Source organism: Psychromonas sp. MME2 (genome assembly GCF_040566515.1).
Lineage (GTDB): Bacteria > Pseudomonadota > Gammaproteobacteria > Enterobacterales > Psychromonadaceae > Psychromonas.
This window is the reverse complement of sequence record NZ_JBEWXI010000015.1, coordinates 346,030-403,700: the sequence shown is the minus strand read 5'-3', so window position 1 is coordinate 403,700 and position 57,671 is coordinate 346,030. Positions and strand designations below refer to the sequence as shown.

Genomic DNA, 57,671 nt, shown 5'->3' with positions numbered 1-57,671 from the left:
AGGATAAGTGATCATAATACATGAGAGATTATCACGGTGCGTTTCTATTTTTACCTTTAATCCGCATGGTCGATATTCCCTAAGGGATCACAGGCAACAACCACAACCTGCATTGATACCATGGCGGCACTGGCGGGATTAGTGCCATGGGCAGAGCTGGGTATTAAACAAATATTCCGATGACCTTGGCCGTTACTTTGGTGATAACGTTGAATCGCAATCAACCCAGCATATTCACCTTGTGCACCGGAATTGGGTTGCAATGAAAAGCCATCGTAACCGTAATCTCACATAACATCTCCGTTAATTTTTCTGCTAAGGCTTGATAACCGAAACTTTGCTCGGTCGGTGCGAAAGGGTGTATTTGAGAAAATTCAGGCCAGGTGATCGGCAACATTTCAGCGGCTGCATTAAGTTTCATGGTGCAACTGCCCAGTGGGATCATGCCATGTGTTAAGGAGTAATCTTTATTCTCTAATTTTTTCATATAGCGCATCATTTGCGTTTCACTGTGATATCTATTAAAAACAGGGTGCGTTAAATAATCACTCTCGCGGCGACAAGTTAAGGGAATTGCAGCGAATTCATCGGCATTAATAGCGTTGGCAAAGTCGCTCTGGAGTGATTTTCCGTTATTGTAAGTAGTAAATCATCGACATCATTAATGGTTGAAGTTTCATCGAGACTGATACCAAGTTGTACGGGCACATTCTGCGGTGGGGAATTTGCGTAAATTCATACCTTTAGCTAGTGCACGATGGTAAATCGCTTTGCCGTGATCAGGACAATTGATGGTTAAGGTATCGAAAAAGTGAGCGTGTTGTAGTTCGATCCCTTCGCTTTGTAACCCTGCAGCAAGAATCGCCGTTAGGTGGTGTACGCGCCGTCCAATTTTACGCAGGCCTGCGGGACCATGATAAATTGCATAAAATGCCGCCATATTGGCAAGCAATGCCTGTGCCGTACAGATGTTAGAGGTCGCTTTTTCACGGCGGATATGTTGTTCGCGTGTTTGCATTGCCATGCGCAGGGCGCTATTACCTCGTCTATCTTTAGAAACGCCAATAATGCGACCCGGCAGGTGCGTTTGAATTTATCTTTGCTTGCCATAAAAGCAGCATGTGGCCCACCAAAGCCCATCGCTACACCAAACCGCTGTGCACTACCAATAACGACATCTGCGCCCATTTCACCGGGCGCTTTGAGCAGTGTTAAGGCGAGTAAATCCGTGGCAACCGCTACTAAAGTATTTTTACTGTGTGCTTGGCTAATGAGTTCCGTTAAATCTTGCACATTCCCCGTGGTACTTGGGTATTGTAAAATGGCGGCAAATATATCGTGTTTGTCCATTTCATCCAGTGCGCCTGTGATAATTTCAAAACCAATATACTCGGCGCGAGTGTGTAGTACATCAATCGTTTGTGGGTGCAATTCGTCACAGACAAAAAAGGTATTACTTTTGCTTTTGCCTGCGCGTTTACAAAGGGTCATCGCTTCAGCGGCAGCGGTTGCTTCATCTAATAATGAAGCATTTGCTATTTCCATGGCGGTTAAATCCATGATCATTTGTTGATAATTTAGCAGAGATTCTAAACGCCCCTGTGATATTTCAGGCTGATAAGGGGTATAGGCGCTATACCAGCCGGGATTTTCTAAGACATTGCGCAACACCACATTAGGGGTAAAGGTGTTGTAATAACCTTGCCCGATATAACTACGGTTACAGACATTTTTGCTGGCGAGCTCCTTAAGCGAAGTTAGCATCTCCGATTCACTTTGCGCATTGCCTAGTTGCAATTTTTTAGGTAAGCGGATCGCAGCAGGCACAGTTTCCTCAATCAGTTGATCAAGGCTATCAACGCCGATGGTTTCAAGCATCACCTTTTGTTGTTCACTATCTGGTCCGTTGTGACGGGTGGCGAATTCATTGTTATTAGATAATAGATCAAGCAGCGAGGTATCGGTCATGTACTTTCCTAGACGGTGGCAGTGAGCAGCGTTAACGATAGCAATAGGGGTGAAAACAGCGGCGGGTTGATATACATCCCACCTAACTATTTATAAATTGAGTGCGTTATTAGTCTTCGTCCTCATCCTCGTTTAATGCCAAATATTCTTCACTTGAAAGCAAGTCGTCGAGCTCGCTTGGATCTGATAGTTGAATTTTAACTATCCAGCCTGCTGAATAGGGGGATTCATTTATTAGCTCGGGACTTGATTCGAGCTCTTCATTAATTTCGATAATTTCACCTGAGACGGGGGCATAAAGATCCGATGCGGCTTTTACCGACTCAACTAGCGAAAAACTATCTCCAGCATCGACCTCATCTCCAACCTCTGGTAAATCAACAAAAACAACATCACCTAAAAACTTTTGTGCTTGGTTCGAGATGCCCATCGTGATGGTGCCATCACCATTATCAAGTGCCCACTCGTGTGTTTCTGTAAACTTCAATGTACTTTCCATAGCATATCCTTAACTAATTTATTGAGCGTATTCATCGCTGAAATCTATTTTTCAATGGTGGTAAAAAGTCAGGTAAAAATAAGCGAACATCTGTTTCTTATAATAGAAATTATTCCAAATGCTTTACTAAATCAAGCATAAAGTGTTATTTTCAGTTTCTAAGTGAGTTATATTTTAAACAACAATCGTATAAATCTTAGCTAAAAAAAGGGGTGATGTAACTTTTTTGTTAAAATTCAAACTGATCATTATGCGCTTGGAATATTCTCATTATTTATGCCGTACGGTTATTTTTACCGATAACATGCTTAAGATAAAAGGAGATTTTGAACGAACCTGATGGGCATGACATTCATCCATCGCCTAACTACGTTAACCATTAATTCAACCATTGCACTATATGGAGTATTTGCCAATGTCAGAACAATTACTTATAACCCCACTGCACGCACTACATATTGAAATGGGCGGAAAAATGGTCCCTTTTGCGGGGTATGATATGCCCGTGCAATATAAATTAGGTGTACTTAAAGAGCATTTACATTGCCGCGAAAAGGCCGGTTTATTTGATGTGTCACACATGGGGCAAATACGTTTAATAGGTGAAAATGCTGCGCAAGCGTTAGAAGCGTTAGTGCCTGTTGATATTGTTGATTTAGAGAAGGGCAAGCAACGTTACGCCTTTTTTACCAATGAGCAGGGCGGCATCCTTGATGATTTTATGGTCAGTAATTTTGGCGACCATCTCTTTATTGTGGTTAATGCAGCATGTAAGAAGCAAGACATTAATCACTTAAAGGCAAATTTGCCCAATGATGTACGCCTTGAAGTCATAGATGATCGCGCACTGCTGGCACTGCAAGGGCCGCTCGCCGCAAAGATATTATCGCAGATTAATCCCGCCGTTAATGAGTTGCGATTCATGGATTGCACCACCATGCAACTGCTCGATATTGAATGTTACGTCAGCCGCTCAGGTTACACGGGTGAAGATGGTTTTGAAATATCGGTGCCAGCGGACTATGCGCAGGTATTGGCCCGTGCTTTACAGGCATTTTCGGAGGTAGAATGGATTGGTTTGGGCGCGCGTGATTCGTTACGTTTGGAGTGTGGCCTCTGTTTGTATGGTCATGATATTGATCAAACTACGACACCCGTGGAAGCCAGTCTGTTATGGGCGATGAGTAAAGTGCGTCGTGAAGATGGGCAAAGAGCAGGGGGCTTTCTTGGCGCAGATATTATTCTGGCGCAAATAAAAACAAAAAAAATCAAGCGTAAACGAGTTGGTTTATTGGGTATTAGTAAAGCCCCCGTGCGCGAAGGTACACTACTTTTTGATACTCAAGATAATGAAATAGGTATCGTCACAAGCGGTAGCTTTGCACCAAGCAAGGGTATGCCCGTTGCGATGGCTTATCTTGACAGTAAATTTATTGAACTTGGCACTGAACTTTATGCCTCAGTACGTGGTAAGAAATTAGCCATGAAAGTTGAAAAAATGCCTTTTGTAGCGCAGCGTTATTATCGCGGATAAAGCATATAAAAGGAGCTAGTTTAGCTCCTTTTATATAGTTAGTGTCGTTACAGTAAAAGAAGATCGGGTGCAACAAAGGGCATATTATGTGCCTTGGCAACACTTTCGCAGGCGATTTTTCCTGAAATAACATTGAGCCCTTGCATTAATCCGCGATCACTTTGCAATGCTTTTTTGTAACCTAAATTTGCGAGTTTAATAATATAGGGCAGCGTTGCATTATTTAGGGCAAATGATGACGTGAGTGATACAGCCCCTGGCATGTTAGCGACACAGTAATGCACCACATCATCAACAATATAGGTCGGATCTTGATGGGTAGTGGCATGTGATGTTTCAAAACAGCCCCCTTGATCGATAGCTACATCAACAATCGCCGCACCGGGTTTCATTTTTGCGATATGTTCTTTAGTCACCAATTTGGGGGCTGCCGCACCGGGAATCAATACGGCACCAATCACTAAATCGGCAGCAAGCACCTCTTGCTCTAATACTTCCGTTGTTGAAAAAAGCACTTTCGCTGAATTACCAAACTGCATGTTTAAAGCTCGTAGGGTATTAATATTACGGTCTAAAATGGTTACTTCTGCACCTAAGCCTACGGCCATTTGTGCAGCATTATTGCCTACCATACCGCCACCAATCACAACCACTTTAGCAGGTGCTACGCCAGGGACTCCGCCTAACAAGATACCCCGTCCACCATTAGATTTTTCCAATGCCTGCGCGCCCGCTTGGATAGACATACGTCCAGCCACTTCGGACATGGGAGCTAGCAAGGGTAAACCACCTTTATTATCGGTAACCGTTTCATAGGCAATACAAATCGCACCAGATTTGAGTAACAGTTCGGTTTGTTGTAAATCAGGGGCGAGGTGAAGATAGGTAAATAAAATTTGATCTGGACGTAACATTGCACATTCAGACGGTTGTGGCTCTTTAACTTTCACAATCATATCAACTGCTGCAAAAATAGAGGCTGCATCTTGCGCAATGGTCGCGCCAGCGTCGATATAATCTGCATCGCTAAAGCCAATCCCAACCGCCGCATCTTTTTGTACTAGAACATCGTGGCCATTTTGTACAAGTTCACGCACACTGGCAGGCGTCATGCCAACACGGTATTCATGGTTTTTAATTTCTTTAGGTACACCAATAAACATAATTATTTCCTTTTAACTATATGAACACGGATGATTCAACGTCTGTATATATTAGAATAGATTTGTTGGTGTTTTTGTCTTTATTTTTTGTTTATTTATTTCATTTTCAGCATATAATTTTAAAAAAATAGATATTTATAGTGGAATAGACTGAATTATGAAAATCAATCAGATGATGACTCTAGATAGGTTCGATAAACACATTTTACGAGAGTTGCAAAATGATGGCCGAATATCCAATGTGGAATTAGCGAAAAGGATTGGTTTAAGTCCTACCCCTTGTTTAGAACGGGTAAAACGGCTAGAAAAGCAGGGGGTTATTAAATCCTATACTGCGTTATTAGACCCGCAATATCTTGATGCCGCGATGCTGGTTTATATCGAAATATCATTAAATAGAAGCAGTGCGGATGTATTTGAGCGATTTAATCGTGCAGCTAACCAAATCGATGAAATCTTGGAATGCCATCTTGTCTCTGGTGATTTTGACTATTTATTAAAAACCCGTGTTGCTAATATGTCTGCTTATCGTAAAGTTTTAAACCAAACGTTGCTTTCATTACCGGATATCAAAGATTCTCGTACTTATGTGGTCATGGAAGAGGTTAAATACTTAACCTCTATCAATATTCCTAAATAGTCTAAATGCTTTCTTATCCATTAAGCGATGCTATATTTGTTTAATATCTGATTTATTACATCTTCGTTAATTGCAATTCAAATTTTTTAGTTCAAGTACACCTAAAGGGATAAACCTTCGTCATGCAAAAAGGCAAATTCGTCACTGGTAATATTTTTCAGCATATTGTTGTTATGTCATCAACCAATGCCATTGGCTTAACTGCATTATTTCTTGTTGACCTTGCAGATCTATTTTTTATCAGTTTATTAGGCGAAATTGAACTGGCAGCCGCAGTGGGGTATGCCGGACAATCGCATTTTTTACAACGTCGATTTCAATCGGTTTAGCCATAACAATGAGTGCCTTAGTATCAAAAGCGATAGGGCAGCAAGATTGTAAAAAAGCATGCCAATTAGTCATTAATATTATGGTTACGGGCTTTATTATTAGCGCTATTGTCGCTGCAATCGCATGGTATTTTACACCTGAACTACTTACTTTAATTGGTGCGCGCGGCCTAACACACGCTTTTGCCGTTGACTACCTGCGTATATTACTTCCGTCATTGCCTGTTTTAGGTGTGGCGATGAGTGCTGGCGCAGCGTTACGTTCCGTCGGTGATGCGAAAAGGGCAATGCTATCAACCTTAGCTGGCGGCGGTGTTAATGCCATTTTGGATCCGCTGTTTATCTTTACTTTTGGTTTAGGGCTGCATGGTGCAGCGGCTGCATCCGTTGTCGCACGTTTTGCGGTTGCTTGGGTTGCACTGTATGGGGTTATGGTTAAACATCAATTAATTAGTCGATTCCGCTATAAATTATGGCTAACGGATCAAAGAGAGATCTTTAATATTGCTATCCCGGCTATGATAACCAATGTCGCAACACCATTAGGTAACGCTTATGTCACGATGACGATTGCATCCTTTGGTGATAGTTACGTCGCTGGTTGGGCGATTATTGGACGATTGATACCAGTTGCCTTTGGCATGATTTTCGCCATGTCTGGTGCTGTTGGTCCTATTATTGGGCAAAACTATGGGGCGCTTTTATATGATCGCGTGAAATTAAGCTTAACGCGTGCCATACAATTTACATCCTGTTATGTTATTTTGCTTGCGTTAATTATTTATCTTAGCCAAAACCTGATTATTCAGCTATTTGGTGCACAAGCTGACGGGGCTGAGTTAATCCGTTTTTATTGCACATGGATATGTGTCTCCTTTACCTTTAATGGCATTCTTTTTATCGCGAATGCTGCATTTAATAATCTAGGCTATCCAACAACATCAACCATTATGAATATAGGAAAAGCAACGATTGGTACTATTCCATTTGTATATTTTGGTGGTCAATGGTTTGGTGCTATTGGCGTTATAACTGGGCAGGCTATTGGTTCGATAATTTTCGGACTGTTAGCTTGGTTCTGGGCGCAACGTGTGTTGCATCATTTAGAGAGTGATGCAAAACCATCTATAACCGAGGAAGATGAACAGCCATTAAATTCAGCTTTACCATTAACACCATTTTGCTCTAGCCGAGCCTATATGTGCGCAGATAGTGAAGAAAGTATGATCACTGAACCTGCTGAAAAATCGAGGAAATAAAACACGTTTTGATTTATTTACTTTTAGTCTTAATGGTAACTTCAATCTGTTCATTCTCGCCAGCAAACCACTTTTGCACATAAATCGAGCCTAAAATAGGAGGCATGCCATCTTCAGGGACTTCTTTATAGCGAATGCTATTCTTATTATGTTTTTCAAATTCAAATTTTATTACTTTTTCAGACATTCGCTATCTCCATTAATATCGTTATACTGCACTTTGCGGTCATAATACTTCAAGATACAAAGTCTGCAAGAACAAGTGTATCGAGTTCGAAGTAATTAACCCGAGGTAGATTTTTAATAGGGCGCACGGATATACTTTATATTAGTAATTGTATCTCAGATATTGTCACTAATAGTTTATTAATGATTGATAGTTCAAACCAGCTTCTCAGGCTTTGCAACATAATATGGAGTCCTAATATGAATAAAGAATTAACAGGTGGATGCTGCTGTGGTGCGGTCAGTTTTGCTGTTGAAGATAACTTTAGTCACTTTTATTTTTGTCATTGTGAACAATGTAGAAAACTAACCGGTTCAGCACATGCATCCAATTTATTTACTGAGCCTGATAATATACGTTGGATTGCTGGACAGGATAAAATAAAGCGTTTTATCCATCCAACGCGTTCATTTTCTAAAAACTTTTGTCTTGTTTGTGGCTCAGCTTTACCATTTTTGTCACAAAGCGGTAGATATTTACTTGTTCCAGCAGGAAGCTTAAACACAGAACCAACGAAAAGAGTAGACGCGCAAATTTTTTGCTCGGAACAAACTCAGTGGCATAAATCAGGTATTAAAGCCATTAAAGTAGATAAATTTCTTTAACCATCCGTGTTATTTTTAATTAAGGCATTTAATGAATAGTTACTTACTAATAAATTTCAATTTGAGTATTCACAAACATGCTAATAATACGAGATGTTACTTATAAAACATATTGTATCGGCAACACCAACAACTGCGCATAATGTATATTATGTTAAATACGATAACAAAGCTATGTTATTTAAAGTTTAACTTTAGCTCGATCTAGTCTTGGGTTTCGTACTATTGAACATAATGCTATTTAACATAAAATGTATAACATACTGTTATATAATATTTTTCGCAGCTTGCTGTTGTTCTTACTTATCTGGTTGGTAATGCCTAAAATACGCTATGGAAATTTAGCACTGGATCATTTCTATTAGACTGGCTTCGATTTGTTTACTAAATAACTCAATAAATCGCTATTTATCAGTTTGTTGCAATCATTCCTCTTAACCAATTATCCTCTGAAACCCTTGTCGTTATTGGCACTAACTAACAGTTTGAATAATATTTAGGCGCTCTGTGTTAAAATCTAACGCGTCATTAAGGCATTCGCCCTAACTAATAAAAGCTACGCGACTAAATTATTAGAAAATATGGTTTAGGAAAATTGCTTTCAAATTCTCTGATTAGTTAAACTTTTAACCTTCCAAAATAATACGAAAATATTTCTGACAACTTTTTTGCTGTTGTGCAATATGGCTTTGCCAATTTGGTTCACAGCTTTCTCTAATATCATTAACAGCTATGCAATCCGATTTCTTGGGTAAGCTTGTTTGCAAATTTCGTTGCAACCCTAAGTTTATGTAATTATAAAGTTGGTCAGTCAACTCATTGCTGATTGATAATTCTGTTCACTTTTGCTTGCAACAATAATGCTTGCTTCAGAATATAATGCAGACAATAAATGAATGGCAGCATGATCCATTTCTTAATTAAAACTCGATAACTGTTCAGTTAATTCACTGAGTGCCTATCAGGTATCATTAGTAACTCATGTAAATTATATTTGAAATCATCATTTTCATAATTATTTGAACCGAGTTCTTTTAGGTAAAGTTTGCAACTGCTTAAATGCTCTGTTTAATTTTCCAATGTGATAACCATTAATGTTTGGCTTAATGGTAAGACTTCGGCAAACATGATCAATAATGTCTAATAGTGTTTGGTTTGTGTCAGCAATGACAATCGAATGCGCACAAAATATTGGTTGAATTGCTTTAATAAAATTTAGCGGGTATTCACCTGAAATTGGTTGATACAACCAATGCAATACAGGTTTTATTTCATCTAAATAATGTAATAAGGTGCTGAACGCTAACTCTGTTTGGTTATTCTTTTTAAGAATAGTTTACCCACCCTGCCGCTGTTTTACGTTTAACTTGCCAGGTGCTTATATAACTGTTTTGTATTGAAAAACTATCTAATTAACCCATCCTGTTGCAGTCAAATGATCCCACGCTGCTTGCACATGTTTTTCAGACATAAGCTGTTTTTTACGTAAATTCCAATGTTGAATTGCATGAAAAGCGTCATTAGCATTGTGGCAATTTTCATGTTTTGCAACCCAATGTACTGTAGATAATAGCTCTACACCATAAGGGGATTGATAACCTTCAATCAGTTCGCTTACTCTACTTATTCGTTCATTTATATCTGTGTTAGATTCAGCTAAAAACTGTTTTGCACTTTCAAGTGCTTCATCAACGGGCGTGATTTGTGATTCAACAACCCCATCTCCAACACCTTTTATATAATGACCATCCATTGTATTTAATGCATGACGTAGTGCATCTGCGTATGGGCCGAAGTTGTGTTTTATGAAATTAAGTTTTAAGTTTTCGCCCGCCTCTTGCAAAAAATAAGCGAGTTTTTGTACTTCAATCTTAGATAAACCATAATTGACCGCTTGATACGTTTCTAACAAAGTAAGAATAGCTGCACGACCTGCCGTCATTTTCGGTTTTTTGGTATTGTTTAGCATTTCTGTTGCGCCGATTGCTTCGTTTGGTTCAAATAATCGAACGTCTACATGTTCAAGGCTACCTAAATACTTCACGATAAGCGGTTTTACTTCTGACCAAGACAAACCTCCGAGACCACAACCAATGGGTGGAATTGCAATTGATGTGATACCCAGCTGTGTGATTTTCTTTGCTAAATCTTGTAAACCCCTTTCAATATCAATCAATCTTGAAGCACTGCGCCAATGCCCTTTGGTTGGGAAGTTGACTATATATTTAGGCGTTGCTAATGTACCGAGTTCATAAATAAACATGCTGCCTAGTTTCACTTGTTCATTTTTACAAGCCGTTGCATAAGCTTTAAAATTTGCCGGCCATTGTTTCTTAAATTGTAAAGCAATACCTTTTCCCATCACGCCGACACAGTTGACAGTGTTAACGATTGCATCAACATCGTGCTGTTTTAAAAGGTTGCCTGTTACTGAATCAATTGCCATGTTATTGCCCTAAAAAATACCAATCTGTCATTACATCTACCGTTAAGTTTACGTTATGTTTAGCCAAAATGGCATTAACTTGTTGCGCTCGGTTTGTATCGATCACACCAATACGTGTCATCCAATTGAGCGGAACTTGCTCTTTAATCAAAAATTCAGCCTGTCTTTTTTCCATTCTATCAACATAGCGAGGCTCGTTATGCTTATCAAAAAAGTACTTACAAAATCCATCTAACGTAGGATTTTCAGTCAATGTCTGCCAATCAACTATATCTTTCAGTTTTTGTAAATCTGTACAATCCTGACTGTAAGCTTTGGTTGCGTTACGATCATAAAATACAAAATCCTGTAATCCATTCTGATACGCAATTTCTATTGTCGTTTCAAAATAGATAATAGCTGTTTGATCATACAAACAACCTTGCACCTGACCATTGTGAATTGCCGATAACATCGGTGAACGAGGTGCAAAATAAAGGGAACAAAATCATGTATTAATCCACCCGGTGGATTCGGCGTTTGTTTATTTGAGCGAATACCTTGTGCACCGCCATGCGCAATGTTGTGATACTCAACACCTTGCTGTTCACTTAACGATTTGCAAACTAATGCCCCCTGCTCACAAATGAGATCTAAGTTATCAATCGCGGTGATATGAAATATTCGAACAGGGCGTGGCATCGTCATTATGTGCTAACTCCTAATGCGTTTAGCAATTTCAGCACGTTTATCCAGCGGGCACCACATTGCCCCCAAAGACATCGATTTAATACCGTCATTTTCAAGATGACATGACTCATCACAATAGACATTATAGATTTTGCTCATGGTTATACTGCCTTATCTATTATTGCATCAGTGAGGTTAAGCTGAGTTTGTTGCGCTTGGTTGAGTTGTGATTTTAGTTGGTCGCAGATTGCCATTAACTCTTTAACTTTAGACACTATTCTATTCTGTTCGTTTATTGATGGGATTGGTATTTGCAAATCTCTACATTGCTCAAGTGAAAGGTTATCTTGACCAGCTGTACCTTTAACTTCATTTAAGACAGAGGACAAAATAGAGTCAGTTGGTAATATGAAATATAGATACTGAGAATTAATACCTGCTAAAGGTCTAAATACTGCTAATGCTTGATTCATATTCCATTCTGGATACTCATTTGAAATAATGGCGACTTTTCCTAATGGTGGACCGACAATGTTCATGATGACATCACCAGGAAAAACTCTTGATCGATTTAGTTTACCTGTGTGTGTATCTTTCGAAATAAATATGGGTTTATATGCGAAATCTAATGTGTTTTTTACAATGTTATAAACTTTTAAAAATGGAACGGCACCGTCATCTAATAGCTCAGGTTTAGACGGTGTTGTTCCTTTTGTAATGAAATCACAGATAAATCTAGCTTTTACTAATACTCGATTATTAATGATTGTATTTCTTGCATACTCATATTCATTTTCAACGGCTAACTTTTCTTTGCTGTTTAATTTACGTGAGAATTGCTCTTTATATATTTTATCAATTAATTCACTTACAGGTTCATCGCTTGGGTCTTGTGGAACCAGTTTGCCCATCACGGCGAGTTGTAGGATGGTTTGTTTTAGTTGGTCGATGCTGTGCTCTGTGGTGAACAGGGTATCGAAAAACGCACTCACGCGTGCCCAGTTTGTTTGTAACTCGGTAGCATCTTTTGCATCCGTTAAGGTGTTTAACAGCACTTCAACTAAGGTTTTGTGGGCATCAATACTCGATTCTGTTTGCTGTTCAAGCTGGTCACATAACAACATTAGTTCATCTACTTTCGCTACGATGCGGTGTTGCTCGTTTAGTGGTGGCAAAGCTAGAAAGTCTTCTCTGAGCTGTTTTGTGTCTAAATGAGGTATAGCAGCACCTTTCATTGAGGAATTTAGACGCGTAAATGCTTGTTTGAAATATAACTGAATATAATTTTTTACAGATTTATAGGTATCTATTCTAGCAATTGTCGAACCTATAACACCTATTTTACCATTAAGAATTAGTCCACTACGAGAACCATCACAAACAACTAGAAGGTCGTTCTCTTTGGACATAGGGCACTTTTCATCATTGGTATATTTTCTAATGTTGTGCCTATCTAACGCTTCAATATCTAAATATGGGAACTTGGATAAGGTATCCGATAGCTCTTTTGGTTTTTTGCCTTTAGTAAGTGTGAACAGTTCAATATTGTGAGCCCACTGCCAACCCAAAGGTAATACAAACGGTAATTCTTTTATTGAAATATCACCAAGTGTCTTTGGTTTTTTAATCGTTTTATTTTTAATTAACAATGCTCTTTCTTCTGCAATACGATCAAGCAAAACAGAAGCTGGTTCCTCACTTGCATCCTGTGGCACTAATTTACCACGTACCGCTAACTCTAAAATCAACTCACGTAGTTTCTTAATACCATACAGTTCTATCTTCTTGCTAGAACCGCGCCCTGTTGCATTTTTTTTCTTTACGGCAGATGTCCACGTTTCAATATGCTCGGTGATTAAGTTTTCAATCTGCATTACTTAACCTCGCCTGAAGATTCTTTATTTGAACTTAAGGCATCACCTAAAATGGTTTTAAGCTGGTGTCGCAGTTCACTGATTTCTGTTTGCTGTGTTTGGTACTCTGCTAACAGTTGCTGGGTCGTGGTTAACCACTTCACCTTGGTAGGGATTTTTAATATCTAAATTAAAGTTACGTTTAATGATGTCATCAACGGATACTTTCCACGCTTGGTTGTTTTCAACACGTGAAGCAAAGCCATCTTGTTCATTGCCCCACCAATCTAACTCTGTTTGGAACTCTTCAAACTTCATCGGTTTGGTTTTATTATAGTTTTTCACGCCCTCTGGGTACGGGTGCTCGTAAAACCATACATCTTTGGTCGGTGTACCTTTGGTGAAGAAGAGGATATTAGTTTTAATGCCCGTGTAAGGGTTAAACACACCATTGGGTAAACGCACAATAGTGTGTAAGTTACACTCTTCAGTTAATAGCTTTTTGATTTTAGTTTTTACGCCTTCACCAAACAGTGTGCCATCGGGTAATACCACGGCAGCACGTCCGCCATCCTTTAGCACTTCAATAATCAGCTGTAAGAATAGATCGGCTGTTTCACGGGTTTGGAACTCACTTGGGAAGTTCTTCTCGATACCGTCTTCTTCTGTGCCACCAAATGGCGGGTTAGTAACAATCACATCAAAGGATTCATCCCAGTTGGCAAGCGGTTTGTTTAAGGTGTTGCCATGCTTTACTTGCACGGGTACTTCAATGCCATGCAACATCATGTTGGTGGTACATAATAGGTGTGGTAGTTGCTTCTTCTCGACACCGTGGATCTGTTTTTGTAATGCTTGATGGTCACTACTGTTTTTCACGTAGTTATCTTTTACATGGTCAAACGAACACGCTAAGAAGCCACCTGTACCGCAAGCAGGGTCAATAATAGACTCGTTTAGTTTTGGGTCGGTCACTTTAACAATAAACTTAGTAATGGCACGTGGTGTATAGAATTCACCAGCGTTACCTGCACTTTGTAAGTCTTTTAAAATCTGTTCGTAGATATCACCAAACATGTGACGCTCTTGCGAGTCGGTGAAATCAATTTCATTCAACTTGTTAATCACCTGACGTAACAGCGTGCCGTTTTTCATGTAGTTAAAGGCATCACTGAACGCGGCTTTCACCACGTAACCACGCGGGTTTAAGTCTAGTGGTGCTGTTAAGTTTTTAAGGTTTGGAAACAGCTCGTCATTAACAAAATCAAGCAATGAATCACCCGTGATACCTTCAGCATCTTCAGCCCAGTTACGCCATAAAAATTGCTCTGGAATAGGCGCTTTATAATTGTCTAGTTCATCTTCAAGCTCTTCTTCTTGTGCATCAAATACTTTTAAAAATAGTAACCATGACATTTGCCCTAAACGCTGTGCATCACCATCTATCCCTGCGTCTTTACGCATGATGTCTTGAATTGATTTAATAACTGAACTGATTGACATAGTTTTCTCTTTGTTTGATGCGAATATGACGATAAATGTTTAACTTTATGCTGTTTGTTGCTTTGGTGGACGCTGATAAATTTCAGATTCCAGCTCCTTAATGGCTTGCTCGTACTTTGATTTACCGCCAAACACTTTTTTCTTTATTTCAAGCGGTCTACCAATATCTGTGAAAGGCTGTACTTTGAGCGCATCTTTTGACTCAATTTCTTGTACGCCCACATTCGCGTATTTGGTGAGGAGATTATCTAACACGGTTTGTGCTGTGTCCGAATATTTAGTGAAATAGTTACGCTTTTTGACGTTGTTTGCACGTTCTTTGCGCGTTAAAGCGGGTTGGTCGTAAACAACATGGCAAATCATATCAAAGGGATCGAGATCGACGCCGACTTCCTCTTCAAGTGCTTTCCAAATAATGCCCGCTTGTTCAAGTTCATCAATCACGATTTGTTTTCGCTCAGCATCGTTCCAGCGTTTAACAAAGTCATCTAGCGAGCTAAATTGCGATTGCATGGTTTTACGGATGTAGTCTTTAAATGACTCGGTGACTAAGCCACCATCACTGTCGTAATACTGCACACGCTCTGCCATTTTTTTAACGGTGACGCCTGATACATGGAATTTAATAAAACGTGGCTCTTCATCATCACCACTAGCTATTTCACCCCAATCTTCATTCTTTGGTGGCTGTTCATTACTTTCATCGCCTGTGTTTTCAACTGTTGTTGCATCGTAATCTGGTGAGTCATTTTCACTGATTTGCTCATCTTCTTGCTCTGTTGTGCTATCAATGTCGCCCGTGCCATCAATAATATCTTCGGCTGTTGGGGTCATCACCTGCACTGGCTCACCATCAAAATCATCATCGGCAAACAGTTCGGTGGCTTTTTTAAAGTCTAAAATGGTGAACCACAGTTTACCGAAGCGATCATCAATACGCGTTCCACGACCAATGATCTGCTTAAATTTAGTCATCGATTTTATGTTTTGATCAAGTACCACTAATTTACAGGTTTTAGCGTCAACCCCTGTTGTCATTAACTCAGAAGTCGTTGCGATAACAGGGTAGGCCTTTTTAGGGTTAATAAAGTTATCTAGTTGGGCTTTACCTATTTCATCATCGCCGGTAATTTTCATCACATATTTTTCGTTTTTAGCGACTTGCTCAGGATTAAGGTTAACTAATGCTCTGCGCATACGTTCAGCGTGATTAATATCGTTACAAAAGATAATAGTTTTTGCCATTGGGTCGGTACGTTTTAGGTAACTGGTAATGGTTTCAGCCACTAACTGTGTACGCTCATCAATGACTAAGGTACGGTCAAAATCTTTTTGGTTATAGATGCGATCATCAATTAGCTCACCATTTTTATCGGTTTGCCCTTTGGTTGGTCGCCAGCCTTGCAGGTCAACATCAATATCAACACGTACCACTTTGTAAGGGGCTAAAAAGCCATCATCAATGCCTTCTTTAAGGGTGTAACAGTAAGTAGGCTCACCAAAGTAATCGATGTTAGAGACTTCATCTGTCTCTTTTGGCGTGGCCGTTAAACCAATTTGTGTTGCAGAGTTAAAGTATTCGAGTATTTCACGCCATGCACTGTCATCTGCGGCGCTACCACGGTGACATTCGTCAATGATGATTAAATCAAAGAAGTCTGGGTCAACTTGCTTAAAAGCTTTTTGGTATTCTTCGGGGCCCGTTAAGGCTTGGTATAACGCTAAATGTATCTCGTAAGCAGGGTCAACTTTACGCCCTGTTATTTTGGTCATCGCTTGACCAAAGGGCTGAAAGTCATTGGTCTTGGTTTGGTCAACTAAGATGTTTCTATCGGCTAAAAATAGGATACGTTTTTTGGCTTTTGCTTTCCATAAGCGCCAAATTATTTGAAAGGCGGTATAAGTTTTACCTGTGCCCGTTGCCATCACCAATAGAATTCGGTCTTTACCTTGTGCGACTGCCTCAACCGTTTTATTAATCGCTTGTAGTTGGTAATAACGTGGTGATTTACCGCTGCCATCATCATGGTAATCTTGCGTGATAACAGGAAGGTGTTCTGATTTGTAACCTTTCCAGATACAGTATTTGTGCCATAGCTCTTCATGCGATGGGAACTGTTCAAGGCTGATTTCTGTTTCTAGTTGCTGTAGGTTAGTTTTATCATGAAAGATATAACCATCACCGTTAGAGGCAAAGATAAACGGCACTTCTAATAAACGTGCGTAATCTAAACCTTGTTGAATGCCTTTACCCACATCGTGTTTGTTGGCTTTAGCTTCAATCACAGCCAGTGGTTGGCTTGGTTTGTGATACAACACAATATCAGCAGATTTTACCGTTTGGCGCATGCCCAGTTGACCACGCACAATCACTTTACCATCACGCAGTTTCACCTCTTGGCGTATTTGCGTCATATCATCCCAACCCGCATCTTTAATGCTTGGAAGAATGAATTTGGTGATGATGTCTGTTTCTGTCAGCTTTGCTTTGTTTATCGTGTTGTTTTGCATGAAGTAAAACCACCTATGTAAGCTATATTTCAATGAGTTGTATTGTGGCATTTATGTAGATGATTTTATATGATCTGAAGGTAAATTGAGGGATATTTTGTACTGAATTTAATGAAACCCAACAGCTATTATTGAATTTTGTTGTTACATGGTGTTACATCAATTACCTATATGTGACACCATTGTTGTTCATATACTCTGATTTCCATTAATTGAGAGAGAAAATTATGAATAACAGACAACCAATTCAACTAAATGCAGAACTTTTAATAAAGGCCCGAAAGGCATTGGGACACAATCAAGAGACACTAAGTTTACAACTTACGAATTCAAATATCCCAGTATCAAGAGCTACAATCAATCGAATTGAAAATGGAAAGAAAACAGAAATCCAAATAGCAATAAAAATAGCAGAAGCACTTGGTGTTACTTTGGATTATTTACAAGGCAAAGAAGAGCCAACTCTACATTATTGGGTGCAAATCTATGACGAAGATACAAACGGTGAATTTGTACCTATCAATAAACTAGGGGCTGTTTTTGAAAATAGTTTCGATTTGCTAGATTTCATTGATAAGCATGTGTTCCTACCTGCTTCACAGTATCCAACGGAGCTTCCTAACATCATATCTTCATACTATTTAGATAAAACAACCAACGCTTTATTGGCATCGGTTTCTTATGGAGAAAGTGATAATACTGAACAATTCAAAATTGAAGTTAAATTAATCAAATTAACCGATGCGGGGCTAACATGGACTAACTTTACAGATTTTAAGTATCATTGGGTTGAGCAATCACTAAAAGAGCTGTTTTACAAACGCTCAACCTATGTTAATCCATTAATTTCTACTGAATTGATTGAGCATAAATACCTAATAAAAATTGTACAGTTACCTTCAAAGTCAGAAAAAAATGATGTGATTAACTTGTTAAGCAAAGACCACTCTATCGATGAAGTTATCTTATTTGAAAAATATCAAGAGGCTTGGAAGCAATTAGCTTTAAGTTTCATTAAGTATGAATCTATTGAAACTAATACATTTAATGAATTAGTTAGAGCCATTCAGCTTATCCTAAATCAATATAACCCATCTAAATCAATTACAGTTCAATATAACTTTAAATCTAACAATAATGTCCAGTTTGATGTATTTCCAAATATGCAAAGTGATAAAACAAGAGGGGTACGACTAAATATATATAGAGTTGAGATTAATGAAAATTCAGCAGCTAATGCACCGTGGCCTGAGTACCAGATGCGTGCAATAGAAAACATTTGGTCTATCTATGCAGACGCGCCTGACAATCAGCTAATGAGTAATGTGCTGAGCAATGAAACCATTACTGAAATCAAGAATTGTTTATGAGGTCATTATGGTTTGTAACAACAAAGATGTTAGAAAGTATGTCCGCTCATTAGAAAAAATAGGTTGGTCAATTATCAAAGGTAAACGACATCCACGCCTTTTACACCCAGGTGGAAAAAGGTGGATTTCTATATCTTGCACTCCCCGTGATAAAGGATATTTACGAGTTCTCAAAGGGAGGGTAAATTTACTCATAAACTTTGGATAGTGTTGAATATTGACTCAGTATTGTTAATTTGGCTCATTTGTATTAGTTCAGACTAGATATCGACATCTCGACTTGAAAAGTTGAGAGTTACCCGTTTTGATAAAGGTGTCGAATCTTTATTTCAAAACAACAAAAGGTAACTCTCATGTTTCATACTAACAATCCAATCATTAAACACAAAGCAGGTTACTTAATTTAGCAGGAGATAGCGTTGCTTGTTTTTAGAAAATAATTTTGAGTTATCTGAATCGACACCATTTTACTAGACACCTCCTAATTAGATAAAATGACTCAAAAAGAGGTGTCAATATGAGTAGTAAACGTTATCCCGAAGAATTTAAAATTGAAGCTGTTAAGCAAGTGACTGAGCGAGGACATAGTGTTGCATCTGTCGCTAAACGATTAGATGTTACAACACATAGTCTTTATGCTTGGGTTAAAAAATTTGGCCCAGGTTCAGCCGAACATCAGGCAAAATCAGCTGAGCAAGCAGAGATAAATAAGTTAAAAAGGGAATTAAAACGGGTAACAGAAGAGCGGGATATATTAAAAAAAGCCGCGGTGTACTTCGCAAGCCAGTCCGATTGAGGTACACCTTTATAAAGGACAACGCTCAATGCTGGTCGGTTCGAAGCATGTGTCGAATATTAAATGTTCATCCCAGTGGCTATTATGCTTTGATAAAGCAGCCCAACTCTAAGCGCTCACAAACTGATAAGAAACTGACTGGGCTGATTAAACAGTTTTGGCTAGAGTCTGGCGGGGTTTATGGCTACCGTAAGATCCATTCAGATATTCGAGATACTGGTAAGCAATGCGGAATTAATCGCGTATATCGATTAATGTCACAAGCAGGATTACGCGCTCAGGTTGGATATAGAAAACCGCGTCAAAAAAGTGGTGAAGTTAATATCGTTACGCCTAATAACCTTCAGCGACAATTTAACCCAGATTCTCCAGATAGGGCTTGGGTAACTGATATAACGTATATTCGAACACATGAAGGATGGCTGTACTTAGCAGTTGTTGTTGATTTATTTTCTCGTCGCGTTATTGGTTGGTCAATGCAGTCAAGGATAACCAAAGAGTTAGCACTCGATGCATTGTTAATGGCCGTATGGCGGAGAAAGCCAAAATTTAAAGTGATGGTTCATTCTGATCAAGGTAGCCAATATACAAGCCACGATTGGCAATCTTTTTTAGATGCTCATAATTTAGAAGGTAGCATGAGTCGTCGAGGAAATTGTCATGATAATGCCGTGGCTGAAAGCTTTTTTCAATTATTAAAACGAGAGTGTATTAAGAAGAAGATCTACTCTACAAGGGAAGATGCGCGAAGCGAAATATTCGATTATATTGAGATTTTTTATAACAACAAACGCAAACATGGTTCCAATAATTTATTGTCGCCAGTAGACTATGAAAAGCGCTATCAAAAAAGGCTAGAAAGTGTCTAGATTATTGGTGTCGATTCAATCTACTTAGATAAACTAGCCTTTACGCTTCCTACATAATCTAAAAATATTTATGTGTAACTTAACTCTATTCCTTAAATTAATATTATGAGCTTACAGCTATTGAGCGTTTTCAATATATTATCTACAATGGCTCACTTTTAATTTACTTATAGGTCACAAACATGAACGACACTAGCACGCTACCCACTTTACCAGATCGTCTGTCGGTTAACCCTCGTAGCCCGCATCATGTAGCTGAAATTTTTGAAAATGATAATGATATTGGTATTAAACTTAATGGCAAAGAGCGTTTTGATGTTGAGGAATATTGCATAAGTGAAGGTTGGGTTAAAATTCCGGCGCATAAAGCGTTAGATTGTCGTGGCCAGCCACTTTTACGAACCGTAAAAGGCTCGGTTGAAGCATTTTATCGTTAAACACTTTAAGTGTACTGTTTAATCAAGCGCTAGTAAGCCGTTTTAGATCACGACTTACTAGCGTAAGTTTTGTCTTTTCTGAATTAGACTAAATAGTGATAATTGCTGTAACGGTCATTATTCAGGTGTACACATCTCGTTATCTGCAGAGTCTTCTGAGCCAGAACAAATGATGTCCCGCGTTTCCTCTTCCATAGTTTCATCTGGCGTAGGTGAAGTGTTTTCATCCTTCTGTGCAGAACACATTTCATTCTCTGCTGCATCTTCATTACCGGCGCAAATAATTTCAGCTGTTGTGCGTTTACCTTCTGCAGGTAAAGTCGATTTATCCATATTTCCTTCTAAAGCGGCACACATTTCATTTTCAGCCGCATCTTCATCACCAGAACAAACAATGGCGCGTTGTTCTTCTGTCATTGTTACATCATGAGCCATTATTGCTGGGCTGATAAATGCAGCAGCTAAGATAGTAGCGGAACACATTGATTTGATTAAAGTTAATTTTTTCATTTTTTCACCTATTGCTATTTCATAAATTAAAATAAAGTAAATTGATGTTTTCAGTTTAATTATCTATTGCCTCATACTCCCCTTCCCTCATAAAAAATATCCCTATACAGCAACTTAACGCCTTTATAATGTAAGCGGTTACTTTGCTTGGCAAAATAATTAATCTATTTAATTTAAGGGTTACAAATATAATCAATTAACAACAGGTCGCTACAAATTGATAAATTTAGTGGCTGAAAGTCAGTAAAGCCTCTCCAAAAAAGAGTATAGATTATAAAAATTAAATATAGTGTAAAAATTTACTATAGTCACACATGTAAGCGCTTTCATGAGAAGTGGGTCACACTCAATATTGCCCTACTTGCCATAGATTAATCTATGAAAAAATAAACGCATATCAATAGTTGGTTACATTAACAGCACTCTGCTGCTGTAATAGAGCATGATTACATATAAAACCGATCGGAATTGTTTTTTTTATATGATATATGAGACAAAATAATTGCCATAATGTTAATCAGGTAACTTGGCTGTTATAGGGATGTTAATTGCGCACTTTTTTACCGGGTTAACTCTTGACTATTACTTATCTTGCAGCGTATAAACATGATCGGTTAATGCCAAGCTGCATTGCCATCAAACGAGTGACATTCATAGAAGAAACCATTCAACTACTAAACCTAAATATCATCTTTGTTAGCATTTTCAATTTATCTTGTTAAGTGAGATCGATTTTTTAGGCGCTAAATTCAAATGAAATACTGTAGTGCGGATTGTATTGCAGCAAGACACAAGCTTAAGGTATGAAACTTAATATGAGTGCAGATAAAATCTCAGGAACGCTTTTAGGCCATCCTAAAGGGTTATTCTTATTATTTTCAACGGAGTTGTGGGAACGTTTTAGTTACTACGCAATGCGTGCTATTTTAGTGCTTTATATGGTTGATCAAGTTGGTAGTCAGGGCGGTCATGGTCTAGGTTGGACTCAACAAGAAGCATTATCTTTATACGGGACATTTACGGGATTAGTTTTCCTTACGCCACTTATCGGAGGATGGTTGGCGGATACCTATTTAGGGCAACGTAAAGCGATATATATTGGTGGTGCATTGATGGCTGTAGGACAGTTTATGTTAGGTACACCACATGCATGGATACCAGGTATGGAAACAGTTATGTTTTACCTCGGACTCGGCGCTTTAATCATCGGTAATGGTTTATTCAAACCAAATGTTTCTACTATGGTCGGTGACTTATATAAAGAAGGTGATAACCGACGAGATGGTGCATTTACTATTTTCTATATGGGGATTAACCTTGGTGCATTTTTATCTGGTATCGTTGTCGGTTACGTGGTGACTGCATTTGGTGGAAGCTATCAAGCTGGTTTCATTTGTGCTGGTATTGGTATGATTTTATCTTTGATCATTCAATTCTTCTTTGCCCAAAAATTGCTAGGTGATATAGGTACCGTTCCAGCGGCTAAAATTGCACAGGATAAGAATCTAAAAAATGGCGCAACCATAAAGACTCCCCTTACTAAAATTGAACGAGATCGCATCAAAGTGATCATGGTTATGGGCTTATTCACTATTATTTTCTGGGCTGGGTTTGAACAAGCTGGCGGTTTAATGAATTTGTTTACTAACAATTTTACGGATCGCATGATTGGTTCATGGGAGGTGCCAACGGCTTGGTTTCAATCTCTTAATGCATTATTCATTGTTGTATTTGCACCTGTTATCGCCTCTATTTGGATAAGACTTGGGAAAAATGAACCAAATTCTCCAGCCAAATTTGCACTTGGCTTGATATTATTAGGGGTTGGTTTCCTATTCATGATCGGTGCTGTTGTGCAAATGAATGGCGATCATAATGCAAAATCGAGTATGTTATGGCTAGTTGGTGCTTATTTCTTCCATACTATGGGAGAACTATGTTTATCACCAATTGGTCTGTCAATGGTTACTAAATTAGCACCACTACGTATCGCCTCACTCATGATGGGAGCTTGGTTCCTATTTATTGCGATCGCTAATAAAGTTGCGGGTGTTGTTGGTGCATTAATCGGTCATAGTGATGCCGTTGAAGATCAACTGGCTAATGCTATGTCAATATTTGCGGGTATCGCTATTACTGCGGCTGTTTCAGGCATCATCCTTTATTTTATATCTGATAAACTTGTTGATTGGATGCATGGCGCTGAAACTAAACACGATAAACAAAAGGATGCCTTAGCTGAAGAGATGGAAGTAACGGCTGAACATGATGCAATGATTAAACCCAATGCTGCTTAAACGTTGAGTCTACATCGATAACATGAAGGCGTTGTGGATAATTTAGATGAATTAGGAGTGACATGCCTAATTCATCTTGGCTGTCAGCAATAATTATAAAGAAGTATCCGAAGCAGCTAGATACGCTTTGATAACCGTTAATACCCCTGCTTCACTATTACTCGGTGCAGTAAAACGGGCGTGATTTTTTACTTGTTGATGCGCATTTTCTACAGCATAGGAATGAAAACTCGCTTGTAACATCTCTATATCATTAAAGTAATCACCAAAACTCATGGTTTGCTCATAATCAAAGGCAAATTGTTCTTGTAAATGTTTGATTGCAGCGCCCTTCGATGCATTAATGTTCATTATATCAAGCCATATTTTCGCACTGACTACAACTTGATGGTCTCGATTAAATCTTTCATAAATAATCGGATATACATGTTCCTGTGAACCATCAAAATGGCAGATTGCCACTTTAATAAAATCATCGTTTACCTTTAGCAGGTCATCAACATATTCACAACGATGATAATATTTTTGCATTTCATCCAATGCTTCTGGCGCTTGCGTTTCGATATAGGCAGATTTTTTACCACATAAAACAATATGTGCACCATTGATTGAGCGTGCCTCTTTAATTATCCGATGAATTGAATCAATGTCGATAGTGCAACTATATAACTCTTTTTCTTGATGCATAACGTATGTACCGTTTTCAGCAATAAACAGCATGCGTTCTTGCACAGCTGAAAACATGTTAAGTAAGCTATAATATTGTCGCCCTGAGGCAGCTGCAAATAGGATCTCTTTTTTGTCTAATTGATGAAAAACATCAAAAAATTCCTCGGGTAAGTGGCCATTGCTATCTAGTAGCGTGCCATCCATATCTGCTGCGATGAATTTAATTTTTTTTTCTGACATAGGTAAAAACTCTAATTTAATGAAATATATGCATCAGGTTTTAGTAACGATCATGATGATAAAGACTAACGAGACTCAATTAAAGCGGTTAAACGAGCGAGTTCATTTTTTAACGCTCCGACTTCATCTTCTAATAACGAAACCCTATGCTCAAGTTGATTAGGTTCTGTAGGTGATAGATTAGTGTCTGTGTCCATACATTCTAGTTCAACATCAGAAAGATCGGTAAATAGATGGATATAACGCGACTCTCTTTTCCCTGCTTCTCTTGGTAATTTTTTCACTAATTGCTGGTTATTGATATCTTGTAATGTTTCAAGTGCTGCTTCTACCTCATTTACATTGTTAAATTCAGCGAGGCGGTTACTACGCGTGCGTAACTCACCCGCTGTTTGAGGTCCGCGAAGGAATAATAGGCAGATAATTGCTTTTTGTTGTGCGCTTAATTGTAAATTGGTAAATGCCGTATTACAAAACCTATGCTTATATTTATTAACTCGACCCGATGAACCTACTTCTACAAACAACTGTTTCATTTCAATTAATTCGTCGATCACACTTTGTACTTGTGTCTCAGATAGAGAGAGTACCGGCTCTCTGTTACTTTTTTGATTACAACCATTTGTAAGTGAATTTAATGACAAAGGATACTGATCTGGTGTGGTAATTTCCTTTTCAAGCATCACACCAATCACGCGACACTGTAAAGCTGTTAATGCAATCATTTTTAGATCTCCTTAGGTTAAAAAAGTGGTGGTATAGCCATGGTAATTTCTGTGCTAGGCTAATTTTCGCAGTAAAATGACATCACTACCAATAAATTCAAGCTCAAGCTTATCTCTCTGAGCAAGGTAACGAAAAGTAGCTTGGCTATAAAAACAGACATGGGTCGGGTCAAATTTATAGTGCCAATTTTTAAAACCCTCTAGATCAACGACTAACTTAGTCATGATGCCGAGCCATCCCCCCTGCTTCACCATCTGCAACCATAGTTTCCATATCTGATGTGGGTCATAAAGGTGTTCAATGACTTCTGTCGCCGTTACAAAATCGTATTGTTTAGATAAATATTCTGCATTTGGATAATAGTAAATATCATGCAAATCTACCTTATGTCCGACCTCTTGTAGCAGTTGGGCAAGTGCAGGTCCTGGGCCACAGCCAAAATCTAAACCGTGAGATCCTAACTCTATGCGCTCTAGCAAAGGGATGGTTAAACGAGATAAAAAATGCCTGTAGCCTGGGTCATCGGGATTATTGATATGATGGTCGTAGTGTTCTTTTTCTTTGATTGGATCAAGTCTTTGCTGCTTAGGTACAAAGACTAATTGGCAACGTGCACACTGCATATAGCTACGATTTTTATCTTCAAAATAAAAATTGGTTTGAAGAGATGAACATAATGGGCAGGTATGCATTAAGACTTCCTCTAGAGTTACAAGCGCGATATATTTACTGGCAAGTGGTAATACTCAATCCTATATTCACCTGCTCATTAATGGTTAATAAAAAGAGTGCTAACGTTAAGTGAAAGCATGTTTCGCCATTGTTATTTATTTTATTATTATAACAATGAGTTACTACAACCAATAGTTCGTTATTATGCTTTCATTGCTGCGCCTAAATAGAGCAGTTAATTACAGCAATGGTTATAATCAATGACATAATGAATATCGTCAAACAATAGCGATAGCGTAACAATTTACAACCACTATTTATAGATAAAATATGCATATAGCAGCCCATAATTAAAAAGAGATCGTGCTATGAAAATTATAATTGCGCCTGATTCTTATAAAGAAAGCCTCACCGCGATGGAAGTTGCCAATGCCATTGAGTCGGGCTTTAAACAGATTATGCCAAATGCTGAGATTCATAAAATACCCATGGCCGACGGTGGTGAAGGCACTGTACAGTCATTAATAGATGCAACGGGTGGATTATTAATAAATTGCGTTGTTACAGGCCCTATCGGTCGACCTGTCTCTGCTTTCTATGGACTATTAGGTGATCGACATACCGCCGTTATAGAAATGTCTGCTGCATCAGGGCTTCATTTAGTCACTCCTGAACAACGCGATCCTACATTAACGACCTCGTTTGGTACTGGAGAATTGATTAAAGCTGCGCTGGATGCGGGGGTTGATCATATTATTGTTGGTCTCGGTGGCAGCGCGACAAATGATGGTGGTATTGGCATGGCACAGGCATTAGGTATTAAAATGGTTGATTTCAATGGTGATGAAATTGGTTATGGCGGTGCCGCTTTGGCCAATTTATGCCATATCGATACAACCGGGCTTGATCCTCGTTTACGCCATGTGTCGCTTGAAATAGCTTGCGATGTCAACAATCCCCTATGTGGGCCCACTGGTGCTTCCCATGTGTTCGCTGCACAAAAAGGAGCAACAGCAGATATGACCGATTTTTTAGATCAAAACCTCGCGCATTATGCCGCTATTATTAAAAATGAACTGGGTCATGATATTATAAACAGCGCAGGTGCAGGGGCTGCTGGTGGCATGGGCGCAGCCTTTTTAGGGCTATTTAATGCAACGCTACGTCCGGGTATTGATATCGTCATGGATGCCGTCAATTTCAGTGAAATTATCGCCAATGCTGATTTAGTTATCACTGGCGAAGGACGCATTGACAGCCAAACAATTTGCGGTAAAACCCCGATAGGGGTCGCTAGAGTGGCGAAGCAGTATGGTATTCCTGTGATAGGTATTGCAGGTTGTTTATCGAAAGACTATGCGATAGTCCATGAACACGGTATTGATAGTGTATTTAGTATCGTCCCAAATGTGGTTAACCTAGATCAAGCGTTTCATGATGCTGCCGTAAATTTAGAAATGACAGCACGGAATATTGCTGCATTGCTATTACTAAATCGAGTTAATTAGCTGATTTCAGTTTCTCAACTTCACATAACTAACTGCCTGACAATTATCTGACAAAGCATTTCTAGCTAACATGGGTATAACAATTTTTTTTATACCCGACTATATTTGTCAATGATAATGGTTTACATATGGTATAATTGGCATAACGTCTTAATCTTTTTATAAATTTCAGGTTTTATATGTTTGTATTGAATCGTAACAATAGGTTATCGCTTATTACACCTTTATTTAGCAAGTGTGTAAAATTTTGTATTGCAGTTACACTCATTTTCATGCTGTTTTTGAGTAATCAAGTATCAGCGAAAGCGTACGCCCTCCCCGCTGATGGCTCTCGCTTAATAGGTGAGCCTGAATATCATACTGTGAAAGAAGGTGACTATTTTCATGCTTTGGCGAATTTATACAATGTCGGCTTTCTTGCTTTAATGGATGCGAATCCGGGGGTCTGATCCGCTACTACCACAAGTAGGGACTAAAATAGTTATACCGAGTCAAATTATACTCCCCGATGCTCCCTATAAAGGGATTGTCATCAATTTACCCGAATTAAGACTTTACTATTTTACAAATAATACTGTCTATGTCTTTCCTATTGGTATTGGGCGTATAGATTGATCTACCCCAGTTATGGAAACCACTATCTTTAGCAAAATTCCGAATCCAACTTGGACTCCGACCAAACAGAGCCGAGAAGATCATTTTGCAGAGCATGGCACAGAATTACCACAAACGGTTCCCGCGGGTAAGAATAATCCATTGGGTGAATATGCGTTACGTCTTGCCTATGGTAATCGTACTTACTTAATTCATGGAACTAATAAAAACTTTGGTATTGGTATGCGTGTCAGTGCAGGTTGCGTGCGCATGAATCCCGATGATATTGCTTGGTTATTTGCTAAAGTTAAATCGGGGGAGTCGGTAAAAGTCATTAATGACCCTATAAAAATAACGAAAGAACCAAATGGTGAAAAATATATAGAGGTACATTCACCATTAACACCTGATGAAACAAGTAATAGTGAACCTGCTGAAGAACTTAATTACGATACAATATTTACTAATAATGACATGATTGATTGGGATATTGTGGCTCAAGAACAAGAGTTGCAAAGAGGATTAGTTATTAATATCGATCTTTATGAATGGGTTGAGAATATGTAACTGAATTAGGTTAAACCAATATTTTCTTGGTTTAACCTATTACGAAAACGGGTAATTAATAATTAATTTTTTAATTTACCATAAGTACATTGCAACACTTCATTCGTTCCATCTAATGATTTATCCTTTGCACATTTTTTCAGTGCAGCATGGAACTCTTTATCTGTGTACGCCGCAGCTTTTTCAGAGGTATTGAGTTTGTCATTAACGCAAGCGCTTAAGTTTTGAGGACTAGTTGTATTCTCTTCTTTTGCACACTCAACCAAAGCTTTATTGCGTGTAGCAGGAGCAACTGTTGCAGCCATATCTGGTTTCGCTGTTATTGCAGCACAAAGACCAATATCACTAGAGTTTACAAATTCAGCACAAACTTGTACACGTTGCTCGTAACTCATTTTTGTAAAATCTTCGAATGTTATTTTTTCAGCAGCGATTGTAGATTGACTAATAAGTGCTGCAGCTAATATCGAAGCAGAAGTAATTGATTTAATAAGCGTTAATTTATTCATTTCTCTTCCTTATTTACTGTTTTATAAATTAATAATAAACAAAGGAGCTGTTCATTAATTGCATTTTTATTATGGCACAAAAATGTATTATTATCTGATTGACAGATATTAATATATATTTTTAAATACGTGCCTTTGTATTATATCTCTAAGTTGCTATTTTTTGACTTTTTCCTGAGCGCGTTAATGAATTTGTGATCTGTATTGATATTTAGTTGCAGATCAAAGATAAGTAAACGATAAATGGTTTGTGATCGCTGTTTCATTTTCATCGCCGCCTATCGCCTTGATGCTAAGTTAGTTAGAATATGATTTAATGTATAACCATTGTGCCTCAAGATGTAGTATCACAAGTACAGAGCATATAGAGATTTTATAACAAAGTAGATGGTGCTATTTTGTTTTCCCTGCGGCGTGCTAACTCACCTGAGCTTTACGTGACATAGGAATATAATATTTCGTAACAACAAATAACTTAGCTATCATTTACATTGAACATATTCGCTGGAATCACTATATAAAATGAGCAATTCATCACAACAAAACACGCCACCAACTACTTTGTACTGGCACGATTATGAGACTTTTGGTTTAAATCCAGGTTCCGATCGGCCTGCGCAGTTTGCTGGTATAAGAACAGATCTTGACTTCAACATTATAGGCGTTGCAAATGAGTGGTTTTGTCGTCCACCTAATGATTACCTACCTAATCCAGAGGCGTGCCTTATAACCGGAATTACTCCGCAAAAAGCACTGCAACTTGGTGTTAGCGAAAATGAATTTATTAAATTAATCAATGGTGAATTCAGCCAGACAAATACCTGTGTTTTAGGATATAACAATATTCGTTTTGATGATGAAGTAACGCGCTTTACCCTATATCGTAATTTTCTAGATCCCTATCAACGAGAATGGGCAAACGGCTGTTCTCGGTGGGATATTATTGATTTAGTGAGAGCGTGTTATGCATTGCGCCCAGAGGGTATTAATTGGCCTGTCGATAATAATGATGTACCTTCATTCCGTTTAGAGTTGCTCACTAAAGAAAATGATTTAGCACATGAGCAAGCACATGATGCGATGTCTGATGTTTATGCCACAATTGCTATTGCTAAATTAATCAAGGATACACACCCTAAATTATATGATTATTGTTTTAATCTACGCAAAAAATCAAATGCATTATCATCCTTGAAGTTAGGGAGTTTTACTCCAGTTGTACATGTCTCAGGTATGTTTCCAGCTATACAGGGGTGTGTTAGTTATGTGCTTCCACTGATTGAGCACCCTGTTAATAAAAATGCCATCATTGCAGTTGACTTAAATAAAGATTTGAACAATTTATTAACGATGAGTGTTGCAGAGATCCGCCATTATTTGTACACGTCATTAACTGATCTTCCAGAGGGAATTAATCGCCCTGCCATTAAATTAATCCATATCAATAAATGTCCAATTATAGCCCCTGCTAAAACATTATCGGAGCATCGAGCCGATGAATTAGGTATTGATCGCGTGCAATGTCGTTCTTCTTTAGAGTTAATTAAAAATAATTTAGATATCGTTAATAAGTGTCTACAGGTGTTTAGCGATGAGCATAGAGAGACTAAATATAGTAGCCCAGAGGAAATGTTATATAGCGGAGGTTTCTTTTCAAATAATGATAAAAACAAAATAAATCAAATAGCTAGCAGTGATTGGAAAACATTAGCTAATACTCAATTTGATTTTGATGATCCCCGTTTGACTTCTTTACTGTGGCATTATCGTGCACGAAATGCGCCTGAATATCTATCTATAGAGGAACAGGAAAAATGGCATAGGCACCGTCAGGCATACCTTTTAGAAAATACCCAAGCTTACGTGGAAAAACTGGACGCCTTGGTATTGGACTATCAAAATCAACCTGAAAAAATGCAATTATTAGCTAACTTGCATCACTATTTAGATTATTTATTAAGTAACTAACGGTGATTTGATATACAATAATTTTATTAAGGTTATTACATTAAATAGAATTATCAATCAAGGAGGCAATTTTGTTTAAAAATGGAATTTTTATCTTTTATTTTGCTTCAGCTTGTTGCTTGGCACAGGAGTCGCCATCGAATACATTGCAAGTTGAATATCAACAGCAAGTTCAGGTTGGTTCCTCAAGTTATTTTGATATAGAGTCAATATCACAAGTTCCGCAAGCAACGTATCAATATCTCAATCAAGTGTTCAAAAGTTTTTATCGTTCATTTAATTTTACAACTTCTATCACTGATAGTACTTTTGTGGATAATGCACATTATCAAATCTTTTCATTGCCAATAATGCCATTAGATAGTGATTGCTTTGAGGTAGAGGTGTTTGGGAACTTTTATGATCCCGCCAAACAAGATTTAGCAAATCTAAACGCAGATCAAGCAATGTACGACTACGTTTCAAATTCTGAAGAGATGAACATTTACGAGAGCAATTTGGCTTTTGGGGCTGGTTTTAGTTTTAAAGCAGATTAATCTAGCAAATTTAAAATTATTTTTTCAAACAATACGATGCCTGGTTACGGTGGTAGTACCGCTTTGTTTGGCTACGAGAAAAGTTTTTAAAATCAATTCTAACAACGTAGATTGGTGCACTGGGACTAGTTCAAGAACCATCCCTGCGTTGTAATTCGAAAAGTGAATACAATTACCTCATATACTTTCTAGCTCCGACATCAGAGCCATCGCTCCTTCTTTTTTCTCAACAAGCGATAGCAATGATATGCTACGTAATGGGATATATCACTAAAGTCTATATGCTATAACTAAATTTTACTTTCTTATATTTATGCATCCGCTATTCTTATCTCACTTATTTCTAATCACATAAATCATAGAGAGTATATTATGACTAAAATCTTCAGTGACAATTCTCAAACTATTGGTAATACCCCGCTTGTACGTTTAAATAATGTTACTTCTGGTAATGTGTTTGCAAAAATAGAAAGTCGTAATCCAAGCTTCAGCGTTAAATGCCGTATTGGTGCCAACATGATTTGGAAAGCTGAAAAAAACGGTACGTTAACTAAAGATGTTGAATTAGTAGAAGCGACCAGTGGTAATACTGGAATTGCGCTTGCTTATGTCGCCGCTGCTCGTGGTTATAAAATCACACTAACAATGCCAAATACAATGAGTTTAGAGCGCCGTAAATTACTTAAAGCACTCGGTGCAAATCTAGTATTAACAGATGGTGCATTAGGCATGAAAGGTGCTATCAATAAAGCAGAAGAGTTAGCAAACTCTGCACCGGGTAAATACTTTGTCGTTCGTCAATTTGAAAATCCAGCTAACCCAGCGATTCACGAACAAACAACTGGTGAAATTTGGAACGATACCGATGGTGAAATTGATATATTTGTTGCAGGTGTGGGTACAGGTGGAACGATTACGGGTGTGAGTCGCTATATCAAAGAAACACAGGGTAAAGCAATTATCAGTGTTGCCGTTGAACCTGTTGATTCTCCTGTTATCAGCCAAACCCTTGCTGGCGAAGAAGTAAAACCAGGGCCACATAAAATACAAGGTATTGGTGCAGGATTTATTCCTAAAAATTTAGATCTTTCACTTATCGACCGTGCAGAGCAAGTTAGTAATGATGATGCAATCACAATGGCTCGCCGTCTGATGGAAGAAGAAGGTATTCTGGCGGGTATATCCTCGGGTGCAGCTGTTTTTGCTGCCGCTCGTTTAGCTGAGTTACCTGAATATAAAGATAAAAATATTGTTGTTATCCTACCAAGTTCTGGTGAACGCTATCTGTCAACGGCACTATTTGCTGGTGTTTTTGACGGTGCCGAATTTGCTTAAATTTAACCCCTAATAATATATAAGATACTCGCCATATAAGCGGGTATCTTATAATGATTAAAATTGATAACTAACACCTAGTAAATAGATATCCATTCCTGGATTAGGGCTTTTCATACCAGCATTTGAATAATGCATATAGCGTAAATTGAGATCAAAACGGCCCATTTTTACACCAACCCCAATACGCTCTTCAAATTGAAAATGGGTAGACATATCTTTATTATCCATCTCTTTTTTATTAATGAATCCCCCCCCTATTCCCGCTTCTATATAAGGAGAAAGGCGACAGCTGTCGCAAAACTGATAAAACAGTACTGGCGCAAGGAACAGACCATAGAGATCAGTTTGCTGCCCATCCCAATAATTAAATGAAGCTTCCCAATATCCGCCCAATGGGATACCTTTTTCATCTAACCAATTGGAGAACTCTTGTTGTAAACCGATACGATAAATGTCGATGTTATCGTGACTTTCACCAATATCTATGGCAACTTTAGTTGGTTTTATCTCTGCGAAGGAATAGACTGGCAGTGAACAAATAGCGATGACATATATTCTTTTAATCTTTAACCATAATTTTTTTTTAAACATGAATGCTCCTTTCTGAAATAATTGGTGGCAGCACATTAATAGCAATTATTCAAAAATAATTTTGGATATTAAAATTAAAGTTAGCATCTAAGTTATTATTTCACAAAGATTAATGTCATAATTCTTTGTGGTATATTAGTCAATTTTGGCTAGTCACGTACACCCTTTTTTATGCCGGTGGGATATATGTATTACTTAAAATATTTTTTAATTGCAATTACTGTAGCGCTCTCTGGTTGTACTAATTTGCAAACATTGCAAGATTTACAGGTTGATTTAATAAAAATAGAACCCGATAACCTGCAATCAATTTCACCAAGATTCAATATACATTTATTGATCACTAACCCAAACTCAGAGGAGTTAGTAATAGAAGGAATGAGTTTTCAATTAGAGATTGATAACCAACAAATATTATCGGGTGTTGCCAACGATATTCCTGTATTAAAAGGATATAGTGAAACCGAAGTAAAAGTCTCGAGTCGTGTTCATCTTTTAGATCTTATACAGATGATGGCATTTTTAAATAACAAAAATGCTGATTCAATTAAGTATGAACTTGAGACTACTATTGATCCGAAAGGGTTTGTCGCCTTTCAATTGCATCATGAAGGGACGCTTAACGACCTTTTACAAGTCAACAAATAGCGAATATCCTTTTCACTGACGGGATTGGTGTTAATCCAATGGGTATAAATTCATTTTGATATTATGCGCTAAAATATGTTCTTGTTTTAACGTCTTTTTACTGTTTTGCATGGTAATAAGTGCAGTTTGGCAACTTTTTGGTAAATTATTTTTGCGTGCTAACCATTTTATCGCCTCTGACTGATTGAACCACTCATGCTCATCGCCAGTTAATGATGAATTAACTAAAGTAAAATCTTCAGGGGCAAGCCAAAAATGTGCTCCACAGGTAACTGCAATCTGTATTCCAGCGGGATCTAAATCACTAAAGCAGACTAATTGATGCGATGATTTAAAATGGCGAAACAGTTGGTAGGCGCTATTTGTTCGCTGTGCTGGCTTTATATCACCGCGATATATAAATAGCGCGTCGCGTAACTTTTCTGGCAATATTAAGGCATCTAATTTTGCCATTATGGCGAGATTTTCAACTAATACGATAAACGGGTGGTCAATGGCGGTGATCTCAGAAGCTTCTATATAACAGCCTAAGGAGGTTAAATTGAGCAGCTTTAAGTGTTGGCCATTGATACGTAAATGATCAATTGCATTAATGAGCACAAAACCTTCACTAACAGGTTGGGAATTTACTTTCTCGTTGCGCTGCTTTAACGCATTATCGACACGGCATTTACTGTCGATATAATCCTGCCTAAAAAGATGTACATCATTTTCTTGCTGAACACGCTCAATTAAACGCTGCCGATCATTATCATCAAAATAGAGGTAATCGCCTCTTCTTTCTCCAAAACCATATTCTAAATTTAAACGTGATAATAATGGAGCATATTTTAACTTTCCATTTAACAGGGTCTTAAAGTTGCGCTGGCAAAATTGATATAGTTTTTTATCCATATTAACTTCTCAAAAATATCTGCACATCGCTGTAGCTGTAGTTATCAGTCGTACCGCCAACTTTTACACCTTTCATGTTGATCTCTAATGCATGTTGTTGTTCATTGGTCAATTTGCAATAACAACTAAAAACTAATTCAATCCACTCTTTGGGATCAATATAGTGATCTATTAACTGCTCACTTTGCTGCTGATTTTGCCAGTATTGAATTGCTGATATTTTATTACCGGTAATAATCGCTTGTTCAAATAACTGCTCTGCCTGCTCTTCAAAATAATCATGGCTTGTAATTAACGGTTCCGTTGGTGATATTTCTACCCTATTAGTTTGACGTTTGTTTATTGGTAATTCGTTATTATATTTACGTAGCGATTGGACAATAGAAATTAACCGCTCTTCATGTGCGCTGTTTTTGAGATCAACGTAGGTTTTTAAATTTCTTAGTGGCGGTGCAAATTTAAGATTATCGTTCAAGTTAGGGTCTTCAAAAAGCCCATCACTGATCTCAAATTCAGGATGTTTGCGTAAAAAACGGGCCATATTACGTAACAAACTTGCCTGTTTTTCATCACGTCTGAGCCTAAACAAGCTCAAACGCATGTTATCAATAATAAAACGTAGACGTGCGAGTGTCTGTTTAAACCAATAAATAAATGCGCTAATTTTACGAGCGAAATCGATCGGGCATGCCCAATTAGTCCATTCATAACATGCTTCAGGATCAATTTGTTGTAATTCCGTTAATAATTTTTGCGCGTAATCTAAGGCTTTCTCGTTTTCACGAACCTTAGCACTTAAACTGATCACAAAGCCAAACTGACTAGAAATGGCATAATGCATATTATCTAAACTAACATTCAGATTTTCCTTTGCCTCATAGAGTAAATCATCTAATTGATCGATATAATACTCGGCATCATCATGCTGATTTTGTTGTACCGATAGCTGAAAATCTTGCACGGTATCATCGAGCACATCAATAACTTTTCCCATGTCAGTCAATTGGCGATAACTACTCTGTTTACGCATTAAACGATTAAGCATACGTTTTAATTCAGAAGTAGTACGGTAATCACCCGGCTCATCATCAGGACGAATTAATCCTGCTTTTTGTAAAGCATTAAGCTTATTGGCATCTATTTGATCCCCTGAAATCGAACCATACACATACGTTTCGGCAAGTATTTGTGAATTACTGCCAATTTGTTTCAATAAATCAGTAACATCGCCAGCATCATAACCTGCCATTAGAAGAGTAACTCCTCTTGCTGTTGTTGCTCTGTTTCTGGTAAGTCCACGCGTTCAGAATCATTTAAAAATTCGATGAAGAGATAAATAATGTCAAACCGTGCGGTAGCGTAGTAACGGCTACTGCCACTATTTTTGCGCACTAAATAGCCCATCTCTTCCAATTTTTGAAACATAAATACCAGTTGCTCGCGCGCTTCTAGCTTGTTCGTTTTAAATGGCTTACTGGCTGTGATCCTGCGCAGATGTTGACGCAACGTTTGGTCGTTTTCAAAGGGGTCAAATAATTTGTTAATATTTACCATCGCTTTCGCACGTAAGGGTAAGTCCGTCTGAGTTGCCGTTAAAAGGAGATCTAAGAACTCCACTAACGGTCTAAATACGGTGCGAACCTCAGTAAACAATGACGTTAACTCTGCGCTGTTTTCTTGAGATACCTCTTGAAAGGTACAATAAAAAGCATCCGCACTCTCCAAATAGGTTAGGTTTCTATCTAAGTTTGCTAAAAAATCACTAACACGCGATTCATTTTCTGTGATTTTAAGATATGCATATAATTCAGCAAATGCAGTTTCACAGATCACCGCACCGGTTAATAACTGTTGGACGGTTTGTTTAAACATGAGTCACGGTCTCCGTAGCATTGTCCGCCATTTTACGTTGGGCGAGTAGTTCATCTAAACGTGATGTTGGAATTTCTGCATGGTAAATTTTGTTATCTTTTAATTTGTAATGACGCTTATAAAGTGAAAGTATGTGACGGTCTGTTGAAGGCGAGGCGGATAACATCGCTATGTTATTATCATCAAACATTTTTAATAATAGATCTATATTTTCTGCAGCTAATTCACCGAGCTCATCGACGGGCAATATCACCACCGAAGCTGAATCAGTGGCGCCACGAAGCATTCCTAGTATCCCGGCAAACAGAGACAACATTGCTAAATAAGAGAGTCCTGTTGAACTGATTTTTTTTAATTGGCGCGCATTTCGGGCATGTTTCAACTGCCCTTTTTCAGTGATAGAAAACTCGATATCAAAGAGGTTATCATGTGCTAATACAAAGCCTTCACTGGGTAAATAAGTGGATAGTTTTTGCATCGCATAAACAAGATCATCGGGAATTTCCCCGCGTCCTTCACGTAGGTCATCACGATACAGCTCGAATAATTTAGAAAATTGTTGCAATGGTCCCCAATATTCTAACTCTTCTTGTTTCATCACCGTGTATACATTGATATCAGCAAGGGCATCAAAATGTGCCAATGCGGTGACATTTTCGGAAAGCTTTTTACCAATAATTTTTATACGGCGACCAAAATTTTCGATATGCTGATAAAATTCATTAATCATATTGGCATTAACCGTAACTAACTGGTAAGTATTTTTCTGTTTCTGCTCTGCACTACTGAGCAGATCAGCAATGGCACTACGATATTTGAACAGGCTTTTGGCGCCATCATAAGTATCATTATCTGCGACTAATTTTAACCAATTTTCAAACAATTCACTGCTTGAATGATTTTTTCTGAAAGTGTCATTAAAACGGTTTAGCTGCTCAGTTAATCGTTTTTCGACCGTTTTAAACTCTTTAAGCCAATCAAAGCAGAAACTAACTGTTAAATCAGCTGGATTACTAGGTTCACTCTCACATACACAGACCGCAATCCCGCTGTTTTCACATAATCGCTGACTCTCAGCTAATTGTGCTAATAGCTCATCGCTTTCTCGCAACTGTATATTCAATTTTTTAAGCAACTTTTGGTCATTACTGATTAATTCACCCTTTTCAATAATGAGATCTTCAAGGCTATTTTCAAATCCTCGTTTTTCAATATTACGATGCTGGTTTAATTCAACTAATTGATCACGATGAACGTACCGTTCGTTCATAAATTGACTATATTCACGCGCTTTACGTGCCCAAACAGCACATTCATCGAGTGTTTGCTGTAAGGTTTTACGCTCACGGCTACGTTTATCCACTTCGCCATCGGGATCTAAGTCGCTCAAGGCACTATTCTTCTGTTTTTTATAATCGAGTAAACGACTCTTTGTACTTTGCTCTATCGCATTAAGCTGTGCTTCTAATTGTTCTAATTGGCTATCTCTATCAGACTCAATCATCATCCGCTGTTCAAGCATTTGATTGTTTAATTCAAAGCGCTGCTCTTTTGCCGTTGCATGATACTCTTCAATTTTTTTGCTGTTATTTTTTTGCGCATGTTGAATTTCTTTAATGCGTCCATCAACAATGACATTTGCCTCTTTGATTGCCTGTAATTTTTTATCCGCAAAATTATCCATTTGCACTTTTAGTTGCACAAGTTTGAGTTCATTTTGTTGAGAGGTTTGTTTCACCTCGGTAAGCGTGATTTGATGACTATCTAGCTGTTTTTTGATATTTGTCAGCTGCTCTTCAACTATTTTTATTTGCGCAACTTTCTCTGCCCGTTTGTTATCTAATAATGCCGCTTTTTCTCGTAATTCATTTTCTGTCAGTTGCAGATCGCTATCTTTGAGTTGTTGCAACTCTATTTGTAAACCATAAAAACTGTCACTATGGCCGACCCATTGCGGAGCGAGATCTTTGCGTGCAAGCAGCTCGGAAGAGAGTAAACGACCAATATTTTCTTTCCAATTGAGCGCTAAAGGTTCATGAGATAAAAAATATTGCAAACTACCTTCATCGGGCAATAGTTGCTGCTCAACGGCCAAACATTCCTGTTTAAGTTGTTCATAAATCCGATTTTCTTTTTTATGTAGATCAAGTAACTTATCACGTTGCTTTTCAAGCAATGTTAACTGACTCGTGACGCTATTTTGTCGCTGCAATAGTTGCGTCTGTTTTTCATGCGCCTCATGCAGCTGGCGTTGATTATGTTCGATCGCATCTAACAACTCTTTATCTAAGGCAGGATTTTGAGCCTCTAATTGTGCTTGAGTTAGTTGGTTTTCAACCGTTTTCTGTTCGATATTAAGTTTGAGGAAGGTATTATTAAGTGCTTCATTTAGCTGACTTAGCTGGTGTTGATAGTTTTCATTTACTATTGTTAACTGTATATTTCCCGCTTCTTTAATTGCAGAAATCTTCTCTTTTGTTGCACTGATATCCGTTAATTTTTGCAGCGTTAAATCTTGAATTAACTTATCAAATTTTAGTTGAATTTTGTTAATATTGCCTTCAAACGCCGCAATAACTTCATTGACTTCATTAAGTTGTTGCTGAATGCGAGGCGCTTGCTCCGCCTTTATCTGAAAGCTTGCCGCATCATTATCATCATAACTCTGTTTATCCTGATCAAGTAACTCTATACGGCTTTGATCAGCTTCAATTTTAGCCGTTAACTGTGCAATATCGCGCTGCAGTGATTCCCTGCCATTCTTTAATTCACTCTCTAATTTATCCAGAGAATCTCGCGTTGACGCCTTAAGCGTTTTGCGTCCTTCTTGTTTTTCATTTTGTTTATTTTGGTGTTCGATGATTTCAAAATGTAAGTGCTGCAATTTGATTAATAAGCTATCTAGATTATTAAAATCATTTTGCCAAAGCGTAATTTTGTCTGCGACTTTTTGAATCGCGCGACTAGCTTGGATATCTGCTAACCAATGGCTTATCTCCTCTTTATTAAGATTTATCTGCTCTTTTTCAGCGATATTACTTCGCGCTAAATGGTCACTACAGATCTCCACCAGCATCCGTTTGACAGCATCAAAATCGAGATTTTTTTCAATCGTTCCATTAATAACTTTATCAATGTGGGGCATCGGGAGATCGCTAAATGAAAAACGATTTTGTAATTGGCGAATATCTTTTATTTTGCGTCCACTACGTAAATTTTGAATAACCTGTCGATATTTATCAATACCAAGATAATTCGAGCAATAATAGCCAGCACTATTATAATTTCGTTCCACATCGCGAATAGCTAACGCTTGCTTATTTTCATCAATAAAGTTGCTGCTATCATAGGCTGCATCGATCAATTTAAACTGCACCCCACGACCATCACTAGAAGCAAGTACCATACAAGTTTGCCCAAACGGCCGTTGATACTCATAGATCAACATACTGGAGTCTCGGGGTAAATAGTAGTCGGCGAAGTTCCGCGCTTGATCAAGTTTACTGACAATATCACTTGGACGCATCCCGTAGAATAAGGGCAATAATCGCATTAGTGATGTTTTACCGGCACCATTTGTGCCTTCAAGTTGCGTATGTCCACTCAATTCAAGTTGATTGACTTGACCGGGCCAAAAACTGTCAATAATAATAATACGCAATAATGAATAGGCTTGCTGGGCCATAGGAGTTCCTTGTCTGTTGGCTATCTAAGGGAAGTTAAGCGAGAGGAATAATAAACACGACTCATTTTCAAACTAATGGCCTAATATAGCAAATTTTCATTGTCCAAAAGAACGCTTTTGCAGCACAATGAAGGTTTCCCTCTACATAATGGGGGTATATTAACTATCTACTTATAAATTTCAAATCTCTTTTACGTTATTCGTTAATTTCAACGTATCGCGCCATTGCTAAATTATAATAACTGATTCTGATAGAGCGTTAACGTTCATTTTTGTGGCATGATTCGAGTAATTTTATAAAAAATTCGCGCCCTTTTTTACGTGAAAATTGTATATTCCGTTGTGGGATTTGATTGGGGATCGGGATGGTTTTTCAATGCTTTTTCCATTGTAGCTTCCCTAATGATGTGCAGCGCTGGATAAGGTGAACGGTTAGTATAATTGGCTGGATCGTCAGCAGGTTCGCCAGCGAAACAGTAATCTGGGTGAAAATGGGCTAGCTGGTAAATGCCTTCTATATCTTGCTCGTAGAGTAATTCATTGGCTAAATCAGTGAGATCTAGAAAATAATCAAAAGATTCAAAGCCATTGGCTAAAATCATAATGGTTGTTTCTGTGTCCTCGTTAGCAGTAAGATAAAAGCACTCTTCTATTAATGATGTTAATACAGAAGCCACATCACTACTTTCAACCACTCTATAGCGAATTGAGCCTCGTTCTACTTCTTGCCGCGCGAAGGGGCATATATTGTATTTAACGACGACTTTTTCAACCCATGCCTGTGTTGCATTAATTAACTGTTGTTTATCATTTGACATCAATAGGAACCCTAAAAATTGGTTTTTAAATATAATAGCAACAACTGAGATAAAAGTGCTAAAATAGTCTCATTTTGTCTAAACAGATAGGATTTACATGGCTTTTTTTTCTCAGGAAATATATACACTCGTTAATAGTGCATTGACTGACTTAGCGGCTTCACAAGCGACTGGCAAAACACCTAAAAATGCGCTCAGTGAAGCACATTACTTCGCTGCTTGGATCACAACGGCGATAAAGAATAAACGCTTCGATTCTATATTATTGGAGACTTTAAAAGATTGGCAAAAACAGGTACGTAGTTTAAATAAAAACGCCCGTTTAAAAGAGCAATTTATTCATTTACAACACTGTTATAAGCAAATTTTAGATGAGCAGAATCAGGTTAAAAATATAGATAAAAGCCAATTAATTCAATTATTCTCCGCCCTTGAGTCAAAAGATTGGTTAGTTACGACAGACCTCGTTGTGGGCGATCGACTAAACCGTCATAGCGGTGGCAAAAATTCACTGATTGTTTGTGTGCAGCAACTTAATGACTGTTTCGATGAGCAGCAAATATTAACAAAACCACTCTCTTTATATCTTCGTGGTGAGCAACAATGTGCGATCGACCTTGCTTTTACAGAAAATATATTTTTGTATAAAAAGCGAGCCGCAAAATCAAATGTTAAGTTTCATAATGAATATCTGATTTGTGCGAAAAATGATGGCGACTCATTGCCAGAATTGCCCTCCAACATATTACAGCAACCATAAAACGCCTTCGGGGATTGGTGATGGCAAATACTAACTTTAATAGTGCTATTTTAGATCAACAGGAGTTAACGTTATTAACGTCACCTATAAACACCCAGCAAACCATAAAGTTGTCAGTTTACACCTATAAAGTACATATTAACCATGATAACTACCATATTAATTTCACCAATACCATTGAAGAACTTATTCTACTACTCAGTGCCAGCCCGCGTCTAAGTGTCTTGGTGTTACCGGACAATATAACCACCCACCCACTACTAAATAAGTTAACAACACTATTAAAAATGCGCCAAGATATCCCCATTTTTTGGCTTGGCAAAATGCCAAGTATGGATTTTGAGTTGGATTTTTTTATTCATTGTCAAAATAGTGAGCAACTACATGACCAATTATTAAAGTGGTTTCAACGTATTGAATATTGGTTCAAACGATGGTTAATGAACTATCATGTTACCTTAATATCGAATAATGAAGACAATAAGGTATCAACTGCATTAACCGCAACAGGGCTGTCACAGCTACAGATATTTAATGGTACAAAAATTGAAAATAATATTATAAATGATCAACTGCTTATCATAGACTTGACCACAACCAATATTTTATTTATCGGTATTCTCAAGCACTTAGCGCTGAACAATAGATTCCCTACACTTATTTTGTTTGGCGATTTAAGTGCTAATCAGTGTCGTGCTGCCAGACAGCTAGCCGTAAATTTCGGATTTACCATCCTAGCTACGCTTAATTCAACACCCAATCAGCAACAATGGGAGCAAATGCTACTTTTGTTGTGTGGTGATGTTTACGTCAAGCATTGGATTAATGAAACACCCGATGTAATGCGGGCATCTGGCATTTATAATCTAGAGGATCAACAGCTGCAGAGCTATTTTTGTTCGCAGGAGATGAAACGAGAGCAAATTGTAGCCTTGCCGAATAAAGAGAGTGTGCGCCGAGTTATCAGTGCGCTCGTTTTAGATAAATGGTTCCCAGAGGGGGTATCACAAAAATCAGCGTCAGCGTTAGCAGACTATTTAAACTGTCAGGCATCTCAAATCGATCTCTATATTGACTCACCTGAAACAATTCCAAGTACCTCACCTATTTTTGCGGTATTAGTCATGGCACGTTTGCAGCATTTTAAAATTTACTGGTATATTAAAAATGAAACACAATTCTCCGTTGATGTGCTGAAAAATTACCCTATCTCAGATTTAATATTCTCTGAATCCATTAGCCATAAATTATTAACTACCCCTGGCGAGGAGCTGCTCAGTTTCATTGAACAGGCAAAACAACAGGAGATTCGTTTAGGTGCAACACTACAACAAAATAAAGCCACCAGCACCGCAATGTCACTGTATGGCATTGAATTTGTCTTAAATAAACAACTTCCTATAGAATAAGTAACTATTGCCGTTCATTGATATCCATCACTTTATCGAGTAAAGCTTGATAACTTTTATTAACATCATCAGCATCATATTTACTATTACTAACTAACGTTTGATAATGTTTTATTTTTTTTTGCAAATATTGCCTGTGTAAAGGATTCTGTAATTCCCACATTTTATCACCAATACAACTGATTTTTGACCTAGCCTTTCTCGACACATGCATAATTTCATAGAAACGTTTATTTTCGAAAACCAAATGTTCATCTATTAACCCCATGCCATGACCGATTAAAAATCGACGCACTTCATAGTTATGATGAACGGGACACAAAATAAATTCTGCATCAATATTGGCTATTTTTGCTAACAATGAAGAGATAATTTCCATCATCAATTCACCTCCGACACCAGCAATGATGATTAAGTGCGTCTCGCTCTTTCCATAATTATCAAATGCTAAGGCCTTCACATCTGTGCAGTGAATCATCCAAGCATCGATATCACCTTGCCAATACTTTTCTAATTTACCTTGCAGTTCGGATAATATCCGAGGCACTATGTCTACAAAATGCACCGTTGATGCGACTTGACCATTGAGTAGATTAATCCCTAATAAACCATGGTCACAACAACAATCCCATATATGGGTATAATTTGACGTTACTAACTGCTCAATAGTTTGTAGACGTGCACTCTTTTTTAATCTATTTAACTTCAAGACTCAATCCCTATAGGCGCATAGTTAAAGCAATGCGCTTACGATCTATATCAATTTGAGTCACTTTCACTTGCACAATTTGCCCTGGTTTAACAACTTGTAGAGGATCACTTACAAATCTATCCGCCAATTGAGAAATATGCACCAAACCATCTTGATGAACGCCTATATCCACAAAGGCACCAAAACTGGTCACATTAGATATAACCCCTTGCAGTAACATATCTACTTGTAAGTCAGTTATTTTATCAATGCCTTTAGCATAACGCACTGTGGTAAAGGTAGGACGGGGATCTCGACTCGGTTTAATTAATTCATTTATGATATCTTTTACTGTTAATAAGCCTATTTTATCTGTTACAAAATCTTCAGCTTGCAGCTTATTAAGAATCGTTTCATTCTGAATTAATGCTGCTATTTTCACGCCTTGTTTCTCTGCAATAGCGGTTACAAGAGGATAAGACTCTGGATGTACGGCACTATTATCTAATGGATTTTTTGCATTCGCTATGCGTAAAAAACCAGCACTTTGTTGAAATGCCTTATTCCCTAGTCTAGGCACTTTCTTAAGTGAGTTACGGTTAGTAAACGCCCCATGTTGATCTCTATAATCGATAATATTTTGAGCAACGGTACTGTTAAGCCCTGCAACAAAACTTAGTAGTGATGCCGATGCGCTGTTCAAATCAACTCCAACTGAATTAACACAATCTTCGACTACTGCTTGCAATCGTTGTGCGAGCTGCATTTGGTTAAGATCATGTTGATATAACCCTACCCCAATCGCTTTTGCATCTATTTTTACTAACTCAGCTAAAGGATCCTGTAAACGCCTTGCAATAGAAACGGCCCCTCGAATGGAAACGTCCAAATCAGGAAACTCCTGTGAAGCAAGCTCTGAAGCTGAGTATACCGATGCTCCTGCTTCACTAACAATGAGTTGTGTGACTGTACGCGATAAGTTCGGTATTAATTCTCGAACGAGAAGATCGGTTTCACGCGATGCGGTGCCATTACCAATCGCAATTAAATCAACGGAATATTTCTCTATTAATTCCGTTAGTTTCTGCTGCGCTTGTTTTACGTTAAGCTGAGGGGGATGTGGATAGATAGTTGCGTAGTCTAATAACTTTCCTGTTTCATCAATTACAGAAATTTTACAACCCGTCCTAAAACCAGGATCTAATCCCAATACCACTTTATTACCGGCAGGCGCAGCCATTAACAACTCTTTTAAGTTACTGGCAAATATATCGATTGCATTATCCGATGCTTTTTCCTTTAAATAAGCGAAAATTTGTGTCTCTAATTGTCCCTGTAGACGAGCTTTCCAGGCTTTCTTAATAACCTGTGCACGCCAGCTTGTATTCGATATAGCCGTTAATGAAAAACCTAAATGGCGGGCGATTAATATTTCACAGTAACTCGTTGTAGAGGATTTATCTTTTCCAGGATCGCTCTCTAATTTAACTTGTAATGCGCCCTCTGTTTTGCCGCGCATTATCGCGAGTATTCGATGTGCTGGAATTTTATTAACCCGCTCACTGTAATCGGCGTAGTCTTTGAATTTACTATGACTTAAATCGACACCTTTAGCGGCTTTGCAGACCAACGCGGCTTGCGAAAAAAGATGCTTGTAAAGAAGGTCAATAACAATACTGTCGCGGCATATTCGCTCAATTAAAATGGCTAATGCCCCATCCAATACCAATTGTGGATCGGTATACCCCGCTTTAAGATTAATATATTTACGAACAAGGTGATTGTTGATACTGCCATCATCTTGAAACCACAATATATCAGCAAGGGGCTCAAGACCGGCAGCAATAGCCAGTTCACTTTTACTAACACGTTTACTTTTATAGGGAAGGTAAAGCCGCTCTAATTCATTTTTGCTGGTAATCGCATTAAGTTGTTGTGATAACGCATCAGTAAGCTTATTTTGTTCAACTAAACTTTTGATGATTGTGTCACGTCTTTCATATAACTCGCGCATATATATTAATCGCGTTTCCAACAAACGTAATTGTGTATCATCAAGCCCCTCTGTCATCTCTTTACGATAACGCGCGATGAACGGCACGGTATTACCATCATCATAAAGGGTGATAAATGAATCAACTTGTTTAATGGTCACTTGTAATTCGTTAGCAAGTTGCAGATTTAAGGAAGTATGTTTGTCATTCATTTATGTGGACTTCTTTGTTATTAACGGTTTAAGGGCTATTTCACCATAGCAAGTTATTGAACGCTATGTATTATGAGTAAATTTAACAAGATCAGTTCACAGAGTTATTATCCGCCAATTACCTTGCGATTCATTATATGCGAAGATCTTAGAATAATTATCCATTGTAAGATTTATTGCAATAGGATGTAATAACGATTAGTAATAGCACGCTTGCTAATGTTTACATTAATGGAATATATACAAATATGAACAAATTAGGTTTTAAACAATTAATTATTCTGCTTATTATCGTCTCTGGGTTATTACCATTAATCATTGTCAGTTATTATACCATTAGCAAAGCTGGACAGGAATTAACAGCAGAAACATATCGTAAAAATAGAATGGCATTGGATTACTATAAAAAAGGGATTAAAAATCAATTTTCAAATATTGAAAAAGAAGTTGAATTAACCATTAAAACACTGCAACTCGATACGCAATTAGCAACCTTACAACAACTAGACGCCCCATCAAAAAAGAAAGAACAGCAAGATGTTATGAACTCGATGTTGACGAACATATCGGGTTTAATCACTTCACTTGATACGGTCGTTGTTGATAATAAATTGCAAATAATTGCCGCTAATAAAGCTTCATACTTAGGCGCCGATTTATCATCACGAAGTTATTTGCAAAAAGCGTTAAAAACGAAAAAAGCGACCTATTCTGAACCTTTTTACTCCGATGTTACGCTGACTAAAATTATTACCTATGCTCGTCCAATTTATATCGACAATAACCTGGTCGGGGTGTTTATTCTACCCATCGACTTCGATGGTATAACGCGTTATATCGACACTGGCGCTGCGGAGCTGGGCGATACGAAAGATGTATTCATGGTCGATGCTAGCGGATTACTGTTAACCGACACCATGAGTGATCTATACAATCAAGGTGGTGCATTTAAACAAACATTAACAACAAAAGCGACACAAGCACTTGGCAAACATATTAGAGATAACAATATTAACTTTACCGATACTGCTATCTACCAAAGTTATCATGATATGGAGGTTATCGGTAGTTACACCGTTATAGATATAGGCGATTATTTAATCGGTCTGGTTGTTGAGGTTAATGAAACAGAAGCAACCGCTACGTTAAATGGTATGCAGCAAACACTACTGCTTATTATTGTAATGGTGGTGATAGCCAGTTTTATCGCAGCAGCGGTAATCATTTCGCGTATTCTTTCGCCAATACATTCACTAAATAGTACATTTACTGATATTGCAACGGGCGAAATTGATGTCGATTTCCGTCTTGATATAAAAACAGATGACGAAATAGGCCATCTTGCTAACTCATTTAATAAATTTATGGCGAAACTTAAATTGATGATTGAGGAGTTTGATTTTCAAAACCGGGTTGAAACGGCGAAAAATACGCTCAATGAGATCATTCGTGACAAAGATGATTACGCCCTGTTAACAAAAGAAACATTAAGTTATCTATGTAAACTGCTAAATATGCAAATGGGCGCCATTTATCTACGTGATGGAAATGAACTATCATTGAGTGCCACCTATGCCTATTCCAATCGTAAAAGTGTTATAAATAAAGTTCACTCGGGTGAAGGTCTTGTCGGACAGTGCTTACTTGAAAAAGAGGCGTTTATTATTAATGATACACCAGATGACTATATCACTATTCAATCGGGATTAGGTGGCAGCAAACCGAAGAATATTGCGGTTATACCTTGTCTATATGAAAATGAAGTTTTGGCCATTATTGAATTTGCCTCTGTTAAAGAGATCACCAGTGACCACTTAGCACTCATTAATATATTAGCCACTTCCCTTGCCAATGCCGTGAATTCAACAAAAATGCGCAGTGAGATGCGTATTTTACTTGAAAAAACAACGCTACAAACAGAAGAAATGACCGTTCAGCAAGAAGAACTGAGTAAAATTAATGGCGAGTTAGAGCTTCAAACTAAAGATTTGCGCGATTCCCAGCAACAATTGCAAGTACAACAGGAAGAACTCCGCGTTACCAATGAAGAGCTAGAAGAGCGTACCCACTTACTGAACAGCAGAAGAAAGATATTGATAATAAAAATAATGTTTTACTTCAAAAACAGACGGAAATCATAGAAAAGGCACAGGCGTTAGAACAATCTAATAAATACAAATCTGAATTCCTTGCTAATATGAGCCATGAATTAAGAACGCCATTAAATAGCATCATCGTGCTATCACAACTGCTTTCCAGTAAAAAAGGGTCTCAACCCCTATCAGCTAAAGAACTTGAGTTTGCACAGACTATTCACTCATCAGGTACAGATACTGAAGATTATTAACGATATTCTTGACCTGTCAAAAGTTGAGGCTGGCCATTTAAATATACTGATTGAAAGCGTGCACCTTGATAAGGTAACTAAAGAGTGTGAGCAGATGTTCCAACCTGTTGCCGAATCTAAAAAAATCCGCTTTGCAACAAACGTAAGTAGTGAATTACAGCAACCAATTCAATCTGATGAAGCTCGATTGAAACAAATTTTAAAGAACTTGATCTCTAACGCGATAAAATTTACCTCCACAGGTGAAGTCACCTTATCGATACACCCTATCACCGCCAACGAACGAGATTTACTGTCCACACTAGACAAAGAGGGAGATTATGTCGCTTTTGCAGTGAATGATACGGGATCGGGTATTGCGCAGGAAAAATTAGGCATCATCTTTGAAGCATTTAAACAAGAAGATGGTACAACATCTCGAAACTACGGTGGTACAGGTTTAGGGCTGACTATATCGAAAGAGCTTGCAGGGTTATTAGGTGGGGAGATTATTGTTACAAGTACTCTCGGCAAAGGGTCTACCTTTGCTTTATTATTGCCGAAAAAAAGCACAGCGAATGCCCCCGTTGTCACCGTAAAAAAAGCACTAAAAGCGATACCAGATAGCGAAGCTCCTATTCCTCAACCAGTCGTTGAGCCTAAACAGCATAATAATCGCTTACTTATTATCGAAGATGATCAGAATTTTGCCAAAACATTGCGCGAACTAAGTACCAACAAGGGCTATGAAACGCGTATTGCTCATAGTGGTAATGAGGCGCTTAGCATAGCGGAAAGTTTCGCCCCTGGCGTTATTTTATTAGACCTCGGTTTACCGGATATGAGTGGCGATCTCGTTGCTGAAAAATTACAGGTTATGGAAGCAACTAAAAATGCATTGGTACATATCATCAGTGGCCAAGACAATATCAAAGAAGAAAATTTGCCTAATAACGTTATCGGTTTCTTAAAGAAACCAGTCGATATAAAAACCATCTATAAAACCTTAGCGACTATTGAAAATAATGTTCAAGAAAATGCACAAACACTATTAATCGTCGGTGAATGTGGCAACGAGAATTTTGATAACTTTAGTAAACTTGGACAGCTTAAGGTAATGAAAGAGTTAACCGTCCAATCAGCACTAAGCTTATTAAAAGATGAACCAGTCGGCTGTATGGTTGTCGATAAGTTGCTTTATGCAACTGAAAATGCGGCGTTTTTAAGACTCTTTAGTGAACATAAAAATACGCCTGTAATTATCTATTCCGATCAAGTGCTCAGTGACGCTGAAATGCAAACTTTTGGCAGCCTGTCGAATACTATTGTTTTAAAAAGTCCGAAAAGTATTAATAGATTAAAAGATGAAATATCATTATTTTTACATCAATTAAATCATAAAAGCGATGATGAGCTTACCGATTTGCCTTCATCGGAAAACGTTAACCTATTAAAAGGAAAACGATTTTTAGTTGTCGATGATGATGAACGAAATATATTTGCCATGAAAAGTTTATTAGAAACATTCGACGTACAGGTTGATATTGCTGAAAATGGACAAGAGTCTATTGATTTTATCGCAGCTGGCCAACATGTTGATATTATTTTAATGGACATTATGATGCCGAAAGTTGATGGTTATCAAGCCATTGAAAAAATTCGTCATTTACCAAAAGGTAAGGATGTGCCTATTATCGTATTAACCGCTAAAGCAATGCAAAATGAGCGTTTAAAATGTTTAGAAATTGGCGCAAATGACTATATCACTAAACCCATAGATACAGAGAAACTATTATCCGTATTAAAAGTGTGGTTAGCATGATGCCTAATATCGATGTTCAAGATATCGAGTTAGACCTTCTAATCGAAGGTCTATATCGTCAATTTGGTTATGACTTTAGAAACTATTCTAAAGCGCATCTAAAACGCCGTTTGCTAGCACGCGTGGTTACCGATTCGCTTGATTCGATATCACAGTTACAACACCTACTATTTCATCAACCGGGTTACCTTGAGCGGGTATTATCGGACTTCTCCATCAATGTAACGGAGTTGTTTAGAGATCCTAGTTTCTTTCAAATGCTCAGAAACGAAATCGTTCCAATTCTAAAAACCTATCCGAAAATAAAAATATGGCATGCGGGTTGCTCTTCCGGTGAAGAAGTTTACTCGATGGCTATTTTACTAAAAGAAGAAGGACTCTATGATCGAGCTCAAATCTATGCCACTGATTTCAATGATAAAATATTGAATGTGGCGAAGGAAGCAATATTCCCGATTGGGATCATGAAAAGTTACTCAAAAAACTATATTGCTGCGGGCGGTAAGGAAGATTTTTCTGACTATTTTATTACCGATGGAAAATCAATTATTTTAAATTCTAACTTACAAGAAAACATTATTTTTGCGCACCATAACCTTGTATCCGATGGCGATTTTGCAGAAATGCATTTAATAGTGTGTCGCAATGTACTCATCTATTTTAATAACAAACTACAAAATAGAGTATTTAAGCTGTTTGATAAAAGTTTAATTAATAATGGCGTACTTTGTCTTGGTTCCCAAGAGACACTTAAATATGCGGATATTTATCCTAAATACAGCACCATTGACAATAAAATGCCAACATACCAAAAAATGAATAAACATTTGTGATGACTCATCAATATCAGGCAATCGTAATTGGTACCTCCGCAGGAGGATTAGAGGCGCTTAGTTATCTCTTTGCACAATTAACAGAATTAACTATTCCTGTAATCGTGGTACAGCATTTAAGTCCTAATTATGATAGTAAATTGGCTAATATTCTCAATGAAAAAGCAACAATGTTAGTGCAACAAGTACAGGATAAAGAAAAAATATTACCGGGCCGTATTTATATTGCCCCACCCAATTATCATCTCTTAATTGAGAAAGATTACACTTTTTCATTATCCGGAGATGAAAAGGTCAATTTTTCACGTCCAGCCATTGACGTTTTATTCGAAACAGCGGCTGATGCATTCAGGGATACGTTAATTGGTGTGTTGTTAACTGGTGCTAATTGCGATGGTGCGAAGGGACTACTTGCTATTAAAAATCATGGGGGCTACACCATCATACAATCGCCAACAGAAGCTTACGCAAAAGAAATGCCTGAAAGTGCGTTGAGATTATTAACCCCGAACAGTGTGTTATGTTTGACAGAAATAAGCGCATTACTATCAACAAAATTGAAAATACAAAAGCAGGATCAGCAATGATAAAGAAAGATAAAATAAAAATTTTAGTCGTTGATGATATACAAGAAAATATTTTTGTCATTGAAAGTATCCTTGCCGGAAGTGATGTTGACTTAGTTTCAGCAAACTCCGGAGAGGAAGCATTAGCATTATGTGCAGTACACTCCTTTGCCCTTATTTTACTCGATGTACAAATGCCGGTCATGGACGGCTTTGAAACCGCAGAAGTACTAAGAAGTATCAGTAAAACTAAAACAACACCTATCATTTTTGTTACTGCATATAGTAAAGAAGAAACGGCTATTTTTAGGGGCTATGAAGTCGGTGCGATAGATTACATGATGAAACCAATCGATCCGATCGTTTTACGTAGCAAAGTCCAGTTGTTTAAGGATCTTTTTGAACAATTTTGTTTAATTAAACAACAGGCTGAAGAACTAAAAGAGACGATTAGAGAATTACAACTTATAAAAAATGAAAATGATCGCTTGGAATCACTATCGATAGAAGATCCTCTGACGGGATTATTAAATCGCAGGGGGATCGACCGCTTTACTACAACCCATTGGAAAAATTGTTTACGGTATTCATTGCCAATCTCATTTGTATTATTCGATATAGATTGCTTTAAGATGTATAACGATAATTATGGCCACCTACGTGGTGATGAAGTATTACAAGAAGTTGCACGGATCATGGAAAATTCTGCAATGCGCCCAGAGGATGTTGTCGGACGTTTTGGTGGCGAAGAGTTTATTATGTGCTTAGCGAATACGGATAAAGAAGGGACAATCAAAGTCGTAGAACGTTTTCAAGAAAACTTAAAATCCCAAAATATAGTTCATGAGTATAATAAAAATGTAAATTATATAACTACTAGCGTGGGAATATGTTGCCTCACTCCTGATGTCGATAGTAGTGTTGAAGAAGCCTTAAAAATCGCCGATGAACAATTATACTTAGCCAAAGAAGCGGGTAGAAATTGTTATCGACTGTGTGAAATTGCGCCTAAATAACGATAAATGAATAACTTAAGAATATAATCCGCTAAACTAACTTGATTAAATTCTCGGCATCCTCCATCAATATCTGACTTATATTGCCGTTATCAAACTGTTTAGCTTTCTTTTCTAACGCTTAGAACATAAAATAGCAGCGTAATTAACTATTTGATTGCTTTATTTTTAAGCAACATGGTAATTAAATTACAATTTGGTGTTTCATAGCTCTCAAAAATAATGACTCAACCACATTAACTTGACTCATATCAAGTTAATGCTATTTTTGAGAACTATAATGAAGCCAAGTTTCAAAATCAACTATCCATAAGGATCAAAAAAATGACAATTAAAGTAGGTATTAACGGCTTCGGTCGTATCGGCCGTTTCGTATTCCGCGCAGCATGTGAACGTACTGATATAGAAGTTGTTGCAATCAATGACTTAATCGATGTTGAATACATGGCTTACATGCTTAAATATGACTCAACTCACGGTCGTTTTAACGGTACTGTTGAAGTTAAAGACGGTAACCTAGTTGTTAACGGAAAAACTGTTCGTGTAACTGCTGAGCGTAACCCAGAAGATCTAAAATGGGATGAAGTAGGCGTTGAAGTTGTTGCTGAAGGTACTGGTCTTTTCTTAACTGACGAAACTGCTCGTAAACACATCACAGCTGGCGCTAAAAAAGTTGTTCTAACTGGTCCTTCTGGCGACGTTCCTATGTTCGTTATGGGTGTTAATGCTGAGAAATATGCAGGTCAAGATATCGTTTCTAACGCTTCTTGTACTACTAACTGTCTTGCTCCAATCGCTAAAGTACTTAACGACAAATGGGGTATTGAGTCTGGTCTAATGACTACAGTTCACGCAACAACAGCAACTCAAAAAACTGTTGACGGTCCTTCTCATAAAGATTGGCGCGGCGGCCGTGGTGCTTCTCAAAACATCATCCCATCTTCAACTGGTGCAGCTAAAGCAGTAGGTAAAGTATTACCTGAGCTTGACGGTCTTCTAACTGGTATGGCTTTCCGTGTACCAACTGCTGACGTTTCTGTTGTTGACTTAACTGTTAACCTAAAAACTCCTGCTACTTACGCAGAAATCTGTGCAGAAATGAAACGCGCTTCTGAAAATGAAATGGCTGGCGTTTTAGGTTACACAGACGAAGCTGTTGTTTCTCAAGATTTCATCGGTGAAACTCAAACTTCAGTATTTGACGCTGCAGCTGGTGTTGCTCTAACTGACAAATTCGTTAAACTAGTATCTTGGTACGATAACGAAATCGGTTATTCAAACAAAGTTCTAGATCTAATTGCACACGTTTCTAAATAAGAAACTCGCATATAGATAAAATGAAGCCTGCGTCGTAACGTGGGCTTTTTTTTACCAAAAAAATCTTGTCCTCACTCTTATTATTTTAACCAACAAGATAGATCAGATACTTATGCTGGTTGGTATTAAAATAACGGGTATAAAAAAAGAGCCGCAGCTCTTTTTCTTGGTTACTATCTATCTGGATACTATTAACTGTGAAATTTTTCACAGGCGAGTAAGGTATTTTCAATAAGCGTTGCGACGGTCATCGGTCCAACACCACCTGGTACCGGAGAAATCCAAGCTGCACGCTGTTTGGCGCTTTCAAAGTCCACATCACCTGCAATTGTTCCATTTTCTAAACGATTAATACCTACATCAAGTACAATGGCCCCCTCTTTTATCCATTCACCGGGAATGAAATTCGCCTTGCCGCGAGCAACCACTAGAATATCGGCTTGTTTAACGTATTGCTGTAAATCTTCTGTAAAACGATGGCAACACGTTGTTGTGCATCCAGCAAGTAATAATTCTAAAGTCATTGGTCGTCCGACAATATTCGATGCACCAACAACAACGGCATGTTTACCTTTAATATCAACGCCAATATATTCAATCATGCTGATCATACCCCGTGGCGTACAGGAACGTAGCAGTGGAATACGTTGAGCAAGGCGACCCACATTATAGGGATGAAAGCCATCAACATCTTTATGTGGATGAATACGTTCAATAACTTGTGTCTCATCCAACCCTTCTGGTAATGGAAATTGCACTAAAATGCCATCTATCTCTTTATCTTTATTTAATTGATCAATAAGTGTTAATAACGCTTCTTGGGTCGTGGTGACAGGCAGGTCGTACGCTTTGGACTTAAAGCCGACCTTTTCACAAGTACGTCGTTTACTTTGTACATATATCTGAGAGGCAGGATCTCCTCCCACTAAGATAACGGCTAAACCAGGCGCTCGCAGTCCCTTCATAACACGAGCTTGAACACCGTGGGCAACTTTATCTGTAATCGCGGCTGCAATCGCTTTTCCATCAATGATTTGAGCAGACATTATTAAACTCTCTAAAAATAAAATGTTGGGTCGCTATTGTCGCAAAACAATACGGATATGTCACATTAATCATAACACTGTAATTTATCTTTTCTATTGTATAGCTAAAGGTTAAAATTCAATAATCTAGCATCTATGAATAGTTTATGAGCAACGATCTTTTAATTTTTGTTTCTATGCTAGTACCCTCTTTCAATAATTAATGGATTCACACAATTAATCGATGCAGACATCTAACTCAAATTATTTTTTAAACTCGCTGTTACGTAAATTAATATCCGATACAAATATACATGCAGGGTTAAGGGTATTAATAGCAATGGCTATCACCTTTATCCCAGCAATAGAGCCTAGTTTAGAAAATATTTTTAATCAACAGACATTAACGCTATCGATTTATCTTTGTTTAGGTGTAATGGCAAGTGCCATAGTAGAAACGGATGATAACTATAAAGGTAGAGGAAAATTTATTGTTACTATTGCTGGTTGTTTTTTTATCGCCTCTACCAGTATTGAATTACTTATGCCCTATCCTATTTTGTTTGCCATAGGATTATTTTTATCCAGTTTCACCTTTATGATGTTAGCTGTCTATGGAACGCATTATAACAAAATCGGTTTTGGCGCTGTCTTAATTGCCATTTATACGATGATTGGTTACCAAACAGAGACAAGTTGGTATATACAACCCTTATATTTCAGTCTGGGTGCATTATGGTATGGTTTTTTTTCAATCATCTGGAATATTTGTAGCCCCTATCAATCATTAAGAGTGCAATTAGCACAACTATTCTTTACGTTAAGCCGTTATCAACTTCAAAAAGCGATGTTATTTAATGAATCGGAAGGCCGTAAGCGTTCTGATATTTTTGCGATTCGCCAGCAGTTAGCACTGATAAACATTTCCATTATGGCGCGTTTAGTAAACTCTAAAAATATTATTCAATCACGTTTTCAGATTTCTCATAAACAAGAAGAGCTTAATCGCCTAAATTACTTATATTTTGTCGCTGAACAAATTCATGAGCGAATTTGTGCCAGCCAATACTCCTATAGTCAATTAGAGAGTCAATTTGGTAAAAGTCAGATTTTAGAAGGTTATCACCAGCTTTTATTGCAGCTCAGTGAAGACTGCTATCAATTAGGTCTCTCCATTACCGATAAAAAAAATTATCAACACAGTCGCCGTTTAAAATGGAATGTCAGAGCGCTGTCAGATCAGCTACATCTACTACAACAACAGGATCGCCTCACTAAAAAAGAGAGTGAAGCAATGCAAGCTTTACAAACCATATTTGATAATATTTCTGAAATCAGTCATTTATTAAAAGAAATTAGTAAAGCACAACAAGACAATTCTATACAAACAACCGTTGTACCTGTGGATATGGTAACAGCTGAAAAATTGGGTATCAGAAAAACCTTTTCTAATGCACTAAAACCCAGCAACATGACCTTTAAACATGCAATGCGAATTAGTATATGTCTATCAATTGCCTACATATTACAATATCAATTTAGTTTAACACATGGCTTTTGGCTTCTACTCACCGTGCTTTTCGTTTGCCAGCCAAGTTTCAGCGAAACACGTAAGCGCCTTGTTCAGCGCACTATCGGCACCCTACTCGGTATATTAATTTGTTACCCAATTATCATGTTCATAGAGAGTAGTTGGGCTCAAGTCATTCTTTTACTTTATCTGCCTTTTTGTTCTTTAACTATTTACGTACCAATTATGGGTTAGCCGTTATATTTATTACTCTCTTTGTTATGTTTATTTTCAACCTACTCAACGGGGCTGGTATGGTCATATTACCCGCGAGAATTGGAGAAACTTTACTCGGTTGTATACTTAGTTTGATGGCTATTTCCTTTATTTTTCCAGACTGGCAATTTTTACGCTTTCCGGCCTTAGTTAATCAATTATTAACTTATAGTGAACGTTACTTCAAGCAAGTCAGTGATCAATATCAATATGGCCGCAGTGAAAATCTGAATTACCGGATCACGCGATTTGAAACATTTAATAGCGATGCTATGTTAACAACAGCTTGGCAAAGCATGCTCATTGAGCCTAATTCAAAACAAAAATTACACAAAGAAGCCTATGCATTGGCAAATAGATGTGATGCCTTGGTTTCCTATATTGCGGCACTCGCTTCGCATCGCCATAAAATGGATAATTATCAAGACAATATTGCCTTGCAAAACCTCGTTAATGCCACCTATTTACAGATAAATCGAGCAAATAAAATCGAACTGCTTGATACGAACGAAATCAATGATACTATTGAAAAATTTGAAGAGTATAAGATTGATTTTAACGGTGAAGAGCTTTTAATCGTCGAACAGTTACGTTT

At 37.8% G+C, this 57,671-nt stretch carries 47 protein-coding genes and 4 pseudogenes (2 of these 51 only partly in view); 27 read left to right on the top strand and 24 right to left on the bottom strand.

The features are described 5' to 3' along the window. Together gcvP and gcvH are read right to left on the bottom strand one after the other, a co-directional pair. A pseudogene (gene gcvP, locus AB1A03_RS17240) lies at positions 1–1,968 on the bottom strand (aminomethyl-transferring glycine dehydrogenase); it reaches 923 nt to the left of the window's first position. A gap of 109 nt (positions 1,969–2,077) precedes the next feature. Next, positions 2,078–2,467, bottom strand: a complete 390-nt coding sequence (gene gcvH, locus AB1A03_RS17235; protein WP_354625820.1) for a glycine cleavage system protein GcvH — start codon at positions 2,465–2,467, stop codon at positions 2,078–2,080. Between the two features lie 415 nt (positions 2,468–2,882). Between gcvH and gcvT the strand changes: the two genes are divergently transcribed. Further along, positions 2,883–4,001 (top strand): glycine cleavage system aminomethyltransferase GcvT, encoded by a 1,119-nt coding sequence (gcvT, locus tag AB1A03_RS17230; RefSeq protein ID WP_354625819.1) that lies wholly within the window; start codon positions 2,883–2,885, stop codon positions 3,999–4,001. A 47-nt stretch (positions 4,002–4,048) separates the two neighbouring features. Here the strand turns inward: gcvT and ald are convergent, their stop codons facing one another. Further along, entirely contained in the window at positions 4,049–5,164 is a 1,116-nt protein-coding gene (gene ald / locus AB1A03_RS17225) for an alanine dehydrogenase (protein ID WP_354625818.1), read from the bottom strand. Between the two features lie 157 nt (positions 5,165–5,321). Between ald and lrp the strand changes: the two genes are divergently transcribed. From lrp to AB1A03_RS17210, 3 genes are all read left to right on the top strand, one after another. Beyond that, complete coding sequence (gene lrp, locus AB1A03_RS17220; RefSeq protein ID WP_354625817.1) at positions 5,322–5,804, top strand: leucine-responsive transcriptional regulator Lrp; 483 nt, start codon at positions 5,322–5,324, stop codon at positions 5,802–5,804. Between the two features lie 122 nt (positions 5,805–5,926). Then, positions 5,927–6,133 carry a hypothetical protein gene (locus AB1A03_RS17215; protein WP_354625816.1) on the top strand — a complete coding sequence of 69 codons (207 nt, stop codon included), beginning with the start codon at positions 5,927–5,929 and terminating at the stop codon, positions 6,131–6,133. An 8-nt stretch (positions 6,134–6,141) separates the two neighbouring features. Beyond that, positions 6,142–7,392, top strand: coding sequence for an MATE family efflux transporter (locus tag AB1A03_RS17210; RefSeq protein WP_354625815.1), 1,251 nt, complete (start codon positions 6,142–6,144; stop codon positions 7,390–7,392). A 13-nt stretch (positions 7,393–7,405) separates the two neighbouring features. On the opposite strand, the gene AB1A03_RS17205 is transcribed toward AB1A03_RS17210, so the two are convergent. After that, positions 7,406–7,579 carry a hypothetical protein gene (locus AB1A03_RS17205; RefSeq protein WP_354625814.1) on the bottom strand — a complete coding sequence of 58 codons (174 nt, stop codon included), beginning with the start codon at positions 7,577–7,579 and terminating at the stop codon, positions 7,406–7,408. A 239-nt stretch (positions 7,580–7,818) separates the two neighbouring features. Between AB1A03_RS17205 and AB1A03_RS17200 the strand changes: the two genes are divergently transcribed. Continuing rightward, complete coding sequence (locus AB1A03_RS17200; RefSeq protein ID WP_354625813.1) at positions 7,819–8,223, top strand: GFA family protein; 405 nt, start codon at positions 7,819–7,821, stop codon at positions 8,221–8,223. A gap of 1,408 nt (positions 8,224–9,631) precedes the next feature. On the opposite strand, the gene darG is transcribed toward AB1A03_RS17200, so the two are convergent. The 6 genes and pseudogenes from darG to hsdR form a co-directional block, all read right to left on the bottom strand. Continuing rightward, positions 9,632–10,669, bottom strand: a complete 1,038-nt coding sequence (gene darG, locus AB1A03_RS17195; protein WP_354625812.1) for a type II toxin-antitoxin system antitoxin DNA ADP-ribosyl glycohydrolase DarG — start codon at positions 10,667–10,669, stop codon at positions 9,632–9,634. Position 10,670: 1 nt separating this feature from the next. Then, positions 10,671–11,350: pseudogene (darT, locus tag AB1A03_RS17190) on the bottom strand (type II toxin-antitoxin system toxin DNA ADP-ribosyl transferase DarT). A gap of 12 nt (positions 11,351–11,362) precedes the next feature. Next, positions 11,363–11,497: a hypothetical protein gene (locus AB1A03_RS17185; protein ID WP_354625811.1), complete on the bottom strand. Its 135-nt coding sequence runs from the start codon at positions 11,495–11,497 to the stop codon at positions 11,363–11,365. 2 nt (positions 11,498–11,499) lie between these two features. Continuing rightward, positions 11,500–13,212 carry a restriction endonuclease subunit S gene (locus AB1A03_RS17180; protein WP_354625809.1) on the bottom strand — a complete coding sequence of 571 codons (1,713 nt, stop codon included), beginning with the start codon at positions 13,210–13,212 and terminating at the stop codon, positions 11,500–11,502. Further along, a pseudogene (locus AB1A03_RS17175) lies at positions 13,212–14,694 on the bottom strand (N-6 DNA methylase). The gene AB1A03_RS17180 and the pseudogene AB1A03_RS17175 overlap by 1 nt, the downstream one beginning before the upstream one ends. A gap of 45 nt (positions 14,695–14,739) precedes the next feature. Continuing rightward, positions 14,740–17,205: an EcoAI/FtnUII family type I restriction enzme subunit R gene (gene hsdR, locus AB1A03_RS17170; protein WP_354625808.1), complete on the bottom strand. Its 2,466-nt coding sequence runs from the start codon at positions 17,203–17,205 to the stop codon at positions 14,740–14,742. Between the two features lie 227 nt (positions 17,206–17,432). On the opposite strand from hsdR, the gene AB1A03_RS17165 reads away from it, so the two are divergent. From AB1A03_RS17165 to AB1A03_RS17155, 3 genes are all read left to right on the top strand, one after another. After that, positions 17,433–18,575 carry a helix-turn-helix domain-containing protein gene (locus tag AB1A03_RS17165; protein ID WP_354625807.1) on the top strand — a complete coding sequence of 381 codons (1,143 nt, stop codon included), beginning with the start codon at positions 17,433–17,435 and terminating at the stop codon, positions 18,573–18,575. A gap of 517 nt (positions 18,576–19,092) precedes the next feature. After that, a protein-coding gene (locus AB1A03_RS17160; protein WP_354625806.1) for an IS3 family transposase occupies positions 19,093–20,240 on the top strand; the annotation gives its coding sequence in 2 pieces (ribosomal slippage) (positions 19,093–19,330 and positions 19,330–20,240; 1,149 coding nt in all). Positions 20,241–20,422: 182 nt separating this feature from the next. Then, a complete protein-coding gene (locus tag AB1A03_RS17155) occupies positions 20,423–20,677 on the top strand; it encodes a DUF3297 family protein (protein ID WP_354625805.1) in 255 nt (84 codons plus the stop codon). A gap of 117 nt (positions 20,678–20,794) precedes the next feature. Here AB1A03_RS17155 and AB1A03_RS17150 read toward each other — a convergent pair whose 3' ends face one another. Next, positions 20,795–21,187 carry a hypothetical protein gene (locus tag AB1A03_RS17150; protein ID WP_354625804.1) on the bottom strand — a complete coding sequence of 131 codons (393 nt, stop codon included), beginning with the start codon at positions 21,185–21,187 and terminating at the stop codon, positions 20,795–20,797. Between the two features lie 815 nt (positions 21,188–22,002). On the opposite strand from AB1A03_RS17150, the gene AB1A03_RS17145 reads away from it, so the two are divergent. Then, positions 22,003–23,484: a peptide MFS transporter gene (locus tag AB1A03_RS17145; protein WP_354625803.1), complete on the top strand. Its 1,482-nt coding sequence runs from the start codon at positions 22,003–22,005 to the stop codon at positions 23,482–23,484. Positions 23,485–23,577: 93 nt separating this feature from the next. Here the strand turns inward: AB1A03_RS17145 and AB1A03_RS17140 are convergent, their stop codons facing one another. From AB1A03_RS17140 to AB1A03_RS17130, 3 genes are all read right to left on the bottom strand, one after another. After that, positions 23,578–24,393: an HAD family hydrolase gene (locus AB1A03_RS17140; RefSeq protein WP_354625802.1), complete on the bottom strand. Its 816-nt coding sequence runs from the start codon at positions 24,391–24,393 to the stop codon at positions 23,578–23,580. 65 nt (positions 24,394–24,458) lie between these two features. Then, positions 24,459–25,118, bottom strand: a complete 660-nt coding sequence (locus AB1A03_RS17135) for a YceH family protein (RefSeq protein WP_354625801.1) — start codon at positions 25,116–25,118, stop codon at positions 24,459–24,461. A 54-nt stretch (positions 25,119–25,172) separates the two neighbouring features. Continuing rightward, on the bottom strand, positions 25,173–25,811 hold the full coding sequence (locus tag AB1A03_RS17130; protein WP_354625800.1) for a class I SAM-dependent methyltransferase: 639 nt from the start codon (positions 25,809–25,811) through the stop codon (positions 25,173–25,175). Positions 25,812–26,159: 348 nt separating this feature from the next. On the opposite strand from AB1A03_RS17130, the gene AB1A03_RS17125 reads away from it, so the two are divergent. The 3 genes from AB1A03_RS17125 (at position 26,160) to AB1A03_RS17115 (ending at position 28,460) form a co-directional block, all read left to right on the top strand. Further along, positions 26,160–27,299 carry a glycerate kinase gene (locus AB1A03_RS17125; RefSeq protein ID WP_354625799.1) on the top strand — a complete coding sequence of 380 codons (1,140 nt, stop codon included), beginning with the start codon at positions 26,160–26,162 and terminating at the stop codon, positions 27,297–27,299. Between the two features lie 281 nt (positions 27,300–27,580). Beyond that, positions 27,581–27,748, top strand: coding sequence for a LysM peptidoglycan-binding domain-containing protein (locus tag AB1A03_RS17120; protein WP_354625798.1), 168 nt, complete (start codon positions 27,581–27,583; stop codon positions 27,746–27,748). Between the two features lie 178 nt (positions 27,749–27,926). Continuing rightward, the gene (locus tag AB1A03_RS17115) at positions 27,927–28,460 is read left to right on the top strand and encodes a L,D-transpeptidase family protein (protein WP_354625797.1); all 534 of its coding nucleotides are present in this window, start codon (positions 27,927–27,929) and stop codon (positions 28,458–28,460) included. Between the two features lie 62 nt (positions 28,461–28,522). Here the strand turns inward: AB1A03_RS17115 and AB1A03_RS17110 are convergent, their stop codons facing one another. Next, on the bottom strand, positions 28,523–28,969 hold the full coding sequence (locus AB1A03_RS17110; RefSeq protein ID WP_354625796.1) for a hypothetical protein: 447 nt from the start codon (positions 28,967–28,969) through the stop codon (positions 28,523–28,525). A gap of 522 nt (positions 28,970–29,491) precedes the next feature. On the opposite strand from AB1A03_RS17110, the gene sbcB reads away from it, so the two are divergent. The 3 genes from sbcB (at position 29,492) to cysK (ending at position 32,808) form a co-directional block, all read left to right on the top strand. Next, positions 29,492–30,937 (top strand): exodeoxyribonuclease I, encoded by a 1,446-nt coding sequence (gene sbcB / locus AB1A03_RS17105; RefSeq protein WP_354625795.1) that lies wholly within the window; start codon positions 29,492–29,494, stop codon positions 30,935–30,937. Between the two features lie 71 nt (positions 30,938–31,008). Continuing rightward, positions 31,009–31,473, top strand: coding sequence for a hypothetical protein (locus tag AB1A03_RS17100; protein WP_354625794.1), 465 nt, complete (start codon positions 31,009–31,011; stop codon positions 31,471–31,473). Between the two features lie 372 nt (positions 31,474–31,845). Next, positions 31,846–32,808 (top strand): cysteine synthase A, encoded by a 963-nt coding sequence (cysK, locus tag AB1A03_RS17095; protein WP_354625793.1) that lies wholly within the window; start codon positions 31,846–31,848, stop codon positions 32,806–32,808. Between the two features lie 57 nt (positions 32,809–32,865). Here cysK and AB1A03_RS17090 read toward each other — a convergent pair whose 3' ends face one another. Beyond that, a complete protein-coding gene (locus tag AB1A03_RS17090) occupies positions 32,866–33,402 on the bottom strand; it encodes an acyloxyacyl hydrolase (RefSeq protein WP_354625792.1) in 537 nt (178 codons plus the stop codon). 186 nt (positions 33,403–33,588) lie between these two features. On the opposite strand from AB1A03_RS17090, the gene AB1A03_RS17085 reads away from it, so the two are divergent. After that, positions 33,589–34,050: an LEA/WHy family protein gene (locus tag AB1A03_RS17085; RefSeq protein WP_354625791.1), complete on the top strand. Its 462-nt coding sequence runs from the start codon at positions 33,589–33,591 to the stop codon at positions 34,048–34,050. 30 nt (positions 34,051–34,080) lie between these two features. Here the strand turns inward: AB1A03_RS17085 and AB1A03_RS17080 are convergent, their stop codons facing one another. The 5 genes and pseudogenes from AB1A03_RS17080 to AB1A03_RS17060 all read right to left on the bottom strand — a co-directional run bounded on the left by AB1A03_RS17080 (position 34,081) and on the right by AB1A03_RS17060 (position 41,319). Then, entirely contained in the window at positions 34,081–34,944 is an 864-nt protein-coding gene (locus AB1A03_RS17080; protein WP_354625790.1) for a DUF7281 domain-containing protein, read from the bottom strand. A 1-nt stretch (position 34,945) separates the two neighbouring features. Continuing rightward, positions 34,946–36,193 carry a hypothetical protein gene (locus tag AB1A03_RS17075; protein ID WP_354625789.1) on the bottom strand — a complete coding sequence of 416 codons (1,248 nt, stop codon included), beginning with the start codon at positions 36,191–36,193 and terminating at the stop codon, positions 34,946–34,948. Then, complete coding sequence (locus AB1A03_RS17070) at positions 36,193–36,816, bottom strand: hypothetical protein (RefSeq protein ID WP_354625788.1); 624 nt, start codon at positions 36,814–36,816, stop codon at positions 36,193–36,195. Before AB1A03_RS17070 ends, AB1A03_RS17075 begins: the two co-directional genes overlap by 1 nt. After that, positions 36,809–40,501 (bottom strand): ATP-binding protein, encoded by a 3,693-nt coding sequence (locus AB1A03_RS17065; RefSeq protein WP_354625787.1) that lies wholly within the window; start codon positions 40,499–40,501, stop codon positions 36,809–36,811. The genes AB1A03_RS17070 and AB1A03_RS17065 overlap by 8 nt, the downstream gene beginning before the upstream one ends. A 259-nt stretch (positions 40,502–40,760) precedes the next feature. Further along, positions 40,761–41,319, bottom strand: a pseudogene (locus tag AB1A03_RS17060) (DUF1415 domain-containing protein). 97 nt (positions 41,320–41,416) lie between these two features. On the opposite strand from AB1A03_RS17060, the gene AB1A03_RS17055 reads away from it, so the two are divergent. Together AB1A03_RS17055 and AB1A03_RS17050 are read left to right on the top strand one after the other, a co-directional pair. Beyond that, on the top strand, positions 41,417–42,079 hold the full coding sequence (locus AB1A03_RS17055) for a DUF2913 family protein (RefSeq protein WP_354625786.1): 663 nt from the start codon (positions 41,417–41,419) through the stop codon (positions 42,077–42,079). Between the two features lie 20 nt (positions 42,080–42,099). Next, positions 42,100–43,488: a hypothetical protein gene (locus tag AB1A03_RS17050; RefSeq protein WP_354625785.1), complete on the top strand. Its 1,389-nt coding sequence runs from the start codon at positions 42,100–42,102 to the stop codon at positions 43,486–43,488. A 4-nt stretch (positions 43,489–43,492) separates the two neighbouring features. Here AB1A03_RS17050 and AB1A03_RS17045 read toward each other — a convergent pair whose 3' ends face one another. Both AB1A03_RS17045 and AB1A03_RS17040 read right to left on the bottom strand, forming a co-directional pair. After that, complete coding sequence (locus AB1A03_RS17045; RefSeq protein WP_354625784.1) at positions 43,493–44,197, bottom strand: tRNA (adenine(22)-N(1))-methyltransferase; 705 nt, start codon at positions 44,195–44,197, stop codon at positions 43,493–43,495. Positions 44,198–44,207: 10 nt separating this feature from the next. Then, positions 44,208–46,385 carry a Tex family protein gene (locus AB1A03_RS17040; RefSeq protein ID WP_354625783.1) on the bottom strand — a complete coding sequence of 726 codons (2,178 nt, stop codon included), beginning with the start codon at positions 46,383–46,385 and terminating at the stop codon, positions 44,208–44,210. Positions 46,386–46,633: 248 nt separating this feature from the next. Between AB1A03_RS17040 and AB1A03_RS17035 the strand changes: the two genes are divergently transcribed. The 7 genes from AB1A03_RS17035 (at position 46,634) to gap (ending at position 54,265) form a co-directional block, all read left to right on the top strand. Continuing rightward, entirely contained in the window at positions 46,634–48,526 is a 1,893-nt protein-coding gene (locus tag AB1A03_RS17035; protein ID WP_354625782.1) for a GAF domain-containing protein, read from the top strand. 56 nt (positions 48,527–48,582) lie between these two features. Continuing rightward, entirely contained in the window at positions 48,583–48,732 is a 150-nt protein-coding gene (locus AB1A03_RS17030) for a histidine kinase dimerization/phospho-acceptor domain-containing protein (RefSeq protein WP_354625781.1), read from the top strand. After that, on the top strand, positions 48,686–50,533 hold the full coding sequence (locus tag AB1A03_RS17025) for a response regulator (protein ID WP_354625780.1): 1,848 nt from the start codon (positions 48,686–48,688) through the stop codon (positions 50,531–50,533). The genes AB1A03_RS17030 and AB1A03_RS17025 overlap by 47 nt, the downstream gene beginning before the upstream one ends. Further along, on the top strand, positions 50,530–51,366 hold the full coding sequence (locus AB1A03_RS17020) for a CheR family methyltransferase (RefSeq protein ID WP_354625779.1): 837 nt from the start codon (positions 50,530–50,532) through the stop codon (positions 51,364–51,366). Before AB1A03_RS17025 ends, AB1A03_RS17020 begins: the two co-directional genes overlap by 4 nt. After that, entirely contained in the window at positions 51,366–51,953 is a 588-nt protein-coding gene (locus AB1A03_RS17015) for a chemotaxis protein CheB (protein ID WP_354625834.1), read from the top strand. Before AB1A03_RS17020 ends, AB1A03_RS17015 begins: the two co-directional genes overlap by 1 nt. Continuing rightward, positions 51,950–52,948, top strand: coding sequence for a diguanylate cyclase (locus AB1A03_RS17010; RefSeq protein WP_354625778.1), 999 nt, complete (start codon positions 51,950–51,952; stop codon positions 52,946–52,948). The genes AB1A03_RS17015 and AB1A03_RS17010 overlap by 4 nt, the downstream gene beginning before the upstream one ends. A gap of 324 nt (positions 52,949–53,272) precedes the next feature. Beyond that, positions 53,273–54,265 (top strand): type I glyceraldehyde-3-phosphate dehydrogenase, encoded by a 993-nt coding sequence (gene gap / locus AB1A03_RS17005; RefSeq protein WP_354625777.1) that lies wholly within the window; start codon positions 53,273–53,275, stop codon positions 54,263–54,265. Between the two features lie 191 nt (positions 54,266–54,456). Here the strand turns inward: gap and folD are convergent, their stop codons facing one another. Continuing rightward, positions 54,457–55,311 (bottom strand): bifunctional methylenetetrahydrofolate dehydrogenase/methenyltetrahydrofolate cyclohydrolase FolD, encoded by an 855-nt coding sequence (gene folD, locus AB1A03_RS17000; RefSeq protein ID WP_354625776.1) that lies wholly within the window; start codon positions 55,309–55,311, stop codon positions 54,457–54,459. 319 nt (positions 55,312–55,630) lie between these two features. Here folD and AB1A03_RS16995 point away from each other — a divergent pair, with 319 nt between their 5' ends. After that, positions 55,631–57,055, top strand: coding sequence for an FUSC family protein (locus AB1A03_RS16995; protein WP_354625775.1), 1,425 nt, complete (start codon positions 55,631–55,633; stop codon positions 57,053–57,055). A gap of 59 nt (positions 57,056–57,114) precedes the next feature. Further along, positions 57,115–57,671: the 5' portion of a hypothetical protein gene (locus tag AB1A03_RS16990; RefSeq protein ID WP_354625835.1), read on the top strand. It continues 73 nt past the right edge of the window; the window shows 557 of its 630 coding nt (coding positions 1–557); the start codon lies at positions 57,115–57,117; the stop codon falls past the right edge of the window.

Excerpts from the sequence above, each read along its gene's own strand:
- AB1A03_RS17210 (WP_354625815.1), top strand. The coding sequence starts at position 6,142 with ATGAGTGCCTTAGTATCAAAAGCGATAGGGCAGCAAGATTGTAAAAAA.
- AB1A03_RS17145 (WP_354625803.1), top strand. The coding sequence starts at position 22,003 with ATGAGTGCAGATAAAATCTCAGGAACGCTTTTAGGCCATCCTAAAGGG.
- AB1A03_RS17165 (WP_354625807.1), top strand. The coding sequence starts at position 17,433 with ATGAATAACAGACAACCAATTCAACTAAATGCAGAACTTTTAATAAAG.
- AB1A03_RS17135 (WP_354625801.1), bottom strand. The coding sequence starts at position 25,118 with ATGATTGCATTAACAGCTTTACAGTGTCGCGTGATTGGTGTGATGCTT.
- AB1A03_RS17015 (WP_354625834.1), top strand. The coding sequence starts at position 51,366 with ATGACTCATCAATATCAGGCAATCGTAATTGGTACCTCCGCAGGAGGA.
- sbcB (WP_354625795.1), top strand. The coding sequence starts at position 29,492 with ATGAGCAATTCATCACAACAAAACACGCCACCAACTACTTTGTACTGG.
- gap (WP_354625777.1), top strand. The coding sequence starts at position 53,273 with ATGACAATTAAAGTAGGTATTAACGGCTTCGGTCGTATCGGCCGTTTC.
- cysK (WP_354625793.1), top strand. The coding sequence starts at position 31,846 with ATGACTAAAATCTTCAGTGACAATTCTCAAACTATTGGTAATACCCCG.
- ald (WP_354625818.1), bottom strand. The coding sequence starts at position 5,164 with ATGTTTATTGGTGTACCTAAAGAAATTAAAAACCATGAATACCGTGTT.
- AB1A03_RS17205 (WP_354625814.1), bottom strand. The coding sequence starts at position 7,579 with ATGTCTGAAAAAGTAATAAAATTTGAATTTGAAAAACATAATAAGAAT.
- AB1A03_RS17035 (WP_354625782.1), top strand. The coding sequence starts at position 46,634 with ATGAACAAATTAGGTTTTAAACAATTAATTATTCTGCTTATTATCGTC.
- AB1A03_RS17050 (WP_354625785.1), top strand. The coding sequence starts at position 42,100 with ATGGCAAATACTAACTTTAATAGTGCTATTTTAGATCAACAGGAGTTA.
- AB1A03_RS17140 (WP_354625802.1), bottom strand. The coding sequence starts at position 24,393 with ATGTCAGAAAAAAAAATTAAATTCATCGCAGCAGATATGGATGGCACG.
- AB1A03_RS17065 (WP_354625787.1), bottom strand. The coding sequence starts at position 40,501 with ATGGCCCAGCAAGCCTATTCATTATTGCGTATTATTATTATTGACAGT.
- AB1A03_RS17040 (WP_354625783.1), bottom strand. The coding sequence starts at position 46,385 with ATGAATGACAAACATACTTCCTTAAATCTGCAACTTGCTAACGAATTA.
- AB1A03_RS16995 (WP_354625775.1), top strand. The coding sequence starts at position 55,631 with ATGGCTATCACCTTTATCCCAGCAATAGAGCCTAGTTTAGAAAATATT.
- AB1A03_RS17185 (WP_354625811.1), bottom strand. The coding sequence starts at position 11,497 with ATGAGCAAAATCTATAATGTCTATTGTGATGAGTCATGTCATCTTGAA.
- AB1A03_RS17055 (WP_354625786.1), top strand. The coding sequence starts at position 41,417 with ATGGCTTTTTTTTCTCAGGAAATATATACACTCGTTAATAGTGCATTG.
- AB1A03_RS17125 (WP_354625799.1), top strand. The coding sequence starts at position 26,160 with ATGAAAATTATAATTGCGCCTGATTCTTATAAAGAAAGCCTCACCGCG.
- AB1A03_RS17180 (WP_354625809.1), bottom strand. The coding sequence starts at position 13,212 with ATGCAGATTGAAAACTTAATCACCGAGCATATTGAAACGTGGACATCT.
- lrp (WP_354625817.1), top strand. The coding sequence starts at position 5,322 with ATGAAAATCAATCAGATGATGACTCTAGATAGGTTCGATAAACACATT.
- AB1A03_RS17090 (WP_354625792.1), bottom strand. The coding sequence starts at position 33,402 with ATGTTTAAAAAAAAATTATGGTTAAAGATTAAAAGAATATATGTCATC.
- AB1A03_RS17075 (WP_354625789.1), bottom strand. The coding sequence starts at position 36,193 with ATGGCAGGTTATGATGCTGGCGATGTTACTGATTTATTGAAACAAATT.
- AB1A03_RS17080 (WP_354625790.1), bottom strand. The coding sequence starts at position 34,944 with ATGGATAAAAAACTATATCAATTTTGCCAGCGCAACTTTAAGACCCTG.
- AB1A03_RS17115 (WP_354625797.1), top strand. The coding sequence starts at position 27,927 with ATGGAAACCACTATCTTTAGCAAAATTCCGAATCCAACTTGGACTCCG.
- gcvH (WP_354625820.1), bottom strand. The coding sequence starts at position 2,467 with ATGGAAAGTACATTGAAGTTTACAGAAACACACGAGTGGGCACTTGAT.
- gcvT (WP_354625819.1), top strand. The coding sequence starts at position 2,883 with ATGTCAGAACAATTACTTATAACCCCACTGCACGCACTACATATTGAA.
- AB1A03_RS17070 (WP_354625788.1), bottom strand. The coding sequence starts at position 36,816 with ATGTTTAAACAAACCGTCCAACAGTTATTAACCGGTGCGGTGATCTGT.
- AB1A03_RS17085 (WP_354625791.1), top strand. The coding sequence starts at position 33,589 with ATGTATTACTTAAAATATTTTTTAATTGCAATTACTGTAGCGCTCTCT.
- AB1A03_RS17200 (WP_354625813.1), top strand. The coding sequence starts at position 7,819 with ATGAATAAAGAATTAACAGGTGGATGCTGCTGTGGTGCGGTCAGTTTT.
- AB1A03_RS17155 (WP_354625805.1), top strand. The coding sequence starts at position 20,423 with ATGAACGACACTAGCACGCTACCCACTTTACCAGATCGTCTGTCGGTT.
- AB1A03_RS17020 (WP_354625779.1), top strand. The coding sequence starts at position 50,530 with ATGATGCCTAATATCGATGTTCAAGATATCGAGTTAGACCTTCTAATC.
- AB1A03_RS17130 (WP_354625800.1), bottom strand. The coding sequence starts at position 25,811 with ATGCATACCTGCCCATTATGTTCATCTCTTCAAACCAATTTTTATTTT.
- AB1A03_RS17030 (WP_354625781.1), top strand. The coding sequence starts at position 48,583 with ATGAGCCATGAATTAAGAACGCCATTAAATAGCATCATCGTGCTATCA.
- AB1A03_RS17110 (WP_354625796.1), bottom strand. The coding sequence starts at position 28,969 with ATGAATAAATTAACGCTTATTAAATCAATTACTTCTGCTTCGATATTA.
- hsdR (WP_354625808.1), bottom strand. The coding sequence starts at position 17,205 with ATGCAAAACAACACGATAAACAAAGCAAAGCTGACAGAAACAGACATC.
- darG (WP_354625812.1), bottom strand. The coding sequence starts at position 10,669 with ATGGCAATTGATTCAGTAACAGGCAACCTTTTAAAACAGCACGATGTT.
- folD (WP_354625776.1), bottom strand. The coding sequence starts at position 55,311 with ATGTCTGCTCAAATCATTGATGGAAAAGCGATTGCAGCCGCGATTACA.
- AB1A03_RS17215 (WP_354625816.1), top strand. The coding sequence starts at position 5,927 with ATGCAAAAAGGCAAATTCGTCACTGGTAATATTTTTCAGCATATTGTT.
- AB1A03_RS17010 (WP_354625778.1), top strand. The coding sequence starts at position 51,950 with ATGATAAAGAAAGATAAAATAAAAATTTTAGTCGTTGATGATATACAA.
- AB1A03_RS17150 (WP_354625804.1), bottom strand. The coding sequence starts at position 21,187 with ATGAAAAAATTAACTTTAATCAAATCAATGTGTTCCGCTACTATCTTA.